Origin of the sequence: Lysinibacillus sp. PWR01, from assembly GCF_043359455.1 — a bacterium.
Classification (GTDB): Bacteria; Bacillota; Bacilli; order Bacillales_A; family Planococcaceae; genus Lysinibacillus; species Lysinibacillus fusiformis_F.
On sequence record NZ_JBHERJ010000015.1, the window covers coordinates 1 to 57,671 of the forward strand.

49 protein-coding genes, 1 rRNA gene and 1 riboswitch (1 of these 51 running past the window's edge) are annotated in these 57,671 nt (G+C 35.2%); of the genes, 43 read left to right on the forward strand and 7 right to left on the reverse strand.

Going from position 1 to position 57,671, the window contains the following annotated elements; translation table 11 throughout:
- The first annotated feature begins 66 nt into the window (after positions 1-66).
- The 15 genes from rrf (at position 67) to purD (ending at position 14,351) form a co-directional block, all read left to right on the forward strand.
- A 5S ribosomal RNA gene (gene rrf / locus ACEVFT_RS01605) occupies positions 67-182 on the forward strand.
- A gap of 149 nt (positions 183-331) precedes the next feature.
- A complete protein-coding gene (locus ACEVFT_RS01610) occupies positions 332-598 on the forward strand; it encodes a hypothetical protein (protein WP_205445750.1) in 267 nt (88 codons plus the stop codon).
- Between the two features lie 139 nt (positions 599-737).
- A complete protein-coding gene (locus ACEVFT_RS01615) occupies positions 738-932 on the forward strand; it encodes an NETI motif-containing protein (RefSeq protein ID WP_205445749.1) in 195 nt (64 codons plus the stop codon).
- A gap of 93 nt (positions 933-1,025) precedes the next feature.
- Positions 1,026-1,124: riboswitch (purine riboswitch) on the forward strand.
- Positions 1,125-1,336: 212 nt separating this feature from the next.
- Positions 1,337-1,825 (forward strand): 5-(carboxyamino)imidazole ribonucleotide mutase, encoded by a 489-nt coding sequence (purE, locus tag ACEVFT_RS01620; protein ID WP_205445747.1) that lies wholly within the window; start codon positions 1,337-1,339, stop codon positions 1,823-1,825.
- On the forward strand, positions 1,822-2,946 hold the full coding sequence (gene purK, locus ACEVFT_RS01625; protein WP_205445745.1) for a 5-(carboxyamino)imidazole ribonucleotide synthase: 1,125 nt from the start codon (positions 1,822-1,824) through the stop codon (positions 2,944-2,946). Before purE ends, purK begins: the two co-directional genes overlap by 4 nt.
- Before the next feature lie 13 nt (positions 2,947-2,959).
- Positions 2,960-4,255 carry an adenylosuccinate lyase gene (gene purB / locus ACEVFT_RS01630; RefSeq protein ID WP_393947767.1) on the forward strand — a complete coding sequence of 432 codons (1,296 nt, stop codon included), beginning with the start codon at positions 2,960-2,962 and terminating at the stop codon, positions 4,253-4,255.
- 128 nt (positions 4,256-4,383) lie between these two features.
- Positions 4,384-5,094 (forward strand): phosphoribosylaminoimidazolesuccinocarboxamide synthase, encoded by a 711-nt coding sequence (purC, locus tag ACEVFT_RS01635; protein WP_393947769.1) that lies wholly within the window; start codon positions 4,384-4,386, stop codon positions 5,092-5,094.
- A 2-nt stretch (positions 5,095-5,096) separates the two neighbouring features.
- Entirely contained in the window at positions 5,097-5,345 is a 249-nt protein-coding gene (gene purS / locus ACEVFT_RS01640; RefSeq protein WP_012292012.1) for a phosphoribosylformylglycinamidine synthase subunit PurS, read from the forward strand.
- A 2-nt stretch (positions 5,346-5,347) separates the two neighbouring features.
- Positions 5,348-6,031: a phosphoribosylformylglycinamidine synthase subunit PurQ gene (gene purQ / locus ACEVFT_RS01645; RefSeq protein WP_205445741.1), complete on the forward strand. Its 684-nt coding sequence runs from the start codon at positions 5,348-5,350 to the stop codon at positions 6,029-6,031.
- Positions 6,018-8,252, forward strand: a complete 2,235-nt coding sequence (gene purL, locus ACEVFT_RS01650) for a phosphoribosylformylglycinamidine synthase subunit PurL (protein ID WP_205445739.1) — start codon at positions 6,018-6,020, stop codon at positions 8,250-8,252. Before purQ ends, purL begins: the two co-directional genes overlap by 14 nt.
- Entirely contained in the window at positions 8,228-9,652 is a 1,425-nt protein-coding gene (gene purF / locus ACEVFT_RS01655; RefSeq protein WP_205445737.1) for an amidophosphoribosyltransferase, read from the forward strand. Before purL ends, purF begins: the two co-directional genes overlap by 25 nt.
- Positions 9,653-9,748: 96 nt before the next feature.
- On the forward strand, positions 9,749-10,804 hold the full coding sequence (purM, locus tag ACEVFT_RS01660) for a phosphoribosylformylglycinamidine cyclo-ligase (protein WP_205445736.1): 1,056 nt from the start codon (positions 9,749-9,751) through the stop codon (positions 10,802-10,804).
- The gene (gene purN, locus ACEVFT_RS01665) at positions 10,804-11,373 is read left to right on the forward strand and encodes a phosphoribosylglycinamide formyltransferase (RefSeq protein WP_393947772.1); all 570 of its coding nucleotides are present in this window, start codon (positions 10,804-10,806) and stop codon (positions 11,371-11,373) included. Before purM ends, purN begins: the two co-directional genes overlap by 1 nt.
- Before the next feature lie 113 nt (positions 11,374-11,486).
- Positions 11,487-13,013, forward strand: coding sequence for a bifunctional phosphoribosylaminoimidazolecarboxamide formyltransferase/IMP cyclohydrolase (gene purH / locus ACEVFT_RS01670; RefSeq protein ID WP_205445733.1), 1,527 nt, complete (start codon positions 11,487-11,489; stop codon positions 13,011-13,013).
- A gap of 81 nt (positions 13,014-13,094) precedes the next feature.
- Positions 13,095-14,351: a phosphoribosylamine--glycine ligase gene (gene purD / locus ACEVFT_RS01675; RefSeq protein WP_393947773.1), complete on the forward strand. Its 1,257-nt coding sequence runs from the start codon at positions 13,095-13,097 to the stop codon at positions 14,349-14,351.
- Positions 14,352-14,457: 106 nt separating this feature from the next.
- Here purD and ACEVFT_RS01680 read toward each other — a convergent pair whose 3' ends face one another.
- Positions 14,458-14,883: a YgaP-like transmembrane domain gene (locus tag ACEVFT_RS01680; protein ID WP_243456322.1), complete on the reverse strand. Its 426-nt coding sequence runs from the start codon at positions 14,881-14,883 to the stop codon at positions 14,458-14,460.
- A gap of 199 nt (positions 14,884-15,082) precedes the next feature.
- Here ACEVFT_RS01680 and ACEVFT_RS01685 point away from each other — a divergent pair, with 199 nt between their 5' ends.
- The 19 genes from ACEVFT_RS01685 to rlmD all read left to right on the forward strand — a co-directional run bounded on the left by ACEVFT_RS01685 (position 15,083) and on the right by rlmD (position 35,354).
- On the forward strand, positions 15,083-16,804 hold the full coding sequence (locus tag ACEVFT_RS01685; protein WP_393947775.1) for an adenine deaminase C-terminal domain-containing protein: 1,722 nt from the start codon (positions 15,083-15,085) through the stop codon (positions 16,802-16,804).
- Positions 16,805-16,873: 69 nt separating this feature from the next.
- Positions 16,874-17,929, forward strand: coding sequence for a DUF3048 domain-containing protein (locus ACEVFT_RS01690; protein ID WP_393947776.1), 1,056 nt, complete (start codon positions 16,874-16,876; stop codon positions 17,927-17,929).
- A 15-nt stretch (positions 17,930-17,944) separates the two neighbouring features.
- On the forward strand, positions 17,945-18,265 hold the full coding sequence (locus ACEVFT_RS01695) for a YerC/YecD family TrpR-related protein (protein ID WP_004225717.1): 321 nt from the start codon (positions 17,945-17,947) through the stop codon (positions 18,263-18,265).
- Positions 18,266-18,375: 110 nt separating this feature from the next.
- On the forward strand, positions 18,376-19,065 hold the full coding sequence (gene pcrB / locus ACEVFT_RS01700) for a heptaprenylglyceryl phosphate synthase (RefSeq protein ID WP_205445724.1): 690 nt from the start codon (positions 18,376-18,378) through the stop codon (positions 19,063-19,065).
- Between the two features lie 32 nt (positions 19,066-19,097).
- Positions 19,098-21,350, forward strand: coding sequence for a DNA helicase PcrA (gene pcrA / locus ACEVFT_RS01705; protein WP_205445722.1), 2,253 nt, complete (start codon positions 19,098-19,100; stop codon positions 21,348-21,350).
- A gap of 14 nt (positions 21,351-21,364) precedes the next feature.
- Positions 21,365-23,368, forward strand: a complete 2,004-nt coding sequence (gene ligA, locus ACEVFT_RS01710) for an NAD-dependent DNA ligase LigA (RefSeq protein ID WP_205445720.1) — start codon at positions 21,365-21,367, stop codon at positions 23,366-23,368.
- A 120-nt stretch (positions 23,369-23,488) separates the two neighbouring features.
- Positions 23,489-24,628 carry a CamS family sex pheromone protein gene (locus tag ACEVFT_RS01715; protein ID WP_205445718.1) on the forward strand — a complete coding sequence of 380 codons (1,140 nt, stop codon included), beginning with the start codon at positions 23,489-23,491 and terminating at the stop codon, positions 24,626-24,628.
- A 232-nt stretch (positions 24,629-24,860) separates the two neighbouring features.
- Positions 24,861-25,148: an Asp-tRNA(Asn)/Glu-tRNA(Gln) amidotransferase subunit GatC gene (gatC, locus tag ACEVFT_RS01720; RefSeq protein WP_004225708.1), complete on the forward strand. Its 288-nt coding sequence runs from the start codon at positions 24,861-24,863 to the stop codon at positions 25,146-25,148.
- A 24-nt stretch (positions 25,149-25,172) separates the two neighbouring features.
- Positions 25,173-26,636, forward strand: coding sequence for an Asp-tRNA(Asn)/Glu-tRNA(Gln) amidotransferase subunit GatA (gene gatA, locus ACEVFT_RS01725; protein ID WP_205445717.1), 1,464 nt, complete (start codon positions 25,173-25,175; stop codon positions 26,634-26,636).
- Position 26,637: 1 nt separating this feature from the next.
- A complete protein-coding gene (gatB, locus tag ACEVFT_RS01730; RefSeq protein ID WP_205445715.1) occupies positions 26,638-28,065 on the forward strand; it encodes an Asp-tRNA(Asn)/Glu-tRNA(Gln) amidotransferase subunit GatB in 1,428 nt (475 codons plus the stop codon).
- Positions 28,066-28,222: 157 nt separating this feature from the next.
- A complete protein-coding gene (locus ACEVFT_RS01735) occupies positions 28,223-28,786 on the forward strand; it encodes a thioredoxin family protein (protein WP_393947779.1) in 564 nt (187 codons plus the stop codon).
- A 72-nt stretch (positions 28,787-28,858) separates the two neighbouring features.
- The gene (locus ACEVFT_RS01740; protein ID WP_004225701.1) at positions 28,859-29,773 is read left to right on the forward strand and encodes a diacylglycerol kinase; all 915 of its coding nucleotides are present in this window, start codon (positions 28,859-28,861) and stop codon (positions 29,771-29,773) included.
- A 104-nt stretch (positions 29,774-29,877) separates the two neighbouring features.
- The gene (locus ACEVFT_RS01745; RefSeq protein ID WP_393947780.1) at positions 29,878-30,135 is read left to right on the forward strand and encodes a hypothetical protein; all 258 of its coding nucleotides are present in this window, start codon (positions 29,878-29,880) and stop codon (positions 30,133-30,135) included.
- Between the two features lie 288 nt (positions 30,136-30,423).
- A complete protein-coding gene (locus ACEVFT_RS01750) occupies positions 30,424-30,546 on the forward strand; it encodes a hypothetical protein (protein WP_393947782.1) in 123 nt (40 codons plus the stop codon).
- Between the two features lie 129 nt (positions 30,547-30,675).
- Positions 30,676-30,966, forward strand: coding sequence for a hypothetical protein (locus ACEVFT_RS01755; RefSeq protein ID WP_393947784.1), 291 nt, complete (start codon positions 30,676-30,678; stop codon positions 30,964-30,966).
- Between the two features lie 400 nt (positions 30,967-31,366).
- Positions 31,367-32,713, forward strand: a complete 1,347-nt coding sequence (locus tag ACEVFT_RS01760) for a cytochrome ubiquinol oxidase subunit I (RefSeq protein ID WP_205445710.1) — start codon at positions 31,367-31,369, stop codon at positions 32,711-32,713.
- The gene (locus ACEVFT_RS01765) at positions 32,710-33,735 is read left to right on the forward strand and encodes a cytochrome d ubiquinol oxidase subunit II (RefSeq protein ID WP_393947786.1); all 1,026 of its coding nucleotides are present in this window, start codon (positions 32,710-32,712) and stop codon (positions 33,733-33,735) included. Before ACEVFT_RS01760 ends, ACEVFT_RS01765 begins: the two co-directional genes overlap by 4 nt.
- Positions 33,736-33,748: 13 nt before the next feature.
- Positions 33,749-33,871: a cytochrome bd oxidase small subunit CydS family protein gene (cydS, locus tag ACEVFT_RS01770; RefSeq protein ID WP_004225690.1), complete on the forward strand. Its 123-nt coding sequence runs from the start codon at positions 33,749-33,751 to the stop codon at positions 33,869-33,871.
- Positions 33,872-33,980: 109 nt separating this feature from the next.
- Positions 33,981-35,354 (forward strand): 23S rRNA (uracil(1939)-C(5))-methyltransferase RlmD, encoded by a 1,374-nt coding sequence (rlmD, locus tag ACEVFT_RS01775; protein ID WP_393947815.1) that lies wholly within the window; start codon positions 33,981-33,983, stop codon positions 35,352-35,354.
- Positions 35,355-35,384: 30 nt separating this feature from the next.
- Here rlmD and ACEVFT_RS01780 read toward each other — a convergent pair whose 3' ends face one another.
- The 4 genes from ACEVFT_RS01780 to ACEVFT_RS01795 form a co-directional block, all read right to left on the reverse strand.
- Entirely contained in the window at positions 35,385-36,869 is a 1,485-nt protein-coding gene (locus tag ACEVFT_RS01780; RefSeq protein WP_393947788.1) for a recombinase family protein, read from the reverse strand.
- Complete coding sequence (locus tag ACEVFT_RS01785) at positions 36,866-37,027, reverse strand: hypothetical protein (RefSeq protein WP_193767405.1); 162 nt, start codon at positions 37,025-37,027, stop codon at positions 36,866-36,868. Before ACEVFT_RS01785 ends, ACEVFT_RS01780 begins: the two co-directional genes overlap by 4 nt.
- A 386-nt stretch (positions 37,028-37,413) precedes the next feature.
- Positions 37,414-38,913 carry a recombinase family protein gene (locus ACEVFT_RS01790; protein ID WP_393947791.1) on the reverse strand — a complete coding sequence of 500 codons (1,500 nt, stop codon included), beginning with the start codon at positions 38,911-38,913 and terminating at the stop codon, positions 37,414-37,416.
- Positions 38,910-40,286: a recombinase family protein gene (locus tag ACEVFT_RS01795; RefSeq protein WP_393947793.1), complete on the reverse strand. Its 1,377-nt coding sequence runs from the start codon at positions 40,284-40,286 to the stop codon at positions 38,910-38,912. The genes ACEVFT_RS01790 and ACEVFT_RS01795 overlap by 4 nt, the downstream gene beginning before the upstream one ends.
- Before the next feature lie 1,177 nt (positions 40,287-41,463).
- Here ACEVFT_RS01795 and ACEVFT_RS01800 point away from each other — a divergent pair.
- The 5 genes from ACEVFT_RS01800 (at position 41,464) to ACEVFT_RS01820 (ending at position 49,120) form a co-directional block, all read left to right on the forward strand.
- Positions 41,464-44,556 carry a sacsin N-terminal ATP-binding-like domain-containing protein gene (locus tag ACEVFT_RS01800; protein WP_393947795.1) on the forward strand — a complete coding sequence of 1,031 codons (3,093 nt, stop codon included), beginning with the start codon at positions 41,464-41,466 and terminating at the stop codon, positions 44,554-44,556.
- Entirely contained in the window at positions 44,553-45,461 is a 909-nt protein-coding gene (locus ACEVFT_RS01805; RefSeq protein ID WP_393947797.1) for a GAT domain-containing protein, read from the forward strand. The genes ACEVFT_RS01800 and ACEVFT_RS01805 overlap by 4 nt, the downstream gene beginning before the upstream one ends.
- An 82-nt stretch (positions 45,462-45,543) precedes the next feature.
- Positions 45,544-46,788 (forward strand): hypothetical protein, encoded by a 1,245-nt coding sequence (locus tag ACEVFT_RS01810; protein ID WP_393947799.1) that lies wholly within the window; start codon positions 45,544-45,546, stop codon positions 46,786-46,788.
- Positions 46,785-47,243: a three component ABC system middle component gene (locus ACEVFT_RS01815; protein WP_393947800.1), complete on the forward strand. Its 459-nt coding sequence runs from the start codon at positions 46,785-46,787 to the stop codon at positions 47,241-47,243. The genes ACEVFT_RS01810 and ACEVFT_RS01815 overlap by 4 nt, the downstream gene beginning before the upstream one ends.
- Positions 47,240-49,120, forward strand: coding sequence for a DUF3732 domain-containing protein (locus tag ACEVFT_RS01820; RefSeq protein ID WP_393947802.1), 1,881 nt, complete (start codon positions 47,240-47,242; stop codon positions 49,118-49,120). Before ACEVFT_RS01815 ends, ACEVFT_RS01820 begins: the two co-directional genes overlap by 4 nt.
- Positions 49,121-49,704: 584 nt before the next feature.
- On the opposite strand, the gene ACEVFT_RS01825 is transcribed toward ACEVFT_RS01820, so the two are convergent.
- Positions 49,705-50,523, reverse strand: a complete 819-nt coding sequence (locus ACEVFT_RS01825) for a DUF3800 domain-containing protein (protein ID WP_393947804.1) — start codon at positions 50,521-50,523, stop codon at positions 49,705-49,707.
- A gap of 1,444 nt (positions 50,524-51,967) precedes the next feature.
- Between ACEVFT_RS01825 and ACEVFT_RS01830 the strand changes: the two genes are divergently transcribed.
- A complete protein-coding gene (locus ACEVFT_RS01830) occupies positions 51,968-53,077 on the forward strand; it encodes a hypothetical protein (protein WP_393947805.1) in 1,110 nt (369 codons plus the stop codon).
- A 74-nt stretch (positions 53,078-53,151) separates the two neighbouring features.
- Positions 53,152-53,493: a hypothetical protein gene (locus tag ACEVFT_RS01835; protein ID WP_393947806.1), complete on the forward strand. Its 342-nt coding sequence runs from the start codon at positions 53,152-53,154 to the stop codon at positions 53,491-53,493.
- Between the two features lie 217 nt (positions 53,494-53,710).
- Here the strand turns inward: ACEVFT_RS01835 and ACEVFT_RS01840 are convergent, their stop codons facing one another.
- A complete protein-coding gene (locus tag ACEVFT_RS01840) occupies positions 53,711-53,911 on the reverse strand; it encodes a hypothetical protein (protein WP_393947808.1) in 201 nt (66 codons plus the stop codon).
- Between the two features lie 748 nt (positions 53,912-54,659).
- Between ACEVFT_RS01840 and ACEVFT_RS01845 the strand changes: the two genes are divergently transcribed.
- Together ACEVFT_RS01845 and ACEVFT_RS01850 are read left to right on the forward strand one after the other, a co-directional pair.
- Positions 54,660-56,291, forward strand: coding sequence for a hypothetical protein (locus ACEVFT_RS01845; protein WP_393947810.1), 1,632 nt, complete (start codon positions 54,660-54,662; stop codon positions 56,289-56,291).
- 546 nt (positions 56,292-56,837) lie between these two features.
- Positions 56,838-57,671 carry the 5' portion of an ABC transporter substrate-binding protein gene (locus ACEVFT_RS01850; protein WP_393947812.1) on the forward strand. 1,137 nt of this gene lie beyond the right edge of the window, so the window shows 834 of its 1,971 coding nt (coding positions 1-834); it begins with the start codon at positions 56,838-56,840; the stop codon falls past the right edge of the window.

Here is a 57,671-nt window from a genome sequence, read left to right on the forward strand (position 1 = left end):
AATTCTTTCAACAAAAAGAGAGCTTCAAGACACAGTAATACGCCGTGTATTGGAGGTCGAACATAGTCTAGTGATGATGGCAAAGAGGTCACACCCGTTCCCATACCGAACACGGAAGTTAAGCTCTTTAGCGCCGATGGTAGTTGGGGGCTTCCCCCTGTGAGAGTAGGACGTCGCTAGGCACTTTAAAAAAGCCATGGATTTATTCCATGGCTTTTTTTATTTTGTGAACTATTCATAAAATGATATAATAGACTAAATACTTCCATACAATTTATGGGCAAATTCATTAAACTAGATACATATTGGGTTTAATAATGGAGGAATCACAATGAGGCAGAACATTTTTTCTGCAATTTCGATCTTGAGTCTACTACTCACATTCTTTATGTTTGGTTATGATTCAACGAAATGGTATGGAAACTTTTTTACATTTCTCTATCATGTAAATATGTTTATGCCGTTTATCTTAGGTGGTTTAGGCATCGTCAGTGCCCTATTAGGCATCAAAGGGTATCGTATGGTTCTTGTTGTCCTTCATTTATTCCTACAGCTATTATTTTTTTGTATCTATTTAAAGGCTTTTTATGGTTCATGAGCCTTAATCAAAACTGCGGAGAGAAATCTGCAGTTTTTTCTATTTATTTAAGTTCTTACATACGTCTGTAAGCAACAAAAGGTATAATAAATTAAAAATTAGTTGTGATTTAAAATGTACTGTGGAAAGGAAGAAAAAGTTGGGAAAAAAGCAAATTTGGTATGAGGTACAAGAAAACGAGTCAATCGAGGATTGTTTGGCAAGAATGCGGAAAGACGGCTTTATGGCCATAGGACGAAAAGAAGAGCCTCTTTTTCATATAGTAGATGGCGAACCAGCTTATTTACGGCAGAAAATCCAGTTTAAAGCTATACCTGCTCAAGATATCGAATGAATTTGACTAAAAACCGAACGTTTTTTTTTACATAATAAAAAATGTTCGCATTTTTGCATTGACGATAAGACAATCCCTTGTTAAAATGTGAGAAGGAAAAACAAATAGATCCCACATATATGCTAGAGAATTGGCTCTAGTGTCTCTACCCGGCACCGTAAATGCTGGACTATGCGGGAAAGCACTTTTGGCATATGATGAGAAGGTCGCTGTACAGCTATGTACATGGAGATGTTCTTGTCCTAATAGTCCTCAAGTAAACTGCTTTCACGTGTAATGGTAGAGAGTAGTTTATTTGGGGATTTTCTTTGTAAATAGATAAGAATTGCAGTAGCTATTCAAAATAGTTGCTTGCACAATAAATAATTGATCATTTTTCTATCGTTTAAAAGGAGCGACAATTTATGAATCCGAAAATCGGTGTCATTATGGGTAGTTCAAGTGACTGGGAAACAATGAAACATGCATGTGATATTTTAGATGAATTACAAGTACCGTACGAAAAGAAAGTTGTTTCTGCACATCGTACACCTGATTTAATGTTTGAATATGCAGCGACAGCTCGCGAACGAGGCATTCAAGTAATTATTGCTGGAGCAGGTGGGGCTGCACATTTACCAGGAATGGTGGCAGCTAAAACAACATTACCTGTCATCGGTGTACCAGTTCAATCACGCGCACTTAATGGACTTGATTCACTATTATCCATCGTTCAAATGCCTGGTGGCGTACCTGTAGCAACTGTAGCAATTGGCAAAGCAGGAGCGACAAATGCAGGGTTACTTGCAGCTCAAATTTTGTCAACAACAGATACAGAACTTGCAAATAAATTAGATGCTAGACGAGAAGCAACAAAGCAGCAAGTATTAGAAAGCACAGGTGACTTAGTGTGACGAAGATTATTTATCCTGGACAAACGATAGGTATTATAGGTGGAGGACAACTTGGTCGAATGATGGCGCTTGCTGCAAAGGAGTCTGGTTTTAAAGTGGCTGTTCTTGAGCCAGCAATGGACTCGCCGTGTGGACAGGTAGCTGATATTCGTATTGTAGCTCCATATGATGATGAAGCTGCTTTAGAAGAACTTGCAGAAGTAAGTGATGTTATCACATATGAATTTGAAAATATAGATTATGAAGGCTTAAAGCGTTTATCACAAATGGCTTATGTTCCTCAAGGAGCGGAGTTGGTACGTATTACACAAAACCGTATAACAGAGAAAGAAGCTATTGTGAAAGCTGGTTGCCCAGTAGCACCATATATTGTTGCAAAAACTTATGAAGAATTAGTAGCCAATATTGATTCGATTGGTTATCCTTGTATAGTCAAAACAGCAAGAGGTGGTTATGATGGCAAGGGACAGCAACTTTTAAAATCAACTGAAGATTTACCTTTAGCGAAAGAATTATTCAAGCATTCTCAATGTATTGCAGAAGGATTTGTTCCTTTCGTAAAGGAAGTATCGGTCATTGTTCAAAGAAATGGTCATGGTGAATCGTATTGTCAGCCAGTTGGTGAGAACATTCATGTTCATCATATTCTACACGAGACAATTGTGCCTGCTCGCATAACTGAAAGCACAGCTCAAGCTGCTGAACGAGAAGCTTTAAAAATTGCAGATTACTTACATTTAATAGGAACGCTAGCGGTAGAAATGTTTGTGTTAGAAGATGGTGGCATTGTTATTAATGAATTAGCGCCAAGACCTCATAATTCTGGTCACTATTCAATTGAAGCATGTAATGTTTCACAATTCCATCAGCATATTCGTGCTGTTTGTGGATGGCCATTACGTAAGCCACAACTATGGGCACCATCCATTATGGTCAATGTATTAGGGCAGCATGTCGTGCCACTCAGTAACTCAATTGCTAAATATCCTGAATGGTCTATACATCTTTATGGGAAAGCTGAAGCTAAGGTCAACCGTAAAATGGGCCATGTAACGATTATGACAAAAGACTTAGAAGCAACACTACAACAAATCGAGAGTTCTGGCATTTGGTCAGAATAGAAGGAGATACGCGATGATTGAACGTTACACAAGACCCGAAATGGGCGCAATTTGGACAGAACAAAATAAATACCAAGCATGGCTAGAGGTTGAAATTTTAGCTTGTGAGGCATGGGCAGAGTTAGGTGATATTCCAAAAGAGGATGTTGCTAAAATTCGTGAAAATGCTTCATTTGATGTGAATCGTATATTAGAAATTGAACAAGAAACTCGTCATGACGTTGTAGCCTTTACCCGTGCTGTTTCTGAAACACTTGGTGAAGAGCGTAAATGGGTGCATTATGGTTTAACTTCTACAGACGTAGTAGATACAGCCCTTTCTTATTTAATCAAACAAGCAAATGATATTTTACGTAAAGATATCGTAAATTTCATTGATATTATTGCTGCTAAGGCAAAAGAACATAAACATACAGTTATGATGGGACGCACACATGGTGTTCATGCAGAACCAACAACTTTCGGTTTGAAACTTGGTTTATGGTATGAGGAAATGAAGCGTAACCTTGAACGTTTTGAAGCAGCTGCCAAAGTAATTGAAACAGGGAAAATGTCTGGAGCTGTTGGAACATATGCCAATATCGATCCTCGTGTTGAGCAATATGTTTGCGATAAATTAGGCCTTGCAGCATCACCGATTTCAACACAAACTTTACAGCGTGACCGCCATGCGCAGTATTTAGGTGCATTAGCTTTAATCGCTAGCTCAATTGAAAAATTTGCAACAGAAATTCGCGGGTTACAGAAATCTGAAACACGTGAAGTGGAAGAAGCTTTTGCAAAAGGTCAAAAAGGATCATCAGCAATGCCACATAAACGTAATCCAATCGGTTCGGAAAACATGGTTGGTATGTCTCGTTTAATGCGTGGATATATGGTGACAGCTTATGAAAATGTGGCTTTATGGCATGAACGTGATATTTCGCATTCATCTGCAGAGCGCGTTATTTTACCGGATGCAACAATTACTCTTAACTATATGTTAAATCGCTTCGGTAATATTGTGAAAAACTTAACAGTATTCCCTGAGAACATGAAACGTAATATGGATCGTACATTTGGTCTTATTTATTCTCAACGCATCTTACTAGCATTGATTGACAAAGGATTAGTACGTGAGGAAGCTTATGATACAGTACAACCTTTAGCAATGCAGGCTTGGGACGAGCAAGTTCAGTTCCGTGCAGTAGTTGATGCAAGTGAAAAAATCACATCTTATTTAACGAAAGAAGAGTTGGATGATTGTTTTGATTACAACTACCACTTACAGCACGTTGATATGATTTTTGAACGACTAGGACTTAACTAATATTTATTTAGCCATCTTAAAATAAATGTTAGAGCCACCAGTAAAAGTTTCAGAGTTGAATCGTAGAAATACGGTTCAATTCTGAACATGATTACAAGCGTATCTCATAATATCAGGGGGAAAACGAAATGACTAAAGGTCAACTTTTGTATGAAGGTAAAGCAAAAAAATTGTTCACAACAGAGGAGCCAAATGTGCTACTTGTTGAGTACAAGGATAGTGCAACAGCATTTAATGGTGAAAAGAAAGAGGAAATTGAAGGTAAGGGCATTTTAAATAATCGCATTACTTCATTAATTTTCGAAAAATTACAAGCTAACGGAATTGCGTCACATTTCGTAAAACAATTATCAGATACACAACAACTTGTAAAAAAAGTAGAAATTATTCCGATTGAGGTTGTTGTTCGTAATATCGCTGCTGGAAGTTTAGCAAAACGTCTGGGTCTTGAAGAGGGGACACCTTTAAAACGACCAATCGTTGAATTTTATTATAAAGACGATGAATTAGGCGATCCACTTATTACGACAGAGCATATCGATGTTCTTGAACTTGCCACACCTACTGAAGTAACAGCTATTTATGATGGTGCACTAGCCGTTAACAAAGTGCTACAGCCAATCTTTGCAGATGTCAATGTGACATTGATTGATTTTAAATTAGAGTTTGGTCGTGATTTGGATGGTCATGTATTACTGGCAGATGAAATTTCACCAGATACATGCCGACTTTGGGATGCAACAACAAAGCAAAAGTTAGACAAAGATGTTTTTCGTCGAGACCTTGGTAATTTAACTGAAGTTTATACTATTATACTTTCTAGACTCGGAGGCAAATAACAATGAAAAAAGTAAAAATCTATGTAACATTACGTGAGAGCATTCTTGATCCTCAAGGCTCTGCAGTACAAGGTTCTTTAGCTAAAATGGGCTACGGTGAAGTAGAAGATTTACGTATCGGTAAATATCTTGAACTATCAATTAATGATACAGAACGTGACATTGATACGCTAGTAAAAGAAATGTGTGAAAAGGTTTTAACGAACGTTGTAATTGAAGACTACCGTTACGAAGTCGAGGAGGCTAATTAATCATGAAATTCGCAGTACTCGTATTCCCTGGGTCAAACTGTGATATCGATATGTATCATGCGATTAAAGACGAGCTAGGTGAAGAAGTAGAATATGTATGGCATACAGCAACAGATCTAAGTGGTTTTGATGGCGTATTAGTACCTGGAGGATTCTCCTATGGAGATTATCTTCGTTGTGGTGCAATGGCTAATCAATCTAACATTATGGCAGAAGTTAAGAAAGCAGCAGATGCTGGTAAACCTGTATTAGGTGTATGTAATGGCTTCCAAATCCTAACGGAAGCAGGTTTATTGCCAGGAGCTTTATTGCGCAATAAAAACTTAAAATTTATGTGCCGTACAGTGCAGCTTAAAGTTGAAAACAACAATACATCATTCACAAATCAATATGAGCAAGGTCAAATCATCAATATTCCAATCGCACATGGTGAAGGGAATTACTACTGTGATGAGGAAACTTTACAATCACTAAAAGATAATAATCAAATCGTATTCACATACTCAGGTGACAATCCAAACGGTTCTTTAGAAGATATCGCAGGGATTATAAACGAGCGCGGCAATGTATTAGGGATGATGCCACACCCAGAGCGAGCTGTTGATGCACTGGTGGGCGGCGCAGACGGTCTAGCAGTATTTAAATCAATCGTGAAGCAGTGGAGGGAAAATCATGTCAACAACTAAGTTTGAGCCAACAGCACAGCAAATTAAAGATGAAAAGCTATACGCTGGAATGGGGATGTCAGACGAAGAATTTGCAATGGTAGAAGGTATTTTAGGACGTCTACCTAACTGGACAGAGACAGGTCTTTTCTCAGTAATGTGGTCTGAGCACTGCTCTTACAAAAATTCAAAGCCAGTACTACGTAAATTCCCTACAAAAGGGCCTCAAGTTTTACAAGGACCAGGTGAAGGTGCAGGTATTGTTGATATTGGTGACGAACAAGCAGTAGTGTTTAAAATGGAATCACATAACCATCCATCTGCAATAGAACCTTATCAAGGAGCTGCAACTGGTGTGGGTGGTATTATCCGTGATGTTTTCTCAATGGGTGCACGTCCAATCGCCATGTTAAACTCATTACGCTTTGGTGAATTAAAATCAGCGCGTGGTAAATATCTATTTGAAGAAGTAGTTGCTGGTATTGCAGGGTATGGTAACTGTATCGGAATTCCTACAGTAGGTGGCGAAATTCAATTCGATCCTTGCTATGAAGGTAATCCACTTGTGAATGCTATGTGTGTCGGTTTAATCGACCATAAAGATATTCAACGTGGTATTGCGGCAGGTGTCGGTAATACAGTGATGTACGTTGGTGCGAAAACAGGGCGTGACGGAATTCATGGTGCAACATTTGCCTCTGAGGAATTAACAGAGGAGTCAGAAAACCAACGTCCAGCAGTACAAGTAGGGGACCCATTCATGGAGAAACTTTTACTTGAAGCATGTTTAGAAGTTGTAAAATCTGATGCTTTAGTTGGTATTCAAGATATGGGTGCAGCTGGTCTTACTTCTTCTTCGGCAGAAATGGCTTCAAAGGCTGGTTCTGGTGTAGAAATGAACCTAGACTTAGTGCCTCAGCGTGAGACAGGTATGACAGCGTACGAAATGATGCTATCTGAGTCTCAAGAACGTATGCTATTAGTGGTGAAAAAAGGTCGCGAAGATGAAATTAAAGCGATTTTCGATAAATATGATTTAGATGCTGTAGCAATCGGTCGAGTGACAGATGACAAAATGCTTCGTCTTTTACACAAAGGACAAGTAGTTGCAGAGGTATCTGCAGACGCGTTAGCAGAAGATGCACCTGTTTATCATAAACCATCTGCAGAGCCTGCATACTATGCTCAGTTCCAAGCAATCGAAAACACTGAACCTGTTGTGACAGATTACAAAGAAACATTAAATGCTTTATTAAAAGCACCGACGATTGCTTCTAAAGAGTGGGTATATGATCAATACGATTATCAAGTACGTACATCAACAGTTGTTAAACCAGGCTCTGATGCTGCCGTTATTCGAGTACGTGGCACAAATAAAGGGTTAGCAATGACAACAGACTGTAACTCTCGTTATATCTATTTAGATCCAGAAGTGGGTGGTGCTATCGCGGTAGCCGAAGCAGCTCGTAATATCGTGGCAACTGGTGGTACGCCACTTGCGATTACAGACTGCTTAAACTTTGGTAATCCAGAGAAACCAGAAATCTTCTGGCAAATTGAAAAATCTGCTGATGGTATTTCGGCAGCTTGTACGGCATTAAATGCTCCAGTAATCGGAGGTAACGTTTCTCTTTACAATGAACGTTCAGGCGAAGCGGTGTATCCAACACCGACAATTGGTATGGTTGGTCTTATTGAAGACTTAGCACATGTAACGACACAGGATGTAAAAGCTGCAGGAGATATTATCTTTGTTATTGGTGAGACAAAAACAGAATTTGGTGGTTCAGAGCTTCAAAAACTATTAAATAATGGTGTTATTTCAGGGAAAGCACCAACTATCGACTTAGAAGTTGAAGCGACACGTCAGCAAGCTTTATTAAAGGCGATTAAAGCAGGTCTTGTTCAATCTGCTCATGATGTAGCAGAGGGTGGTCTAGCTGTCGCAATTGCTGAAACAACATTTGGCGCAAACGGTCTTGGTGTGGATGTAACATTAACAGGCTCTGCAACAACTGCGTTATTCAGTGAGAGTCAATCTCGTTTTGTTGTCACTGTTAAAGAAGAAAATGCTGCAGCATTTGTAGAAATCATCAAAGATGCTCAAAAAATTGGTGTCGTAACAAACGATGCACTTGTGAAAATCAACGGGGACAAAGGTGTGCTTGTAGAAGGTACAGTGGAGGAATTCCGTTCTAATTGGAAAGGAGCAATCCCATGCTTGCTGAACTCAGAGGCTTAAACGAAGAATGTGGGGTGTTTGGTATTTGGGGTAACCCAAATCCAGCACACCTTAGCTATTACGGGCTTCATGCTCTTCAACACCGTGGACAAGAAGGTGCTGGAATTGTCGTTTCAGACGGACAGCATCTTCGCGCGGTGAAAGGCGAAGGACTAGTTAATGATGTTTTCAACGAAGATAAATTAAAAGCAGTGAACGGCAAAGCAGCTATTGCGCATGTTCGTTACACGACTGCTGGTGGTGGCGGTATCGAAAACGTACAGCCATTATTATTCCACTCCTCAACTGGTAGCCTTTCAATTGCCCATAACGGTAACTTAGTCAATGCGACACATTTAAAACAATATTTAGAGCGACAAGGTAGTATTTTCCATTCAAGCTCTGATACAGAAGTGTTGGCGCATCTTATTAAGAAAAGCTCGCATTCACCATTCCGTGCGAAGGTGAAAAATGCCCTATCTCTTTTAAAGGGTGCGTATTCTTTCTTAATTATGACAAAGGATGAAATGCTTGTTGCACGTGATCCACATGGTTTACGTCCATTATCTCTTGGAAAGCTAGGAGATGGCTGGGTGGTAGCTTCTGAAACTTGTGCATTTGATTTAATTGGTGCAGAATTCGTTCGTTCGGTAGAACCAGGCGAACTAATCATTATTAACGATGAGGGTGTAAAATCGGATCGTTTTGCTGACATGGAAAAACGTTCGATGTGTGCGATGGAGTATGTTTATTTAGCTCGTCCTGATTCGGATATTGATGGTATTAACGTTCATATGGCACGAAAACGTATGGGTAAACAGCTTGCTCGTGAATGTGCGCATATTGAGGCAGATGTTGTAACGGGTGTTCCCGATTCAAGTATTTCCGCAGCGATTGGTTTTGCAGAAGAAAGTGGAATTCCTTATGAATTAGGTCTTATTAAAAACCGTTATGTTGGGCGTACATTTATTCAGCCGACACAAGAGTTACGTGAACGTGGTGTAAAAATGAAACTTTCACCGGTTGTTCAAGTCGTAAAAGGAAAAAAAGTAGTAATGGTGGATGATTCCATTGTTCGTGGTACAACATCTCGTCGCATTGTCAAAATGTTAAAAGATGCTGGCGCAGCGGAAGTTCACGTTGTGATTTCTTCACCGCCAATGACAGATCCTTGTTATTATGGCATTGATACATCTACGCATGAAGAACTGATTGCTTCTAGTCATAATGTAGATGAAATTCGTGAAGTAATTGGTGCAGATTCTCTGACTTTCCTTTCTGTTGAGGGGATGGTAGAGACTATTGCACGACCGTATGAAGATGAAAACCGAGGACTATGCCTAGCATGCTTTACAGGCAAATATCCAACAGAGATTTTCCCGGATACTATCTTGCCGCATGAAAAAGAATTATTACGTTAAGAAAAACATCGCAACAAATTAGTGTTCTCTAGTAGGTTTTACAGTCATTTCTATCTAGGAAACTTAGGCGACTTGGATGATAAGGAGGAACTCTGCGTGTCAAAGGCATATGAACAAGCAGGTGTAAATATTGAAGCGGGCTATGAAGCCGTAAAACGAATGAAGTCTCATGTTGAACGTACAAACCGTCTAGGTGTAATGGGGACGTTTGGTGGCTTTGGTGGCATGTTTGACTTGTCAGAACTGAATCTTAAAGAACCTGTTCTAATTTCTGGAACAGATGGTGTTGGAACAAAACTAAAACTGGCTTTCATGGTGGACAAGCACGATACAATCGGTGTGGACTGTGTAGCAATGTGTGTAAATGATATTGTTGCACAAGGAGCAGAACCACTTTACTTTTTAGATTACGTAGCGCTTGGAAAAGCAGAGCCTGCAAAAATCGAACAAATTGTCAAAGGCGTTGCAGATGGCTGTGTGCAATCTGGTGCGGCACTAATAGGTGGCGAAACTGCAGAAATGCCTGGTCTTTATGAAGAAGATGAATATGATTTAGCTGGTTTTGCAGTTGGCGCCTGTGAAAAATCTGCCATTGTGACAGGTGAAAAAATCGTAGAAGGCGATGTACTTATTGGGATTGCTTCAAGTGGTGTACATTCAAACGGTTATTCTTTAGTGCGTAAAATTGTCTTTGCAGATCATCAATATGCGGTGGATGCGATTGTAGAAGGCTATGAAGATCTAGGACCAATCGGTGAGGCGCTTCTAGTGCCAACAAAGCTATATGCTAAACCTGTACTAGCAGCTTTAAAGGCAGCAGATGTACATGGTTGTGCACATGTTACAGGTGGAGGTTTCTATGAAAATCTACCACGCATGATGCCAGAAGGACTAGCAACGGAAATCGACTTAGGTTCTTGGCCTGTATTACGTATCTTTGAATTCTTAAAAGATAAAGGGCAGCTAGAAGATAAAGATTTATATAATGTGTTTAACATGGGTATTGGCTTTGTAATCGCTGTGCCAACAACTGAAGCTGATAAAGTAATCGCTGCAGTAGAAGCAAATGGTGAAAAGGCTTATACAATCGGACGTGTTATTAAAGGCGACGGGGTAGTATTTAATGGCTCACATGATGGGAGTTTAGTGTAATGACTGCACCAACAAAAATCGCCGTGTTCGCGTCAGGCAGCGGTAGTAATTTTCAAGCCATTCAAGAGGCCATTGAACGTGGTGAATTACATGCGAAGGTCGAACTTGTGGTCACAGATAAGCCTGGAGCATTTGTAGTAACACGTGCTGAAAACTTTGGGATTGCAGTATTAGCATTAAATCCAAAAGAGTTTACCTCGAAGGCAGCTTATGAAACAGCTATTATCGATGCTTTACATGAGTGCGATGTGAAATGGATTGTGCTTGCAGGTTATATGCGCTTAATCAGTGACGTATTATTAGCAGCCTTTCCACAACGAATTGTGAATATTCACCCCTCCTTATTGCCGGCTTTTCCTGGAAAGGACGCTATTGGACAGGCCATCAATCATGGTGTGAAAATCACAGGTGTAACAGTGCATTTTGTTGATGAAGGAATGGATACTGGACCAATTATCGCTCAGGCAGCGGTACCTGTTATTGAAGGAAATCGTGAAGCAACAGAAGCTGAAATTCACAAGCAAGAGCATCTATTATATACGAAGGCTTTACAGCAATTATTACAGTAACTGAAGAAGGAGTTAGGTCGAGAACCATACTCAACAAGTAAGACCTAACTCTATGAATCTATTGAAGCAAGTCAGTTCGTGGACAGCACGATAAAAATTAGGAGGATATTGTTGTGACAAAACGTGCATTAATCAGTGTTTCCAATAAAGATGGTATTTTAGAATTTGCAAAGGAATTAGTAGCATTAGGTTATGAAATTTTATCAACTGGCGGTACAAAAAAAATGTTACAGGACAATGCAGTAGCTGTAACAGCGGTAGATGAAGTAACGAAGTTTCCTGAAATTTTAGATGGTCGTGTAAAAACATTAAATCCAATGATTCACGGTGGTCTATTAGGAAAATTTGACGATGCGTCTCATCAAGCTCAGATGAATGAGCATGGAATTGAGCCAATTGAGATTGTTTGTGTTAATCTATATCCATTTGTTGAAACAATTTCAAAGCCTAATGTAACTTGGGATGATGCAATTGAAAACATTGATATCGGTGGTCCAACAATGTTACGTTCTGCTGCAAAAAACCATCAATATGTAACAGTAATCGTGGACAGCAATGACTATGCAACAGTATTAGAAGAACTAAAAGTAGACGGCGCAACAACGATTGAAACACGTCGTAAACTAGCTGCGAAAGTTTTCCGTCACACAGCCGCTTATGATTCTTATATCTCAAACTACCTGACTGAAGAAGAGTTCCCAGAGAGCTTAACAATGACATATGAATTAAAGCAAAATTTACGCTATGGCGAAAACCCTCATCAAAAAGCGGCTTTCTACCAAAAGCGTCTTGGCTCTGACTTTTCATTAGCCTATGCTACACAATTACATGGTAAAGAGTTATCTTACAACAATATTCAAGATGGTAATGCAGCATTGCAAATTGTGAAAGAATTTGAAATGCCAGCTGCTGTAGCAGTGAAACATATGAATCCATGTGGTGTTGGCACAGGTGTCACATTAGAGGCAGCTTTCGATAAAGCATATGAAGCAGATCCGACATCAATTTTTGGCGGTATTATCGCATTAAATATGGAAGTGGATGCAGCAACTGCAGAGAAGCTAAGCCATATTTTCCTAGAGATTATTATTGCTCCTGCTTTCTCACAAGAAGCATTAGATATTTTAACGAAAAAGAAAAATATCCGCTTACTAACAATTCCTTTCGAGCAAGCGAAACAAGATTCATTCAATGTAGTATCAGTTGAGGGAGGCCTTCTTGTACAAGAGCCAGATCGCTATGGCTTTGGCAATGCGGATATTAAAGTAGTGACAGATCGTGAACCAACAGAACAAGAATGGGAAGCATTACAACTTGGTTGGTCTGTTGTCAAACATGTGAAATCAAATGCGATTGTTGTAACAGATTCTCAAATGACACTTGGCGTTGGCGCAGGTCAAATGAATCGCGTAGGTGCTGCTAAAATCGCCTTTGAACAAGCTGGAGAAAAAGCAAAAGGTGCTGCATTAGCATCAGATGCATTTTTCCCAATGAGTGATACTGTGGAAGCTGCAGCCGCTGCAGGAATTACAGCAATTATTCAACCAGGTGGTTCGATTAAAGATCAAGATTCCATTGATAAAGCTAATGAATACGGCATTGCTATGGTATTCACAGGCGTACGTCATTTTAAACATTAATTGTTGAAGCATATAGGAAACAAAACAGACCGAGATGTTGGTTCATCTCGGTCTTACTTACAAAGAGGAGGATTCTCTAAAATGAATGTATTAGTAATCGGAAGCGGCGGTCGTGAGCATGCAATCGCTAAACAATTTAGCATCTCTCCATCAGTTAACAACGTATTTGTAGCGCCAGGAAATGATGGGATGCGAGGCGAAGTAGAAGTTGTTGCTATTGATACAATGGATTTCGCAGGTCTCGCTCAATTTGCTAAGGAAAATGATATTGCATTAACATTTGTTGGCCCAGAACAGCCGCTTGCTGAAGGCATTGTCGATTTCTTTACAGCAAGAGGTTTACGTATTTTCGGCCCTACAAAGGCTGCTGCTCAAATAGAAAGCAGTAAATCCTATGCGAAAGAAATTATGAATAAATACAATATTCCTACAGCAGCACATGAAACGTTTACTGAAGCAGAAAAAGCCATAGCCTATATTAAAGAACAAGGGGCGCCTATTGTAATTAAAGCAGATGGTTTAGCGGCTGGTAAGGGCGTTGTTGTGGCAATGACAGAGGAAGAAGCAATTGAAGCTGTAGAGGATATGATTGGGAATCAACGCTTTGGTGAATCTTCTTCACGTGTTGTCATCGAGGAATTTTTAGACGGTGAAGAATTCTCCTTCATGTCCTTTGTACATAAAGGACAAATTTATCCAATGGTTATTGCACAAGACCATAAACGAGCTTATGACGGAGATAAAGGACCAAACACAGGAGGTATGGGTGCTTATTCTCCAGTACCACAAATCTCACAAGAGGTAGTCGATATTGCTTTTCAAACGATTGTAGAACCTACTGTTAAAGGGATGGAGGCAGATGGTGCTTCCTTTACAGGGATTTTATATGCAGGGTTAATTTTAACGAAAAAAGGCCCTCAAGTTATAGAATTTAATGCTCGTTTTGGTGATCCAGAAACGCAAGTTGTATTGCCACGTATGGTTTCAGATTTTGGTGCATTTATGATGGCATTAATGGATGAACAGCCTTTTGATTTACAATGGTCAGAAGAAGTAATGCTTGGTGTAGTCATTGCAACAGAGGGTTATCCAGGAGACGTTGAAAAAGGTGAGTTATTACCAAATTTAGAGGAACTTTCCACATCACATGCAGTTTTCCATGCAGGTACAAAATTAGTAGACGGCCAATTCGTTGGTAACGGTGGTCGTGTACTGTTAGTTGGTGCAAAAGCAGCTACTTTACAAGAAGCACAGGAAAAGGTTTATGAAGGTATTGCAACGGAAACATGGGATCACTTTTTCTTCCGTAAAGATATTGGCTGGCGTACATTGAAGTAATTATTATTTTCACTAAATATTTTTTATCGTCTTTTGAAACCTCTTGTTGTTTCAAAACGTAAGAGGTAAGAGCCGTCTCAATAATAGATTGGGACGGCTCCTTTGACTAAGAAGGATTCTGAGCTTTATTCGTTGAAGAATCGCTACTATTTGAGGAATTTTGAGTTGAAGTGCTGGTGTCAGATTGTTTTGAAGCAGTAGCTTGTGAACCTGAAGAATTGCCAGCTATAGCAGAGGAAAAATCCTTCATGAGCTTATCGATTTGTTCAGAAGACATAGAATTTTGCCCGCTGAACATACTTTGCATAGAGGTGTTCATGGCATTTTGCATATTGGAGCTTAAAATTGCTTTCGTTGGACAATATTTAAAGAGTCCCTCAGCCATTTTCATGGCACCTAATGCAATCATTAATCGACCTTTTGTACAATTAGGATTTCTAGAAACTTTAGCGATACCATATGCGGTCAAACTCGTCCCCATGGCAAAACGACAAAATGCATTCTTTTCGCTTAAATTTGCTTGCTGCATCATCATACTTCCTCCTTTAGTCATTGTGGAAAAAATAAGCGAGGTGCACTTTGCTTTATGAAAGTGCTGTGTTACGATTGAAACAAGATGATTGCATAAAGCATAATTTTTATGAAAATATGCGATTATGCAGTAGTAGTATGTGATTTCAAGTTGGATTTACACAATGAAAAATTACGTAATTTAGGAAGGAGCGAATAGCATGGATCCAGTATGGAAAATAACAAAAATACGTCAGCAATTAGCAGTAATCGATGGGAAAAAGGCACCAGATATCGTGCTGAAGAATGCACGTTATTTGCATAGTATGTTAAAACAATTTGTAGTAGGAAACATTTGGATTTTAGGAGATCGCATTGTCTATGCTGGTGACAGAATGCCTCCTTTATTAGAAGGAACAGAAGTGGTGGATTGTACAGGAAAAACAATTGTTCCAGGCTATATTGAACCACATGTACATCCATTCCAGCTTTATCATCCACAGTCATTTGCAGATTTTTGTGGTCAACTTGGGACAACGACTTTTATTTCGGATAATTTAAGTTTTGTTTTAAATTTAGAAAATAAGAAAGCGTTTTCAATTTTAGAGAGTTTGAAAAAGCTACCATTTTCTTTTTATTGGTGGACTCGCTTTGATTCACAAACTGAATTGGAGCAAGAGGAAGAGGTTTTCTCTAATACCTCTATATTAGAGTGGTTAGAGCGAAGTGATGTCTTGCTTGGTGGAGAGTTGACAGGCTGGCCTAAGCTGTTGCATGGTGACGATCAAATGCTTTATCGTATGCAAATGGCTAAGGGACTGGGTAAAAAAATTGAAGGACATTTCCCAGGAGCTTCAGAAAGAACGTTGGCACGCATGAAACTGCTTGGTGCTGATGGGGATCATGAGGCAATGACAGTGGAAGAGGTAGAGCGTCGCATTATGCAGGGCTATGCTGTAACTTTACGTCATTCTTCCATTCGACCAGATTTACCACATCTACTAAAAGGAATAGTAGAAAAAGAACTTCCGATCTTTGATCATTTAATGATGACAACAGACGGTTCGACACCTTCATTCCATGAGGATGGTGTGATGGATAAATGTATTCAAGTAGCTTTAGATGCAGGGGTATCTCCTATTGATGCTTATCAAATGGCTTCCTATAATGTGGCACGTTATTATAACATGTCCAATTTACATGGTTTTATCGCGACAGGGCGTTTTGCTTCATTGAATATTTTACAAGATGAATATCACCCTGTTCCAGAAAGTGTTTTATCAAAGGGTGTCTGGTTGAAGCGTGATGGGAATCGTGTGCATAGATTAGCGACAATTGATTATTCTGCTATTCCAGCATTAGATTTAGATTTTTCATTAGATTCTCAAGATTTTCAGTTTTCTATGCCGTTTGGAATTCAATTAGTTAATGATGTGATTACAAAGCCTTATAACTCTTTAATTACGAAAGAAGGGCAGTTGGCGAATCATGATGAGTGTTATTTAATGCTAATTAATCGTAAAGGTAACTGGCATGTAAATACAATGATTAAAGGATTTGCAACAGATGTTCAAGGCTTTGCATCCTCTTATTCCAACACAGGTGATATATTGTTAATTGGAAAAAATAAAGAAGATATGATCAAAGCCTTCGAAGAAATGAAGGCAATGAATGGTGGTATTGTTCTTGTTGAAAAAGGTGAAGTGATAGCGGATATCCCATTAACAATTGGTGGACTTTTATATGATGGAGATATACTCACATTAACGGAGAAAGAAAAGGCTTTAAAACAAGCTTTAGCAGATCGAGGCTATCAATTAGGAGATGCGATTTATACACTATTATTTTTACAATCTACTCATTTACCATATATTCGTATAACACCACAAGGGATTTTCGATGTGATGAAGAATAAGTTATTATTACCTGCTGTTATGCGCTAATTGATGAAAGTGTTTCAGTTGTTTAAACAGTTACAGATATGTGTAATTGTTCAAAGGAGAGATATGCTTGTGTTCAAATCGAAAAAATTATGGATTGCTATAGCATTTAGTGCTTTGGTAATCGGGGGATGTTCAAAGGATACACCAAAAGTCAAAGAAGATGATGAACCCATTGTAGAGGAAGAAACAGTAGTGGAGGAGCCTGTGCAACGACCAGCATTCGTCGCACCACTTACTGGGGAGGCTGTACAAGAAGAAATTACACAGCGACCTATTATCGTAACAATTAATAATCATCCAGCAGCACGTCCACAATCAGGATTAGCTGCTGCGGATATCGTTTATGAAATGCTTGCAGAAGGTAATGTAACACGCTTTTTAGCAGTATATCAAAGTGAACTGCCTGAAAATATTGGGCCCGTTCGTAGTGCACGCTCTTATTTTATCGATATGGCAAAGGGATTTGATGCCTTTTATGTAGCGCATGGTTATAGCCCAGAGGCGAAAACGATGCTTGATCATCGTATCGTCGACAATATCAATGGTATGGCTTATGATGGTATACTTTTTAAACGCTCTAACGACCGCGTTGCACCACACAATTCCTATATTACATCAGAAAACATTCTAAAAGGTGCTGAAATGGTAGGCGCTTCAATGAATTACAGTGAAAAAGTGCTTCAGGCTTTTTATGAACCTGATGAACGTGGTAAAATAGGTATTGAAACAAATCAAGTTGATATTTACTACGGAAATAATGAAGATTTCCATAACGCGTATGTGTATGATCATCAAAATAATCACTATGAACGACAATCGGCTGGCGTGGACACAAAAGATATGTTAACAGGCGAGACAGTGTCATTGGCAAATGTTCTATTTTTTGAAATGGATCACCGAACAATTGATGATATTGGTCGCCAAGCAATTGATTTAACGTCTGGTGGAAATGCGTATGTATTTCAAAATGGCTATTTGAGGGAAGTCAAATGGGCAAATGTTAATGGAATACCAATGGCTGTAGAGCAATCAGGGGAGCCTGTAAAGCTTGTACCAGGAAAGTCGTGGGTTCATTTCGTACCATCTTCACCAGGGTTACAAGCAATGGTGAAAACGCAGCCTTAAAGGGAGGAAAATTGCATGCAAATCGAAAAAATTCGGGGGCATCAAACAGATCAATTATTTAAAGCAGTGTTAGAGTTAAAGGACATCGAAGAATGCTATAAGTTTTTTGATGATTTATGTACGATTAGTGAAATTCAATCGTTGGCACAACGCTTTGAGGTCGCACATTTATTACGTTTAAAGAAAACCTACGAATCCATTAAAAAGGAAACAGGGGCAAGTACAGCAACGATTTCACGCGTGCGTCGCTGCTTTGATTATGGGAATGATACATATGATGAAATGTTAGGTCGTTTGTATCCTGATGAAAAACCGTTTCAAGCACCAAAAGAATAGTCAGACAAAAGGCTGAGTAGAAGTTCTACTCGGTCTTTTTCATTTTTTTGTCGTGAATCATAAGCTATACTTGTAAACGAATAGATAGAAAATGATAGGTGGTAAAATAGATGGATTATTTAGAATGGAGACATGTGTTCAAGCTAGATCCAGCGAAGGACATTTCAGATGAAGCACTGGAAAAAATTTGCGAGTCTGGGACAGACGTTATTTTAGTTGGGGGAACAGATAATGTAACGTTGGATGGCGTATTAGATTTACTTGTTCGCGTACGTCGCTTTGAGGTACCGATAGCACTTGAAATTTCTACGATTGATGCGGTAACGCCAGGGTATGACTATTATTTCATTCCTACTGTATTAAATAGTGATGATCCAAAATGGATTAAAAATTTACATCATGAGGCTATTAAGGAATACGGCGATATTATGGTATGGGATGAATTGGTAGCGGAAGGATATTGTATTTTAAATCCTGATTGTAAAGTAGCCCATGTAACGGGTGCGAAAACAGATTTAACGATTGATGATGTGGTAGCTTATGCACGCATGGCAGAAAATTTCTTTAAGCTTCCTGTCTTTTATTTAGAGTACAGCGGAATGTATGGCAATCTGGAGGTAGTCAGTGCTGTGAAAAACGAACTGAAGCATACCAAACTCTTTTACGGTGGGGGCATAACATCTGCAAAGCAAGCAGAGGAAATGGCACAGATTGCAGATACGGTAGTAGTTGGAAATATTATTTATGAAGATTTAAAAGCTGCACTTGCGACTGTTAAGGCTGTTAAAAATACGTTATAATTTTAGAACAAATGTTTGTAAGGCGGTGCAAAATGGAACAGTTAACAAAAAATTTACTAGCAGGTATGAATCCCGAACAGGAAAGTGCGGTTAAAACAACTGAAGGACCATTACTCATTATGGCAGGTGCAGGGTCAGGGAAAACACGAGTTTTAACACATCGTATTGCTTACCTAGTTATCGAAAAGGAAGTATATCCTTCCAAGATTTTAGCGATTACATTCACAAATAAAGCAGCCCGAGAAATGCGTGATCGTATTGATGGCATTCTTGGTAATGGTACTAGCGATAGTATGTGGGTATCGACTTTCCACTCCATGTGTGTAAGAATTTTACGTCGTAATATCGATCAATTAGGCATTTCTCGTAATTTCTCTATTTTAGATTCGACTGATCAGCTTTCAGTCATTAAAAATGTGATGAAGGAAGAAAATATTGACCCAAAACGTTTTGAGCCACGAGCAATTTTAAATGCTATTAGTGCAGCAAAAAACGAGTGTATAACAGCGGATGAATACGCTGGACAAATAAACGATAAAAATCCTTATGAACAAACAGTTGCACGTGTCTATAAAGGCTACGAGAAAAGATTACGCCGCAACCAATCCCTCGATTTTGACGATTTGATTATGACGACGATTACGTTGTTTAAGCGTGTACCTGAAGTGCTTGAATATTATCAAAACAAATTTCAATATATTCATGTAGATGAATATCAGGATACCAATAAATCTCAGTATTTACTTGTGCAATTACTGGCAAAGAAATTTAAAAATATTTGTGTTGTAGGGGATTCCGATCAGTCTATTTATCGTTGGCGTGGTGCAGACATTGGGAATATCCTATCCTTTGAGAAGGATTATCCAGCTGCAAAGGTGATTATGCTTGAGCAAAATTATCGTTCAACTCAACGCATCCTACAGGCAGCCAATGACGTCATTCAAAATAATACAACACGATACCCAAAAGAATTGCGCACAGAAAATTCAGAGGGTGAAAAGATTGCACTATATAAAGCTTATAACGAGCAAGAAGAAGCGCAATTTGTTGTACAAACGATTCACCAGTTAATTGAAAAAGAAAATCGTTCATTTGATGACTTTGCTATTTTATATCGCACAAATGCTCAATCTCGTGTAATGGAGGAAGTACTAGTTAAATCCAATATGGCCTATCAAATAGTAGGCGGAACAAAGTTCTATGATCGAAAAGAGATAAAGGACTTACTAGCATACTTACGACTGATTGCCAATAATGACGATGATTTATCACTAGCACGTATTATTAATGAGCCAAAGCGCAGTATTGGCGCAACATCCTTTGAAAAAATGGCACGTTATGCGATAGATCAGGATCGTTCGATTTTTGACGCGATGAATGATCTTGTCTTCATGGGGCTATCAGGGAAAGCGGCAAATTCAGCTGAGCAATTTTATGCGATGATTAAAGGCTTTACACAAATGCAGGAATATTTATCTGTCACGGAAATTGTGGAGCAAGTTATTGATAAATCCGGTTATCGAGCAATGTTACAAAACGAAAAAACAATTGAAGCAGAAAGTCGTTTAGAAAATATTGAAGAGTTTTTATCTGTCACAAAGGCTTTTGAGGAGCGCAGTGATGATAAAAGCTTAATTGCCTTTTTAACAGATTTAGCTCTTATTGCTGATATTGATGCACTCGATAAAGAAGATACATCCAAAGGTAATATTATTTTAATGACGATGCATGCCGCTAAGGGCTTAGAGTTCCCAGTTGTCTTTATTATCGGCATGGAGGAAAACATCTTCCCACATTCTCGCTCACTAGACGATCAAGATGAAATGGAAGAGGAACGTCGCCTTATGTATGTTGGCGTGACCCGCGCTGAGGAACGTCTATACTTAACATGTGCACAAAGCCGAACGATTTTTGGTCGTTCAAGCTTTAATAATGCGTCACGATTTTTAGGTGAAATTTCTCAAGATATTACAGAGTCTATTTCTAAGGCAGGAACAAAATCAACAATACCATTTGCTACTAACAATCGTTCAACAGGTGGCCATCAAAAGCGTACACTTGGTGCTACTCAGCAAACACAACCTGCTACAGCACGTTTACAAGCAACGGGTGGAGATCAATTTGGGTGGAAGGCTGGAGATAAGGCGATTCATAAAAAATGGGGAACAGGTATGGTTGTTAGTGTAAAAGGTGAAGGTGATAGTACAGAGCTCGATATCGCATTCCCACAACCAATTGGTATTAAGCGATTACTTGCTCAATTTGCACCGATTGAAAAAGCGTAAGCGGAGGAACATAAATGAACGAAATAGAACAGCGTATAGCGGAGTTAAATAAATTATTGCATGAATATGGTTATGCCTATTATGTGTTAGATAAACCTGTCGTAGCTGATAGTGTCTATGACCAGTTATTACAGGAACTAATTGCATTAGAAGAAGCGAACCCATCACTCATATACCCTGATTCTCCTACGCAGCGTGTTGGTGGAGCAGTGGTAGAGGGCTTTAAAAAAGTGACACATGATTACCCAATGCTTAGTCTTTCAAATGCTTTTAATGAAGCAGATTTACAAGAATTCGATCGTAAAGTTCGTCAGGCAATCGGAGATCAATTTTCATATGTATGTGAGCTGAAAATAGATGGTTTGGCTATTTCATTGAAGTATAAAAATGGCGTGTTTGTACAAGGGGCAACAAGAGGAGACGGTGTGGTAGGAGAAGATATTACTGCCAATTTAAAGACTATCCGAGCGATCCCACTACGTTTAAAAGAGCCTATTACAATCGAAGTACGCGGTGAGGCGTACATGCCGAAAAAATCATTTGAAAAATTAAATACGCAACGTGCTGACAATGGGGAAGAATTATTTGCTAATCCACGGAATGCCGCTGCTGGCTCATTGCGTCAATTAGATCCTAAAATTGCAGCAAGTCGCCAACTATCAACTTTTATCTATGCCATTGGTGGAGATGGTGAGATTTATGGGATGGATGGACATGCAGAAATGCTCGATTATTTAGAGGGGCTAGGCTTCCCTTCTAACAAAGAGCGCCAACGTTGCACAACCATTGAAGAAGTAATGGCCTTTATAGAACATTGGACAGAAAATCGTCCAAATTTAGCGTACGAAATTGATGGCATCGTGATTAAGGTGGATCGTTATGCGCAGCAAGACGAGCTAGGCTATACAGCAAAAAGTCCCCGTTGGGCGATTGCTTATAAGTTTCCTGCAGAGGAAGTTGTGACAACGTTGCTTGATATTGATTTAACAGTAGGACGTACAGGTGTTGTTACTCCTACGGCTATTTTAACGCCAGTACAAGTTGCAGGGACGACGGTTCAACGTGCTTCTTTACACAATGAGGATTTAATCCGAGATAAGGATATTCGTCTTGGAGATACAGTTATTATTCGAAAAGCTGGAGATATTATCCCTCAAGTTGTAGGTGTGCTAATAGAGCAACGTCCTGAGGATTCAGTACCTTTTGTCATGCCAAAAAATTGCCCTGTTTGTGATAGTGAATTGATACGTATTGAAGGCGAAGTGGCCCTGCGCTGTGTAAACCCTGCTTGCTTTGCTCAAATTGCAGAGAGCATAAAATATTTTGTTTCTCGAAACGCAATGAATATTGATGGTCTTGGAGACAAAGTAGTGGAGCAATTATTGCGTGCAGATTTAATACATGATGTTTCGGATCTCTATCATTTAACGGTTGAGCAACTCGTGGAATTGGAACGCATGGGCGAGAAATCTGCAACGAATTTAGTTAATGCCATTCAAGCCTCGAAAGAAAATTCGATGGAGCGTTTATTAATTGGCTTAGGAATTCGACATGTGGGTGAAAAAGCAGCCAAAATCGTATCCGAGGAATTCGGTTCGATGGAAGCGGTGATGGCAGCAACGGAAGATCAGCTTGTGGCGATTTATGAGATTGGAGATAAAATGGCCTCATCGTTAGTGGAGTATTTCTCCAATGAAGATGCACGAGCAGTCATTGAGCGTCTTGCTGAGGTAGGCGTGAATATGACATATAAAGGTAAAAAGGTAGAAGTGGCGATAGGTGATAGTCCTTTTGCAGGTAAAACAATTGTCTTAACTGGTAAACTTGAGCAATTGACACGCAACGAAGCAAAAGCGAAAATAGAAGAGTTAGGTGGTACAGTCACGGGTAGTGTCAGCAAAAAAACGGATCTTGTGATCGCAGGTGCGGATGCGGGGTCTAAGCTAACAAAGGCTGAGCAATTAGGTATCGACGTTTGGACTGAAGATAACTTAATTGAACAACTTAACCTCATCTAATAAGTGCATGATGTCCTCCTCTTTTGAATAGGAAGCGATGTGGAATGCACAACAGTTACATCAAGGCGTCGAGTAGTTTCGTCGACCTAAAATTGACTATTAGTAAAGGAGCACTAAATAATGAAGTCTTTTCGACTCATTCCAGCAATCGTAGCTGCTGCAATGCTAGTCGGCTGTGTGCCTTCTGACAAGAAGGAGACAGAGCTTACACAGGAAACGCAACAGAAAGAAAAAGCTGAAACAACAATTATCCCAAGCATACAAATTGATGAATCCTATTATAAGACGCTTATCCCTTATAAAGAGAGTGCAAGTAGAGGTCTAGTGGTATCTAACATTTATACGAAATACGATATGAAGGAAGTTGAATCGGGTTTAATGCGTCTATCTCAAAATGAGTTCGACACAGAAAACTACTACTTCCAAGAAGGTCAATATTTAGCTGAAAGTACAGTAAGCTCTTGGCTTGCTCGTAGTTCACAAACAGAAGATGGATTAAATCCACCGACAACAGACACAATGACACCAGAGGAACGAGCAACAAAGGCTCCAGTTTATTTATCCCATATTGTAGAGCAAAACTACTTAACAAAAACGAAGGATAATAAAGTGAAACTAGGTGGGATTTCAATCGGTCTTTCCTTAAATTCTATTTATTATTATCAAAAAGAACAGTATGGCGAATATTACGAGGAACCAATTTCAGAGGCTACTCTTATTGAGCAAGGCAAAAAAATGGCTGCTGAAATCGTTTCACGTTTACGTTCACGTGAAGAATTAAAAGATGTACCAATTGTTGTTGGTTTGTTTAAGCAGCAAGCCCGCAATCAAATTATTCCAGGAGCATATTTTAGCTATGGTGTAGCAAAAGCTGGACAGAACAACATTGCCGATTGGGAAGGAATAGATGAAAATTATGTCTTGTTCCCAACAGATGATTCACAGGATATATACCGAGATGTCAACAATAACTTCAAGAATTTCAAACAAGATGTTGATAAATATTTTTCGAACTATACAAGTGTGATCGGTACTGGTTTCTATCGCAATAAGCAAATACAAAATCTTTCGATTGAAATACCAATCCAATTTTTCGGCAAAGCAGAAATAATCGGATTTACGCAATATTTGACGGGTATTTTAATCAATCAATTTGATAATATTCATGTGGAAGTGAGCGTTACTTCAGTGAATGGTCCTGAGGCATTAATCATCAAAAAGGCCAATGATAAGGACCCTTATGTGCATGTCTATGATTAATATAGTCAGCCTTTGTGCTGACTATATTTTTTATTAGATGGATAGAAATAGAGGAACACAATAGGGAGATAGAGACAACACTTTGTTATAGTAGTGAAAGTTTCTATATTTTTAGTGAAAGTTGTGATTTTTAATATGAAAAATGTTATGATTATTGGCATGGTTAACTTTATTCAACCCTATTGTTATCAATAAAAACAATGAATTGAACAAGTATTCGGAGGTGTGAAAAATGGCTAAATTAACAAAAGAAGAAGTAAAGCACGTGGCAAATTTAGCACGTCTTGCAATTACAGAAGAAGAAGCAGAGAAATTTGCTGAACAGCTTGGAAAAATTACAGACTTTGCAGAGCAGTTAAATGAACTGGATACAACAAATGTTGAACCAACAACGCATGTTCTACCATTAGTGAATGTAATGCGTGAAGATGTAGCAGTAAAAGGTTTGGACCGCGAAGTAATGATGTTAAACGTAAAAGAACAAGAAGATGGTCAAGTAAAAGTACCAGCTATCATGTAATACTAAAACATAGGAGGATTCCTCATGACGTTATTTGAACGTTCAGCTAAGGAGTTACAAGCGGAAATTAAAGCGGGTAACTTATCAATCGCTGACTTAACGAAAGAAGCATACGAGCGTATTGCAAAGCTTGATGGCGATGTACAAGCATTCCTTGCTTCAAACGAAGAAAAAGCAACTGCACAAGCTGCTGAAATGGATAAAGTACCATTTGAAAAGCGTGGACCATTATTCGGTCTACCAATCGGTGTGAAAGACAATATCGTAACAGAAGGCTTAGAAACAACTTGTGCCTCTAAAATTCTGGAAGGCTTTATGCCAATCTACGACGCAACTGTTGTCAACAAGCTACGTGAAGCTGGCATGATTACAGTTGGTAAATTAAACATGGACGAGTTTGCAATGGGTTCTTCGAACGAAAACTCATACTATCAAACAACAAAAAATCCATGGAACTTAAACCACGTACCAGGAGGATCATCAGGTGCATCTGCAGCAGCAGTAGCAGCAGGTGAAGTACCATTCTCTCTTGGCTCAGATACAGGTGGTTCAATCCGTCAACCTGCAGCTTACTGTGGTGTTGTAGGGATGAAACCTACATATGGTCGTGTATCTCGTTTTGGTCTAGTTGCATTTGCATCTTCTCTAGATCAAATTGGACCAATTACACGCAATGTTGAAGATAATGCGCTATTACTAGAAGCTATTGCTGGATTAGATCCAAATGATTCGACTTCTGCAAATGTTGAGGTGCCAAATTACGCTGCAGCTCTTACTGGTGATGTAAAGGGCTTACGTATCGCTGTACCAAAAGAATTCCTTGGTGAAGGTGTTGGCGAAGCAGCTCGTCAATCAGTGCTTGCAGCATTAGAGGTATTAAAAGGCTTAGGCGCTACTGTAGAAGAAGTATCACTTCCTCATTCGAAATATGCACTTGCTGCGTACTATATCCTTTCATCATCTGAAGCGTCTTCTAACTTATCTCGTTTTGATGGTATCCGTTACGGTTTCCGCGCAGAAAACGTGACAAATTTAATAGACCTTTATAAAGAAACACGTGCACAAGGCTTTGGTGATGAAGTAAAACGCCGTATCATGCTTGGAACATACTCACTAAGCGCAGGTACGTATGATGCGTACTACAAAAAAGCACAACAAGCACGTACACTGATTAAAGCAGACTACGATAAAGTATTTGAAGACTTTGATGTTATTATTGGACCAACAGCTCCAACACCTGCATTCAAAATTGGTGAAAACGTTGATGACCCAATGACAATGTATGCTAACGATATTTTAACAATCCCGATGAACTTAGCGGGCGTTCCAGCGATTTCAATTCCTTGTGGCTTTGAAAACGATCTACCACTAGGTTTACAAATTATTGGTAAATACTTCGATGAAGCAACAATTTACCGTGTAGCTCATGCTTTTGAACAAGCAACTGAGTTCCATAAACAAGTTCCTCAAATGTGGGAGGGAAAATAACATGAACTTTGAAACAGTCATTGGTTTAGAAGTACACGTTGAGTTGAAAACAAACTCAAAAATCTTCTCACCAGCACCAGCTCACTTTGGTGCTGAACCAAATACAAATACAACAGTAATCGATTTAGGCTATCCTGGTGTCCTACCAGTCCTAAACAAAAATGTAGTAGATTTCGCTATGCGTGCAGCGCTTGCACTCAATATGGAAATCGAACAAGAAACAAAATTTGACCGTAAAAACTACTTCTATCCAGATAATCCGAAAGCTTATCAAATTTCACAATTCGATAAACCAATCGGTAAAAACGGCTGGATTGATATTGAAGTAGACGGCTATACAAAACGTATTGGTATTACACGTCTTCATATGGAAGAAGATGCTGGTAAGCTTTCACATGCTGGTGACCACTCATTAGTCGACTTTAACCGTCAAGGTACACCGCTTGTTGAAATCGTTTCTGAGCCAGACATTCGTACACCAAACGAAGCATATGCCTACCTAGAAAAATTAAAATCAATTATTCAATATACAGACGTATCTGATTGTAAGATGGAAGAAGGCTCACTACGTTGTGATGCCAACATTTCTATTCGTCCTTATGGTCAAGAAGAATTTGGTACAAAAACAGAGCTTAAAAACCTGAACTCCTTTAACTATGTTCGTCGTGGTTTAGAGCATGAAGAATTACGTCAAGCAGATGTATTATTATCTGGTGGTGTGATTGAGCAAGAAACACGTCGTTTTGATGAAAAAACAGGTAAAACAATTTTAATGCGTGTTAAAGAGGGAACAGATGATTACCGTTACTTCCCAGAGCCAGACTTAGTTCGTCTTTCGATTGATGATGCATGGTTAGAGCGTGTGAAATCTGAAATTCCTGAGCTTCCAGATGCTCGTAAAAAGCGTTATGTTGAAGAATTAGGCTTAACACCATATGATGCTGGAGTTCTTGTTATTTCTAAAGAGATCTCAGACTTCTTTGAGGCGATGATAGTGAAAGGTGCAGATGCAAAGCTTTCTGCTAACTGGTTAATGGGTGATGTTTCTGCTTATTTAAATGCAGAGCAAAAAGATCTTAAAGATACTGCATTAACACCAGAAAACCTTTCTGAAATGGTGAAATTAATCACGGACGGTACAATTTCTTCTAAGATCGGTAAAAAAGTATTTGCTGAGTTAGTAGAAAATGGCGGCTCTGCACAGGATATTGTGAAAGCAAAAGGCTTAGTTCAAATTTCTGATGAAGGTGCATTACTAGCAATCGTAACAGAAGTTTTAGATAACAATGCACAATCTATCGAAGACTTCAAAAATGGTAAGGACCGTGCTATTGGCTTCTTAGTTGGTCAAATTATGAAGGCAACAAAAGGTCAAGCCAACCCACCAATGGTTAATAAATTATTACAACAAGAAATTGCCAAACGATAATACTCGTTGTAACATAATAGCCGAGAGAGCTTCATTGCTCCCTCGGCTATTAATTTTCAAAAATGTAACAAATTTGCATTTTGTGAAACTTAATAGTTGTTTAAAAAGAGTATTCATAGCAAAATATAGAATAGACAATAATAAGGGGGACGAGCCAATGAAAACAGAACAACAATATTTTAACGAAGCTATATCAATACAACAATATATGGAGAACATGACAACATTGAAAGAAGAAAGCTTTCGTATTTATGATGGCTTTGAAGTACCAACAGCTGATGGCCTTATCGAGTTATTAAAGGATAAGCAACCAAAGATTTTAACGATTACAGAAGATTGGTGCGGCGACGCAATGCTAAACAATCCGATTATTCGCCGTATTGCTGAAGCGGCAGGATTAGATATGCGTACCGTTTTCCGCGATGCCGATACAGAGCTAATTGATCGTTATTTAACAAATGGTGGTCGTGCAATCCCAATTTATCTATTGTTAGATGATGCTGGTGAGGTTGTTGGAAAATGGGGACCCCGTGCACCTGAATTACAAGAGTTAGTCGTAACGAAACGAGCAAGCTTACCAGATAAAGAAGATCCAACATTTGAAGAGGCGCAAAAGGCTCTTTATGCAGAAATTCGTGAGGAAAATATCTCGAATCAAACATATTGGACATATGTTTATGAGGATTTTAAAAAGCAGGTAACAGAAGCATTACAAAAATAACAAGAGCATTGCAACATTTCAGCGTATAAATCGTTGAATGAAGTAGAATCTTATGAAGCAGGAAGGTATGTTATGAAACGAGCAAGAATCATTTATAATCCTACATCTGGACGCGAAGTGTTTAAGAAACATCTACCAGAGGTGTTGGAAAAACTAGAGGTAGCAGGCTATGAGACATCCTGTCACGCAACAACATGTGAAGGCGATGCAACGCTTGCAGCAAAAAATGCGGTAGAACGCGGTTTTGATATCATCATCGCAGTTGGTGGAGATGGCACATTAAATGAAGTTGTTTCAGGTGTAAGTCCATTTGAAAACCGTCCAAAAGTTGGTCTAATTCCGATGGGCACTACAAATGATTTTGCCCGTGCCGTGCATATCCCTCGAAATATTGAAGAGGCTGTAGACATTATTATTCAAGGCGACACATTACCAGTGGATGTAGGTCTCTTAAATGGCGAACGCTATTTCATCAATATTGCTGCTGGCGGACGTATTACAGAACTAACTTACGAAGTACCAAGCAAAATGAAAACAATGCTTGGGCAGTTAGCCTATTATGTGAAGGCGGTTGAGATGATTCCATCCATCAAAGCCTCACATATGCGTATTGAATATGATGGCGAAGTATTTGATGGCGACGCTATGATGTTCCTATGTGGTTTAACGAATTCAGTAGGAGGCTTTGAAAAACTAGCGCCTGATGCAAGTATTAATGATGGTTACTTTACTTTAATCGTACTAAAAAAAGTAAGTCTTCCTGAGTTTATTCAACTAGCTGCCATGGCATTAAGAGGCGAACATTTAAATGATGATCGTGTCATCTATAAAAAAGCTAGCGTTGTCAAAGTCACTACAGAAAATGAAGTCCACCTTAACCTAGATGGCGAATATGGCGGAGACGCTCCCGCTACATTTGAAAACCTGAAGCGTCACATCGAAATCTTTGTTCCTCTCGCAGATATTCGAGAGGAAGACCGTATTTAATGGTTAATGAACCCGAAAAGCTCATCCGATTTTATTGAGGATGAGCTTTATTTTGTATTTCTATTTGATTGGTTGCTTGAAGTTGGTGTACTTCACTCGAAAGGATGTCTAAAACACTCCAAAAGGTTAGGACTCCTCTAGGGAAGTCGATTGAAGCGCTCATAAAAGTGAGGAAGCCGCTCAAGAAGTCGATTGAAGCGCTCAAAAAGGTGAGGAAGCCGCTCAAGAAGTTGATTGAAGCGCTCATAAAAGTGAGGAAGCCGCTCAAGAAGTTGATTGAAGCGCTCATAAAAGTGAGGAAGCCGCTCAAGAAGTTGATTGAAGCGCTCAAAAAGGTGAGGAAGCCGCTCCATAAGAAGTGAAAAGTGATCAAAAAGGTAAGGAAGCCGCTCCATAAGAAGTGAAAAGTGATCAAAAAGGTAAGGAAGCCGCTCCATAAGAAGTGAAAAGTGATCAAAAAGGTGAGGAAGCCGCTCCAAAAGAAGTGAAAAGTGATCAAAAAGGTAAGGAAGCCGCTCCATAAGAAGTGAAAAGTGATCAAAAAGGTGAGGAAGCCGCTCCAAAAGAAGTGAAGAGTGATCAAAAAGGTAAGGAAGCCGCTCTATAAGAAGTGAAAAGCGCTCCAAGGTAAGGAAGCCGCTCTAAAAGAAGTGAAAAGTGATCAAAAAGATAAGGAAGCCGCTTCAAATGATGTGAAAAGTGATCAAAAAGGTGAAGAAGCTGCTCCAAAGGAAGTGAAGAGTGATCAAAAAGATAAGGATACCGCTCCATAAGATGCGAAAAGTGATCAAAAAGGTAAGGATACCGCTCCATAAGATGCGAAAAGTGATCAAAAAGATAAGGAAGCCGCCCCATAAGATGCGAAAAGTGATCAAAAAGATAAGGAAGCCGCTCCAAAAGAAGTGAAAAGTGATCAAAAAGGTGAGGGAGCCGCTCCAAAAGAGGTGAAAAGTGATCAAAAAGATAAGGAAGCCGCTCCAAATGAAGTGAAAAGTGATCAAAAAGATAAGGAAGTCGCTCCAAAAGAAGTGAAAAGTGATCAAAAAGATAAGGAAGCCGCTCCAAATGATGTGAAAAGTGATCAAAAAGGTAAGGAAGCTGCTCCAAAGGAAGTGAAAAGTGATCAAAAAGGTGAGGAAGCCGCTCCAAAAGAAGTGAAAAGTGATCAAAAAGATAAGGAAGCCGCTCCATAAGAAGTGAAAAGCGCTCCAAGGTAAGGATAGCGCTCCAAAAGGTAAGGACCCCGCTCAAAATCCTCTTAACTGAATTTCCAGCACTAGAATAAAACTGGCTAAATCCCATAAACTAAGCTTTAGAAGTAAGATTGTGAATGAAATTAGAAAAATGTTTGGCAAATGTGCGTATATTACTTGAACAAAATTTGAAACCTTAATAATAGACTGAAATTTCGGTCCGTTATTAAGGTTTTTTTCGTTGGAATAGTGGAAAATGGGGGTATGGATAAGGGAAAGGAAGTGTTGCCTTTGTATAAGTCACAAGAAAAGAAGCTTATATGGCTAAGTTTTGGTGTTGCAATCATTATGCTACTTTCTATTCTTGGAAGAATATTCGGAAGTTAAGGGGGGCAATGAGATGATTAATGAATCAGCGGTCTATTGGAGCCGAGCATTAACGGAGTTAACATTATCGTTCCATATTATTTATGCAACGATTGGTGTGGGCGTCCCGTTAATGATTATGATTGCTCAATGGACTGGGTATAAAAAGAATGATGAGCATTATATCTTAATGGCAAGACGTTGGGCCCGCGGTTTTGTCATTACTGTAGCAGTCGGTGTTGTAACTGGGACCGCGATTGGCTTACAACTTTCATTATTGTGGCCAAACTTTATGCAACTTGCTGGTCAAACAATTGCGTTACCACTTTTTATGGAAACGTTTGCATTTTTCTTTGAGGCCATATTCTTAGGCATTTATTTATATACATGGGATCGCTTTGATAGTCAGAAAAAGCATATGCTACTGTTAATCCCTGTTGCTGTCGGGGCATCGATGTCAGCTGTATTCATTACAATCGTCAATGCTTTTATGAACGCACCAAGAGGATTTGATATTGTAGACGGAGAACTTGTTAATATTCAACCTTTTCTTGCAATGTTTAACCCCGCTATGCCAACAAAGGTTGCACATGTACTTGTGACAGCGTATATGACATCGGCATTTGTGCTAGCAGCTATTGCAGGATATAGAATGCTAAAAGGCTCGAAGCATGTATACCATAAAAAATCATTACTTTTACTAATGAAAATTGGCTTGATCTTCTCCATTGCAGCAGCTGTGATTGGAGATTTTTCAGGAAAATACTTAGCTGAATATCAACCCGAAAAACTAGCCGCAGCAGAATGGCATTTTGAAACAGAGGGTAAGGCATCACTTGTATTATTTGGTGTCTTAGATGGAGAAGAAGTTAAATATGCCATCAAAATTCCGTATGCTTTAAGTATTCTTGCACATTTTAATCCTAATGCAGAGGTAATTGGCTTAGATCAATTTGAGGAACAGGATCTACCGCCACTCTATATTCACTATCTCTTTGATATCATGGTTTCCATTGGTATGTTTATGGTACTAGTTTCATTACTTTATGTTGTAGGGAAAGCACGGGGCTGGCAGTTTATTCATTCACGATGGTATAGATGGATTATCGTAGCGGGAGGACCACTATCAATTATCGCGATTGAGGCAGGTTGGTGGCTTGCCGAAGTGGGACGTCAACCATGGATACTTTATGGCCTAATGCGCACACCTGAGGGAGCTACGACGAGTGACCATGTGGATTTAATGCTGCTTTTATTCGCAGGAGTCTATGCAGTATTAGCAGTGGGAAGTATTGTCGTATTGGTAAGAATGTTTAAAAAGAACCCAATCGAACGCGAGATTGAAGATCGCCACACTGAAAAAGGCGGTGACATCCTATGACGTTAGAGATTTTAGGTATTTCAGTATTATGGATATTCCTATTCGGCTATGTCATTGTCGCATCGATTGATTTCGGTGCTGGTTTCTTTAATGCATACAGCCTACTTATTGGAAAAAATCATATTTTAACAAATATTATTAAACGTTATTTATCGCCTGTCTGGGAAGTTACCAATGTCTTTTTAGTGTTCTTCTTTGTAGGAATCGTAGGATTTTTCCCGCAAACTGCTTTTTATTACGGAACGATTTTACTTGTGCCAGTCAGTATTTCGCTTGTGCTATTGGCAATTCGTGGCTCCTACTATGCCTTTGAATCGTATGGTACACGGGGACATATCGGATATACGCTGACATATGGTGTAGCAGGTTTATTAATTCCCGCTTCTTTATCGGTTGTCTTTGCTATTGCAGGAGGAGGCTATGTTGATCTAATTAATGGGCAACCTGTGCTAAACTACTGGACTTTATATACAAGTCCATTTGCTTGGAGCATTGTGGTACTGAGTATCGCCGCTGTATTGTATATTTCAGCCGTATTTTTAACATGGTACGCACATAAAGCAAATGACATCGAAGCAACAAAACTGATGCGAAAATATGCACTTGTGTGGGCATCACCGCTAATGATCAGTGCACTTGGCATTATGTATGAAATGAAATCCATCAACCCAGAGAGCTATAGTCATATGGTAAATTTATGGTGGATGTTTGCGATTTCAGCTGTCTTATTTATTGTCACAGTTGTACTCATTGCCATGCGTAAAAAGTACGGACTTGCAGTTGGGCTTCTGATTGCTCAATTTGCTGTAGCCTTCTTTGCTTATGGAATTGCTCAATATCCGTACTTACTGTATCCGTATTTAACAATTTACGATAGCTTTACAAGCACACAAATGGCGATTGCTTTAGTTATCGCATTTATTTTAGGGCTTTGTCTCCTTCTTCCTTCACTTTATTTATTGATGAAACTATTCTTGTTCAATAAAAATTATGTGACAGGAAAAGAAGACAATCACGCATAGGAGGAAAGCAGATATGCAAAGTTTTTTAATTTTTTATGCACCTTTTATTGTCGTCATTCTTGGGATCTTGTGTGCATTTTGGTGGGCACCAAGGGATTATCATATTACAAAAGAGCAGGAAAAGAGTCGCGAATAGCGACTCTTTTTTCAAGTTAATTAGCAGAGATACGTAACCACTATGTCTTGTTCTTTTTTCATTCGCCAACACATGCTACAATAAGGAGATTGAAATGGAGGATGTACGAATGTCAGCACCCGTGAAAAAAAATGAAAGACTTTCAGTTTATATAGAAGATTTAACGCATGATGGCAATGGTGTCGCAAAGGTTGAAGGTTATCCACTATTCATACAAGGCGCTCTGCCAAACGAAACGGCCGAAATCCATGTGGTAAAAACCTTAAAAAACTACGGCTTTGCAAAGGTAATAGATATCATCAAGCCATCTCCAGACCGTGTTGAAGCACCTTGTGATTACTTCAAGCAGTGTGGTGGCTGTCAATTACAGCATTTATCCTATGAGGGACAGCTCAAGTGGAAAGAAAATATGGTGCGCAATGTGATGCAGCGCATTGGTAAAATTAATGCACCTGTCCACCCAGTAAAAGGTATGAAAGAACCTTGGCACTACCGTAATAAAGCGCAAATTCCTTTCTCTGAAAATGAAGCAGGACAAGCGATTGCAGGCTTTTATAAAACAAAAACGCATAGCATTGTGAATATGGATCGCTGCTTGATTCAAACAGGAGAAGCAGATGCTATCCTTGCAGGCTTGAAAAAAGAATTAGCAGCGCTAGGTATTCGCTCTTACAATGAGCATACACATGAGGGCATGTTGCGTCATGTCGTTATCCGTAAAGCACGAGCAACAGGCGAAGTCATGGTTGTTCTTGTAACGAAAAAGAAAAAGTTCCCACAAAAAGAGGCAGCTATTGCAGTAATTCAAAAGCTAGTGCCAAACGTTACATCGATTATGCAAAATGTGAACAGTGAGAAAACCAATGTTATTTTTGGTGATGACACAATCAACCTTTGGGGTAAAGACGTTATAATTGATACAATTGGTGACGTACGTTTTGAAATCTCTGCTCGTTCCTTCTACCAAGTCAATCCAGAGCAAACAGAGGTCCTCTACAAGCAAGCATTGGATTATGCTGACTTGCAGGGGGATGAACGTGTCATTGATGCATATTGTGGAATTGGTACGATCTCTTTATTCCTGGCACAAAAAGCCAAGGCTGTCATGGGCGTGGAAATTGTCCCACAAGCAATTGAAGATGCCAAACGCAACGCACTGCTTAATGGTTTTACAAATACTTATTTTGAGGCAGGCCCAGCAGAGGAAGTTATCCCAAGATGGTATAAAGAAGGCAAGGAAGCAGACGTACTAGTAGTTGATCCACCACGCAAAGGCTGCGATGAAGCACTGCTAACTACTATTCTAGAACAACGCCCAAAACGAGTGGTCTATGTATCCTGTAATCCAGCCACACTAGCACGCGATCTTCGCATTTTAGAGGACGGCGGCTATCAAACACAGGAAATCCAGCCAGTAGATATGTTCCCGCATTCGACGCATGTAGAGTGTGTCTCGCAACTCATTTTAAAAGAAGGCAACTAACCATGGCTAGTTGCCCTTCTAAACAGTTTTTTATTCTACTTGTAAGGGGTTCACGAAGGTGTAATGAATATGGATATAACCATCGTGAGTACAAGTAATTTTCTCAACCAATGAATGAAGAATAGGAGGCGTTAGTGCATCTAAGGAAAGAAAATCTTTTAGTTTTCTCCCTATAGATACTGCATAATTTTCGTCTTCACATTCGGATGCTTTTTCATTTAATTGAGCTTTCTTAGTTTGTAGTTCCTTAATATTGTTATCTGTTAAATCTCGATACTCAATCAATTCTTCTTTCGAGATAATATTGTCAGTATATAAATGGACATATTCAAGTTTCTTTTGTTTTAAAGCATCAATATCAGATTTAGTTTTTTCTAGCTCTTTTTGAATTTGATGCTTTTTCTTATTGAGTTTTTTCAACAAGGTCTGTACAAAACTTTCCTCTTTCAAAGTATTGTATAGTGGCTTTAAATCATTCATGATAACGTCAATTAATTCTCTTTCACGAACTGAAGTTTTATTCACACAGAACGTATCACCATGCCTTAAGTTGCCACCACACCGATACCCTTTCTGATTGGCTTTGTACCACATACCTTTCTGACATTCTTCACAGTAAAGTAAGTTTGTAAAAAGGTGTTTTTGTGGTGCAGTACCTGATTTTGTTCGACGTTGCAATAACTCCTGAACTTTATTGAATGTTTCTTTTTCAATAATAGCCTCATGAGTGTTCTCATTGAAGATTTGATTCTCTTCATCAATTTCTCTTCTATATGATGAAGTTACAGATATCGTTTCAGATCGACCTTGTACGAGATCCCCAATATAGTGTCTGTTCTTAAGAATTTTCTTAATTGTAGAACCATGCCATTGTGTTGATGCATTTGATTTCTTGGCAACTTGTGCAGGTGTAAGCACTTTTTCTGTCGTCAAATTTTTAGCAATGGTATCCATACCTATACCTTCGAGATAATCAGAGAATATCCGCCTTACAATATTTGGCTTATCATCTTCTTTTATTTTCAATACACCATTATTAACTGAATAGCCATACGGAGGATGGGAACCAATGTAGAGACCGCGTTGTGCTTTTACCTTTTTTGCTTGTTTATTTCGACGGCTGCTATTTGCTGACTCAGTTTCATATAGCCAAGCGAATAGTCCAAAGTTTTGAACGTTTCCTTCCAGTGTATTTATGGAATTATCAAGGCAGACTATATGGATATTGTTAAATTGACAGATATCCCGTAGTTCATAAGAAAGTTTACCATTCCTTGCTAAACGTGATAATTCCTTTGCTAAGATGACATCATACTCACCATCTTTACCATCTTTAATTAAAGCCTTCAATCCAGGACGATTGCTCTTTGTCCCGGTTTTTTTATCTGTATAAACTTTTACGATTTCCCAGTTTTTTTGAGCAGCGTAATTATTAAAAATGTCGATTTGATTTTCAATAGATGTTGCTTGTGAATCCATGTTTGTTGAAACGCGTGCGTATACTGCGCATCTCATACATAATCACCACCATGATTAATTTTTTTATGAGATGCTGGTGGGTTTATAGCATTAGTATTTACTTTCTTTTCGAGTTCTAATTCAATTAGTTGACGTAAAATATGTGAAGCATTTACTGCTTTATCAGATGATGCATATGATCGAATAATTTTCATTAAAATGTTTCTCCTTTATAATTACTGATAAAAATAAAAAACCGCAGAATCACATAGCCAAAAAGTTTGACTATGTGACCTCTGCGGTTTTCGCTTATCGGGTTACAATATTTGATTAAGTATTTCTTAAATCATTATATCTTTGCATTTTTATATTTTAAGACTCTTAAAAAAATAATTATTTTTTAAGTTTAGATTTTCGGTTACTTGACCATAAATGAATTATAGCTTTCGGTTATATAGCCATCGAAGTATACTAAGATGGTTGGAAAACCGAATGGCTATGCTCTAAATCGCTTGATATCAAGGAATTTAGAGGTAAGTAGTTTTGTGAAAGTATAATTAGTAAATTTTATTTCGGTTTCCTAACCAGTCGAAATATCGTTTTATTTAAATTGTTCGGTAATATAACCAGTTGAAATATCTAATGAAACAAATGGAGATAGGCGATAATTAATATGAATTTCGTTGTTATTCTCAAAGTTAATTGCAACCTCTTCAAAATACATTAAGAAAAATACTCGTAATTCAGTATCGGTAAAATTAAAAAAGCTTTGTTGTATCATTTCTTTTAAAATTTTGTCGAGATAATCATCTTTAAGAAGAGAATCCATTTCATCTAGTGTTTCATTTGTATAGATTAATTCATTTTTTAAATGCTGCTGCGTAGTATGAAAAACCTCGGCTAAAAGAGAGTTATTCTCAATATCGTTAGACATCATAATTTGGTTATATTGTACTTTTTCAAGAAGTTGTTTTATGTTACTTGTTGTTTTAGTAAGTTTAGTAGACCAACTTTTTAGTTGCTCCTTAGAGGTAGCTGAAAAGTAAAGGAGCTGTGTATTCCATTTTTTCTGCAGATCATTTAGCACAGCTTGATGAGTAGTGATTATTGGTACAGATTTTTTACATCTTGTACATTTATAAATCATGTATTTTCCGTTTTTACCCTTTGGAGAATTATCTTTTGCTACTAAAAAACAATTACATTTTTTACATTTTATTATTGTGCGGAGATAATATGGTGTATTCATGGTGCCAAATTGCTTTTTTAAATCATTTACTTGTTTAGATAAGTGAAAGACTGTTGGACTAACAATGGGTTCATGAACATTTTTGAATAAATCTATTTCTGATTCATGCTTCGGTTTACTAGATTCATAGCTAGTCCTAACGTTCCAAGCTAGATTTCCTGAATAAACCTTATTTGAAAGAATATATCCGATTGTACTACTGTTCCAATACTTCACTTTTTTAGTTGTAATGTTACATTTGTTTAGGTAATCAGCAATTTTTTCATGAGAGTGTCCCCAACAAGCTAAATGGAAAATTAATTGGACTATTTCAGCATCTTTATTAGGATGTAAAACCCCGCCGATCATTTCATAGCCAATAGGGGTGCGACTCCCTGGTCTTGTTGGATGCTCACGATACAGTAAACCTTTTTGAGCATCTTTTGCGCGGACAGATTTTATTTCTGATTCCTCTGCAGCAAAGACAAGCTTTGCTTGCACGATTGGATCATTTGGATTCCATTCTGCTTCAGATTGAGTACTAAAAAATTTGACATGAGGATACTCCATTTTAATCGGCAAGTAAACCTCATTGTAAAAATCAGTAATGCTTCTAGTTATACGAGACTCTTCATAGAAGCAGACAGCCTCTGCACCATTCTTAATATCTGCAATAGTTAGTTGAATACCTTCTCGTTTAGTAACGTTGTTATGAAATGCACTAGTAGCCTTATCAGCTCGCCATGCAATGATTTCGAGATTTTCCCTTTCTGCTAATGTTTGAATATGACTTTTTTGGATTTCTAATGAGTGATTATCTTCCTGTTTCAGATCAGAGTAACGTAAATAACCTGTAGATTTTAATTTTTTCATGAGACCTTATCCTCCTTGTCAAATGATGAAAGGAATAGTTCAACATGTACATAGGTTTCATAAACTTTTACTTTATCAATAAGCAATTCGGACAGTCGTTGAAGGTCTTGTAGTGTTAAATCTAATGTAAGAGGCGTTAATAGTGAATGAATTTCTAAAATTTCTTCCCGGAGTTTCTGTAGACTTAGCAAATCTTGTTCTAAATCATTGTACTTATCTTTTAAAGATTGTAGTTTATCTAAAAGCTTTGCAATAGCAGGTTTTCTTTTTACATCGATAGTACTTAGCGTTAGTGAATTATCTAGGAATTCAGATTTAGTTATCTCTAATTCTTTTTGTAGCCTTTTATTTTCTGAGATGATGCGTTTAGAAATAATTCTTTTTAAATGTTTGGCGGAAATCGATTGGATGTGTTCTAACAATGTTTGTTTAACTAAACTATTTAACTCTTCAACTGTGATTGAAAGTCGTTTGTGGTTATTACTACATACAAAGTTTCCTATATCAAATACATTTTCTCTTCGATGTTTCATTACATTTCCACACTTCTCGCAATTTGGTAGCACTAAAAACTGGTTATTGGCACCTTCTAAACTTTTTTGATAATAAGAAAAATACTCATCTAGCTTAGATTTACCTTTAAGAAAAAGATCTAAATCAATTATTGGTGTTACATGAGGTAATATTTGATAACCACTTTTTGTTTCATAGTGTCCAGCGTAAAATGGATTTGATAAAATACGAAACAACTTTTCAGGATTATTTAAACCTTTACGTTTTACCATTAAAAAGTTTAGAAACTGATCACCGTCTTGGACATTACTAAAATCCTCAAATAATGAAAGAATTACATCTTTTTTATCCTCATTAATTTGGAAACGAACTTGGTCATCTTCTTTTATTCGTGTGTAGCCAAAAAGACGTGAAGGATACTGTTTGCGAGCATCATTCGTACGTGTACGAATATTTTCGCCTTCAAGTTGCCCAAACATTCCATAAAATGCTTCGAGGGCTAGCTTGTTTTTAAAGGGTGGTTCATTACTAGCTGTGTATACAACTTCTACATTATATTTAATAAAAATCTTTGTTAAATCTACAAATTCATAAAAGTTTCGAGCTAAACGATCACGTTTATAAACGATTAGCTTTTCTACTTTGAATTCTTTAATTAGGCTAATTAATTCAACCAATTTAGGTCGCTGGTCCATCTTTAATTTTGTTGCAGAAACATCGTGATCAGATAGATAAATAATTGTTTCCTCGTCTCCGCTTAAATCAATCGATTCAAGATATCTTTTTGCAGCAGTTTCTTGTAATTCAAGACTTTGTGCTGCCGAACTGACTCGCGTATAAATAACTTCAAATTTTTTCATGTAAATTATCCTTTCTTAATAATCAGTAAAGCTCGTAGTCTATAATCATCTTTCACAACATGGTCTAATAGCATTTTCTCAATAAAACGTCTAAACCATAGTTCTGATTCGGATGATAGTTCATTAGAGTAACTGACTTTTACAACTCGATATTTTTCTCTCACTTGGTTCCCTCCAGTATGATTTTGTAATAATCTTTGCCTGGAGAGAAACTTTTTATACGTTAATTCTCAGAATCTCTTTTTTCGTCCTTATTAAAGTCCAATGATAATTGGACATCATATGTTACTATCGAAGATTTGTTCTTTCTTGGATTAACAATCACTTTTGTTTGGAATCCGGGAATTTGAAGTTTTTTTATGATTTTGTTCATGCTTTTGTTCTTGTAGGTGGATGAATAAATTAATAACAGTTCTAGAGATACCGAATGATTCACAAAATTTAAGATGAGAATCATAACCTATACTTTTTTTATAATAATTTTTATCCTCCACTGTAAGGAAATCTCCTTTCTTATTATGTTTTGTAGTTAAAAAATACTCTTGGCCTCGAGTATTATACATTTTAGCTTTTAACATGAATATTCTAATAGTTCAAAAGGGCTGTTTTCGAGTGTTTAAAAAAAGCGAAATACAATTGAATCAATTTTAAGCGTCCAGTGTTAATTTTAGATGACATAGTCGTAGAAAAAGTATCAGAGGACGGAGTTTATTAGATACAAGCATGATTCAAAAATTAGTAACTATATTTACTTCGAACTTAGCACAGTAAGCACTGGATTTAATTTAATGTGGAGACGTGCGTGCGAAGTGGCTAGGAGGATAATACCCTAATAAAGGAATTATTAGGATATTTATATGTATAAATATATTAAACGAACTTCTAATGATGTATCATAGTAATTAGTTACAGAATTTTCTATTTTGTGATGGGGGTTAATATGAAAAATATGTTCAAAGGATTTATATGATATACAGATTTAGAAATTGAAAATCTTTGAGATAATGAAATTTTGTAATAGATATAGGTACTAATATATTATTTATTGTATAAATTTATATAAAGAGGAAGTCACATTACCTTTTCATGGTTTAAGAAAAGCTAAAAGAAAAAGATAGATAATACACGCCACATCAAGTTGCTTTAGAATATTTATTAAACTTTAGGAGGAGAAATGGTGGAGTTTTCAAAAAAAATTCAAGCACTTAGAAGTAAAGCACAAGAAACGCAAGCAGCAAATAAAATTATGGATATGTTAACTGATTTAAAATTGAAGAATGATGCTTCTACATCCTATAGATGGATTTGGGAGCTTATTCAAAATGCAAAAGATGTAGTTAATTCAAGTGGCAAAGTAGATATAGTAATTAATTTTGAGCAATCTAAACGAAGTATTGATTTCATGCATAATGGAAAGTTATTTTCAACAAAAAATATTGTTTTTCTTATAGAGCAAGTCTCAACTAAAGATCGCACAGTAAAGGAAGATAGAGTTAACAGGGCTACAGGGAAATTTGGTACAGGTTTTTTAACTACTCATTTACTTTCAGAACAAGTTAATGTATCCGGATATTTACAAGATTTAAGTGAACCCCCATGCTCTTTTAATGTTAGTTTAGATCGGTCAGGAAAAACTAAAGAATCTATAATTGAGGCTATTCAAGAGAGTTGTTTACAATTAGATCAAAATACTAAAATGTGTATTGGAAAAATAGATGAAACGGATTTCAATACTTGTTTTACTTATAATTTAGATGAAACAGGTATGGCAACGGCCAAAACTGGTTTAAATAATTTAATTATCTCGGCTCCGTATGTATTTGCTTTTGTACCCGAAATAAATTCTATAACAGTAATAAGTAATGAATACAAACAGATAATAAGTCGTGGAGAAATAGTTGAGAGACTTGAAAATGGTTATGTATTAGAGGTTATTGTTCAAACCATGCAAAAAGGAACAAACTTCTCTAAAAATAAGTGTATATATATCTTTGAAAAAAATGACTTATCACTTGCAGTTGAAGTAGAGAACAGGGGTAACGAAAAACAAATTGTTAAATATAGGGAAGAATTACCAAGGTTATTTTGTGATTTTCCACTCCTAGGTACAAATGATTTTTCATTTCCAGTAGTAATAAATTGCCCTTTGTTTAATCCAACTGAACCACGTAATGGTATACATTTAACCAATAAAGAACATGAAAAAATATCAGAAAATAAACAGCGATTAAAAGATGCTGCTCAACTTTATTGCAGTTTAATTGAATATTTTTCTAAAAGTGGATATAAAGGAATACATAACATTGTTAAAATCTCAGAACAACCTGAAAAAGATTGGTTATCAAAGGATTGGTATGAAGAAAATATTATTGAATCTATTAAATCTTTCATTAAAAAAATTCCACTTATTTACACACATAGCGGTGAGAAGAAGCCTCTCTTTGATGAATTTGGCGACACCTCCCTATTTATCTCAAAAGATTTAAATAAAATTGTTAGAGAAAAGGTGTGGGAATTATCTAGTAAGTTTATTCCTAATATGATTCCAAAAGAAGAAGAAATAGAGTTTTGGTATGACTCACTTTGGGATGAATGTCGTAACTATAGTTTAGTTGATTTAATAAATAAAGTAGAAGAATTTAAAAGCGTTGAGGAATTTTCAGGAAAAATCACTCATGATGTTTATGATTGGTTAAATCAATTAATAAGTTTAGTTTATTCAAAAGAAGAAAATATCTTAATTAGCATGGAGATAAATCCAACTATCTTTCCAAATCAAGAAGGAAATCTTTGTGATATAGAAACAATTTTCCTAGATTGTAATATTGATGAGATTTATAAAGAAATTGCAACTTCAATTAATTTTAATGTAAAAAGTAAACTATTAGATAAAAGAATTAAGTCTGATTTTTCTACTAAAATTAGAAAATATACTATAGAAGATATTTTTTTAGAAATTGAAAATAATTTACAAAATCCTTATAGGAATATTGAAGAATTCTACAAAAGTATAATTTGTTTACGATCCCATCACAATCAAAAACAGGAACAGTTTTTAAAACTTATTAATGATTTGTATTCGAATTGTCAGTGGACGGAATTGGTAGTTTCTAGAAGTTCAGATAAACTTTTAGGAGTATCTTTAGAATTTTGGATGGATAAAATTTGTAAAGATATTAGCTTAAATCAGTGTATTGAAACATTTACAAATAATTTTAGTTTTAGCAATAGTCAAGAAGCAGTAAATTGGTTATCAAGATTTATTGATTTTATCAAGAAATATAAAAATGAGTTTTTATTAGATCGTTTTAGTATATTGCCTAATCAGTATGGCATTTTCAAGAAAAGTACAGAACTATCTTTAGATTCTGGAGAACTCGAAGAAATTCTCAAAGATGCTAGTAAATATTCAGGTTATGATGTGCGAGAAGATATGTTATTAAAAGATATTGATCTGCATTTGCCGAAAAATAGAACTGTATATTTAGAAGATCTTTCTGAAAAAATCACAAAATTCGTAAAAGAAAATAAAAATAATATTGGTCATAATAATGATTTAGTTAAAGAAGTATTTAATAAGTTTTATCTTTGGTTGAGAGAAAATACAGAATACCAAAAGGTTAATGAGTATTTTAAAGAATTACTAAGCAACTTACACTGGTTTTATAATGATAACGATATAGCTGAAAACATTTCTAAAGTAGAAAAATACAATGACATTTTACAGAAATATAGTGTATCTGGAATACAAGAATTAGAGAATATATTAGAAAATTCCGCATTACAAAGTGTTGCAAGTACCAAGGTTGAAATATCAGCGGAACTCCTAGCTCAATGGGGAATATCAAACGAAGATGATTTAAATCGCGCTCTAGCAAATAATATAATTAATGCTGAATTTATTCATGACTCTAAAAGAAGTATAGCAATGTTTAACTACGTTAAAGAAATTTTAGAACGCTCAAAGAATAATATACTAACGTATTTAAGTAAAAGGGAAGAATATGATGTTTCCGATCCAATTGAAATTAGCGATACAATTTTTGTAATAAGAAAAAATAATGTTGATATTTATCTGATAACTCGTCCTTCAGACTATAATCAAATTATTTTGTACTATCAATCTGAAATAGATATGCTTGATTATGAAAAAGATTGTGAATTATGGGTTGAAGATGGACTAAGCCAACCTCAAAAAATAACATTTGGAACAATACTAAAATTAACAGGTGTTAATAAAATACCACTAAGGAGTATAAAATATAGTTGATTAATATTAATGAAGTAATTGAGTTACTACAGTCTCCGAATTCAAATAATCTAATATGTAGATCACTTGAATTTAGACCTCGAAATTTGGCAATGTTTATTGCTAACCTTTCAAATTTGTCAAATGATTACGGTTATATTGTGATTGGGGCTAGTAAAAATAGAGATTCCTATTTAATAAATGGAGTAAGTACGGGCTTTAGAATCGATAAGCCTATTAAAATAGCAATGGATTTACTATCTGAGCAACCTATAATAGATTATGGTCAGTTTACTATTGATGGCAAAAACGTATTTATCATAAAAGTAAATAAGATTATTAATTCAAATTTCTTTAAATCCGGTCAAAATAGCGAGTCTGAATCTGAATTATTTATACGTGATTTATACTTGGCATGCATAAAGCTTCAAGCGAGAAGAATTTATCTGAATGCTACTGAAGATGAAAGAAATGACTTTATTACAGATTTACTTGATACAAATGGATACCGTTTAAAAGACCAAACTAGAAGGGGTAGCTCCGCAGCTGGAAAATCATCAGGTGAAGTTGATATATTTGTTGAAAAAAATGGTTTCCCGTTTACAATCATTGAGGCTTTAAATTTGGATAGTTTAAATACAAATTACCTTAATACACATCTAGATAAAATATATTCTTATGATACAACAGGCCATAAGTTTAATGTCTGTTTATCATATGTTAGAGTTAAAGATTTTGGGACTTTTTGGGAAAGGTACTGTAAACATGTAAAAGAACATAAATATCCTGTGATGCTTATTTCATCGGATGAAGATATTGATAAAGATTATCCTTTTACAAATATAAGGTTTATGAGAACTACTCATAATCGTTCGGGAAAAATTACATATCTATATCATCTATGTGTAAAGATACATGATTTATAAAGGGAATAAAGTTACTTATATAAGGCTTTAATAGGATCTTTATAGGCAAAAGTAAGAATTTTCGAATTCTGAGGTGATAATAATGACAACATTTCAAGAAAAAACAAATGCAGACAATAAAGCTATAGGCTTTGATTATCAATATTATTATTTTTTATACCAGTTACTAGGATTAGAAGATGGTGAGAAAATTGGGTTAGAAGTTAAAGATGATGTACATTTGGAATTAAATAATGGAAAACAAGTATTATTACAATTAAAGCATTCCATACAGACTAACCCAGCTGGAGAAATAATAAATCTAACAGAAAGGGATTCTGATTTATGGAAAACTATTTATAACTGGGTAAATATTATTAATGACGCAGCTGATGGAAGATCCAAAAGAGAAGATCAGCTACGATTCATAGAAAATACGAGTTTTATTCTTGTCTCTAATAAATCTTCTAATTTAAATAATACCTTTCTTATAAATATTGGGAATTTCAAAAAAGAGCTTATTGATATAAAGTATTTCAAACAATATTTAGACGACTTACAATCTAGTACAAATGATAAAAAGCTAAAAGAATATATGGGATTATTAAAAAAACAGCCAAGTAGATGGCTAACAAAATTTCTGCTCAAACTAGATTTCGAACTAAATCAAGATGATTTAATCACTAAGATAAAAAGCAGAATTAAAAGTGCTAAGGTAAAAGAGTCGAAAATCGATGATGTTTTTAGTTCTATTGATAGTAACCTCCGAAAGAGAAACTATATAAATACTAAATCAAATATCAAAATTACAATTAGTTTTGAAGATTTTTATAAGGATTACAGTTTTTATTTTGATAAAGGGAGAAATGATAAACTCCCTATTAATAAAAAACTACCGATTCAATTTAATAAACCAATACAAGAGCAACTATTTATCAAACAATTAATTGAAATATCAGCTTTAGATAGCACTGATGATTTTGAAATGCTCAGACTTACTAATCATATGTTGCAAATTAATAATCATTTGTATGATTGGATTAATAGAGGTCTACTTGTACAAGAACAGTTAGAGGAATTTAATAAAGAGTGCATCATTAAATGGAAGAATTCTTTTGATGAGGTTCATCGAGAGATTAACTTGGATAAAAAAATGTTTGATATAATTCCAGGAGAAAGGGATATTATTTTAGCAGCATTAAAATGCTTAGATGAAATCAGGAAAAAAGAACTTATAATTGATGAAACGGATCTAGATATTGAATTAAGTAATGGTCAATTCTATTTGTTATCCAATACACCTGAGATTGGCTGGCGCATTGACTGGGAAGGAAAATATAAAATATGAATGCAAATAGAAATTTATATAATAATGAGATGATTTGTGCTATCTCAATCTATTCCATACTTACTCACTTAAAAACTATAAGTATTACAAAAGCTCTACTTATTTTCCCATTACTTTCACATAAAGAAACTATAGATTTCTTGAGAAGTAAAAATACAAAGGTTAGAAGTCTTGAAGAGTTAATTATAAAAAAGCCTGATTTTTTTTCTAATTATAATGAACGATTTTATTCATTCTTAATTTTATCAATAAATTCTTTAACTTTACTTTCTGAAATGGGATTAGTGAGTATTGATAATTCTCAGATCATACTAAATCCTAACAAAAAAATTGATAACAACAAAGCAATAATAGGACTACGGGCATTTAATATTTTTGAGGCGGCTCAGAAACTATCAGTAATTTTAAAAGACGAAGATAAAAATCTATACTTACAATTGAGGGTGCAATTATGAAATTTGTAATTAAAGAAATAATCTTATGGCTAAAAAATGGAAAAATGCGTTCAATTCCTTTTTATGAAAATAAAGTAAATGTTATAACTGGTGATAGTGGAACCGGAAAATCAGTAATCATCGATATTATTGATTATTGTTTTTTTGCCAGTAAATCTAAAATTCCAGATGAGAAAATCAATGAAAATACTTCTTGGTACGGAGTAAAATTTGATATTAACGATAAAGAATATCTTATTGCAAGAGGAGCTTTAGATAAAAATAGAAAGGTTAGTAAATCATATTACTTTTCCCCAATTGGTAAAATTCCTATTGAGCCCTCTCATAGCATAGAAGAAGCTCAATTAAAGACTGTTATTGAAAAAGAATTTTCAATTGATAGAAACGTTATTATTCCTTATAGTGGGAAAAAACTGAAGGCTGGTAGTAAGATTTCATTACGCTATTTCTTCATGTTTAATACACAATCTGGAGATACTATCGACCACAGTGAAATATTTTTTGATAAATTAAATGATGACAAATATTCGGAAGCTTTACATAGGATTTTCGATTTAGCAACTGGTATTGATACCGTTAGAAATATAATTATTAAAGAAAAAATTAATAATATAGAGAAAGATATTACTAGGTTGGAAAGACGGAAAAAAGCAATAGAAAATGAAGGTAGTTTGTTTGATACTAATCTACGTAATATTGTCAGGAAAGCTAAAGCGTATGATTTGATACCTCTTAACTCTAAAAATCTAGAAGATGATTTGGCTAATTTAAAAAATCTAATATACAACATCAAGGAAATAGATACTTCTGATAACGTGAGTGAATTAGAAAAACTACAACAAAAGAAAAATGAATTAAAGCGCAAAATAAGAAGTTACAATAAATTTAAAAAAGAATTCATCTTATATAAAAAATTAGAACAAGAAACTTTTGAAAGTTTGAAACCTATTAACTATATTAAGGAACATTATGAAAATCTTATTCAGAATCAAAGCATAAATGAATTGCTTAATATTCTTGAAGATGAAATGAATACTATTAAAAAGGAAATTACTAACAAAAGACCTTTTAATATTAATGTAGACTCTGAATTAGAAAAATTAATAACGGAACTTGATTTAGTTCAAAAAGAAATAGATAAAATACCCCTATTTACACAAGGATTTAATACTGAAATAGAAAAATATATATTTATTGGAGAGATTAAATCTAAGTTAGAGTTATTCAAAAACGGTGACCAAGAAGTATTTAATGAAGACGAGCTTGTGAAAAAAGAAGAAGAGTTAGACCAATTGAAGTTAGAGCTTGAAGAAGAACTTCTGGATAGAGCTATTGTAATAAAATTATTAGAAGAGCTAATTCAAAAGTATTTGAATGAATCCTCTGATGCTCTTGGAATTTATAAAGATTATATTCCGGTTTTTAATTATAAAAACAAGATTCTACAATTAAAAAAACCAGGATCTTTAGTTCCATCTATTGTCGGTAGTAGTTCAAATCATATGTTTATGCATTTATGTTTTATGTTAGGATTACACGAATTAATTATCAAACAACAAGTTCCTTATGTCCCGAATTTCCTAATCTTAGATCAACCTAGTAGACCTTATTATGGAGAAGAAGGATCTGAGAATAAAACAAAAAAATTGTGGAATCAAATAGCACAGGATGATAAATCTAAAATAACCATTGCATTCAAGGTTCTTAACGATTTTATAAATTATGTTAATGAGGAGTATAAATGTGATTTTCAAATTATTGTGTTTGAACACATTCCATCATCAATTTGGGGAAATGCAAATCTAGAAAATGTGGTATTGGTTGATAAGGAATTTAAAGATGGTAATGCTCTAATTCCTGATAATCTTTTATCATAAAATTTAGTTTTATCAATGTTTTAATGGTACTTCTAGTAGCAATAGGATTAAGAGATAATATGCTTAAATTTTTTTATGAACAAAATGTACCATCATAAACTAATATCTATTACTAATCATATATTATATCTCACTTTAATAACTATAGAAAAACCCTCGAAATAGAATTCGAGGGTTTTTCTATAGCATAGTTTATTAGCTTCAACTAATAAAAAAATAATAAGGAGAAACCGTTATAGGGATCCTCCTTTGATAATTAAGCATCGTATCCGATTACCTAATCTTTAAAAGTATATTCGAGTTAATACTGTTTTAGAACTAAAAGGCAAAAAAAAAGCCTAAAAAGGCTTCGAGCATCTGAACGTCGAATTCGACCACCCATAGCTCTGTAGGTATTATAGCAGACCTCACTAATTAAATTAGCTATTCTCTACAACCCTTACAATATAAATATACATTTATATTAAATAAAAATCAAGATAAAGATAGAATTTTTTATAAAGAATCTATTTATTTATAAAACAACATATTGTTTATAACATATTTTAAGTTTCTATAAACGATATACTTTCTGTAAAGAATTTCTATTCTTCTTCTAAGTCTTCTCTGAGTTTTTTAACTAAATCCTTAATTTCTATATGTTTTCCTAAATATTTAAAATAGACTCTTTTAATCGCTTTGTAATTTTGTTTATGTTGAGCATCGGTGTATACAACGTAAAAACAATATGTTATCAAATCGATAATCTGAGTAAAAGCATTAGTATATGATTCTACAGTGATTGGTTCAGACCATAAATTTTGTAAACTTTTATCTTGTAAAAACTCTACAAACAATTCTCTTATTTTTGAATCTAACCTATCTGGTATAATAACGCCTGTCCCACCGTTGGTTTCTAGCCAAGAATCATATTCTTTTAAAACATTTGGGATCAGTAATTGGTATGAAAGAATGTCAGTTGGTTTCGAATTAATATCATTACAAAAATCAGTAAAGCTTGAACGGTCTATTTTGAACATATATATCTTTTCAATATATGGATCAATTGCTTTAAAGACTTCGTTAACTAACTCCATCCTCACTTCGTTTGGATAAAATTTCCAAGGGTTTTCTTTAATTACATTTCCTTTTCTTACATCTTCTCTTTCTGGATTAAATAGATATGCAGCGTGAAGCTCAAATTCCGAAAACATATTATGTATTCTATCACTTTTAACTTGTGAACCATTTTCGTGTGGGATTTGTTGATTGATAATTTCCCTAAGCTTTTGTTTGTGCTTTTGAAACACTACTTTAAAATCTCTTAAAGCATTATAAACATTTGATCTATCTAAAATAACTCCACCAAAAATAAATACTTTTTGTTCTGCGGAGTTTAGAAATCCTTTTCCAGATTCATCCATATACATAAACTTCAATCTAAATCTTCTCCTTTCCCTTTAATACTACATCATTTCCCGAAATAATTTTAGATAATTTATTCAAACACTTATAATATAAGATAGTTATACTTGATTTCCGAAGATGATTTCTGTTTTGATGAACAAAAAAATAATCTGATTTCAAATAAGGGGGCGACAATGTGCAAAAATTGAGATAGATTTGTTTAGAATTGGGATTAAAACAGCAGATATATCTTCTGGTGTATGAGAGTCTAAATATCTTAAATGTGACAGAATATATCAATACGTTAACTAATAGAGGGTACTCCTATTGAACAATGAAGTTAAAACCTTCTAAATGAATTTTTGTATATTTTAGAGAGCGACAATGAATGTAAAATCATCATTGAAATTTGGAATACAATCTAAAACAACTATTATACATTGCCAAATACTCGGTTTCTTTTCCAGACCACCATACCAGATGGCAAGTAGCTTATGGAATTAGAGAAAAAAATTAAAAACCAAGCAATAATAACTCCCATTAATCGATTTTTACCTAATGAGTATGTTAGATCAAGAGCTTTATGTGCCTATGTTAAAAAAGGGTTTTAATAAACCAATGCTTCTTCTAAGCGATCACAATTTGCAAATTGATTTGTATAAATTCACTTTTTTAGGATCTACTACTTCTAACCAATTTCTTTGACTCATAGAAAAACCCCCCAATTTATTAGCAACCTTCATTAGATTGCAATAAATACCTATATAAATATCCTATATTTGTAATTCTTTGTTAAAATAACTATCATTCACATTTATTCCTTCTTCATCAGAACAAATGATATAATACAATTAATAATCATTTTAATGACACCATGTTTACTTCGCTTAATATAAGGGACAAATCATACTTTATATGTTGGATATTAAAATATAACTTCCCGAAAATAAGACTGCTAGAATGCTCTTATAAACGAAGGCTAGGCCCGATTATAAACATTGAATCTACGTCAAGATTTTAGATGCTCTCAAGTTAATTTTTTGTGTTGCATAACGTCCATTTTTGGTTCCACATCCCGATACTATCTTTGAACGCTCGATATACAGTGATAGTGAATGGTTAATCATATTACTAAATACTGATATAGAAAATACTAACAAAATAAATTTTAGAATACTAAATAAAGAAATAAACCTAACAAGAAAATCAAAATGGAATTTAGCATATAAATATTATTAGAGAAGTTAATAAACACACCCATGTAACTCGTAACTGATTTTAAATGAAGGAAACTAAACATATGTTTGTGTTTTTATATTAGGTTGTATTTTTCCTTTAAAGGATTAACGAAAAGTATAGTTATGCTTATTTTGGTGTTAAATTAACATAACTTATGATATTAAATATTTTATTATTCAGCGATTTATTTCGTGGCGAATCTATATGTTTGGTGGGAATAATATGGGGAGAGAAACAAATTATTCAAGTAAAATATTTAGAGACTTAGATGTCGAGAAAATAAAGAGAAAAATTCATAAAGAAACCTTAACTACTGAAGAAATAGCAGTATATCTAAGTGTTTATGGTAATTATTATAGTTCTAATTATGATAATGGGAAGGCAATTAATAAAAGAACTATAGAAAATCATATTGGAAGGATCTGCGATATTAGTAATGACCTATTGAGTAAAGAAGACTTTCAAATAAATAAAATATATTCTATTGATCCTAATTATCATGGTCTTTTACTAACATTACTTGATTCTAATTATTTTGATGGAAGAAAAAATAAAAGATCGTTATCTAATAGAGCAGATTTATATAGTTCATTAATTAATAATATTGATTCTTATCTTTTAAATGAAGATAAAATAGAAATCATTAATAACCCTTCTTATGTAAATGCTGCTTTAGAAAGTGAATTGAGTAAAAAGTTATCTAATGAATTAATAATATTACTAAGAGAACTATATCATGCTGATCCTATGTTTCGTTTCAGATTGATGGAATATGTAATTGAAAATTTAAATAAGATGAGAAAATGGGTTTCTGAAAACGATAACAAAATGTTTGTCGAAAAACTTATTTTTGGGGCAAAAATAGATAAAGAGGAAAATGAAGAGGAAGCTAGGTATATAAAAGAAAAAATACAATCATTTTCTTTAGAAGAATATATAATAAAATGTTTAGCGGAAAAGGTTCATAAACCAAAGAAAAAAGAGATGGAAAACGAGGAAGAAATATTAGATTATTCTTCTATCTATCTATCAAAATTATTATATCAATTGGAATTTGAAAAAAATCAAGAAATTGAAGAACACATAAAGGAATTAGATGATAAATTGATTTCATTGGAACAGTTTAGAAAAATTGACGACAAGGCTAAACAGATATTAGATTTAGAAAACCCTACTGAAAAAATGTTATATGCGAATTTAATTACATTAAGCAAAATAAATTTCATTGCACCTCATGTGTCAACAAAAGAGTTAGCAAATATAAAGGAATTTATTGAACAATCAATTCAAAAAGACAAATGGGAGATACTACGTGAATTTTTAAGAAAATAAATCTTTTACAGTTTTCTTAGATTTAAAATAGTAGAGAATTTATAATATAATCATCACATTTTGGAGGTTATGTTATGGCAAATATTCCAGCTAAGATAATTGAAAGAAAACTAAAAAAAGAAGGAGTTAATGTTGAAGGTTATTCCATAATTGAAAGAATTGAGTTTGATTATATTGAAGAAGCAAAAAAATTAGGAATGGATGATGGTATAACAGAGGAATATGATTTCTTATCTGAATTTTCGATAAATAACCAAACTCTTACTTTCTATGGAAGTATGGTTGAAGATTATTTGCAAATTTCCCCAAACCAAGAAGCTCCATATTATTATCCATATTTAGAGTATTGTAAGATTACAGGTGATGGTAAGGAGGAAATAATTTCTGAATTAGACGTATATTGGGGGAAATATTGATTTCAATCGTAAATAGGGGCGTTATTTGTATAAAAAAACAAGTAGAAGTGAACTATTACAATAAAATTCCTAAATAGAAAATAAAGATAAGATGCTTGGTTTTTGCTTAGGTTAACCAAGCATTTTACATAAACCCACCAATATCTCATGTGTTGCCACATACACTCCACACATTGTGAAGCCGTTGCATGGTTGAAGTTAGCTGAATAATCCTTAATTAAGCGTGCTTTTCAACGTATGCTTTATTAGGAAATGTCTTCGGTACATCTAATTTAATATTGTTTGAAACATATAAAGCAGACGGTTTAGAAGTGTGATAATGCACCTCTAATTGGCCGTCTGCTTTTACTATGATTTTATTAATAAAGCGAGCTATGATTGTTGGTGTAAGCTCTGTGAGTAATTGTTTAGGATTCAACTGTGACTGTATATAAGCTTTTAATTCTCGTCGATCTACAGTAGTTGTGCTGTCAGTTTCTACAAGCTCATTAAAATATGCTAACCAGATACTTAATCTTGCTAAAAAAATTTTTAAATATTAAATTATTCATAGTACTCATAAAATAGCGGACTACTTATTTCAAACAGACTTTCAAGTAATTAATAAAGCGAAGAGTTGGAAAGCATTGTTCTATATATACAATAATACTAACTGTAATGGCTTATATTTTTGCAGGTTATTTTGATTGGAGAGCAAGTTTTATAAATCTTGTAAGCCATATAATCATTGATAAGAAGTTGTTTTTAAATTGGTGGGCAATAAATGTTAAAAAATGTATGATATAGAATGTGAAGATAAAGTGTTTTTCTTGAACTTGATCAAGCCTTCCTCTATATAAGTATTTTTTGTTATTTGCCTAATATAAATAAAATCATTCTAATGTGACTTTAAAAATAATATTATTGATGCTCCAAGTAAGTGAACTATTTTGTTGTTAGAGTTGGCTCGAATTAAATAAAATGAAACATCAAATCATTTAAAGTGATTTGGTGTTTTTTATTATCTTGAAAAAGAGAGGACTTAATATACTTAAATAGAATTAAACAAAGAGTACAGATAAATAGTTTTAAAGGAGGAAGAATATTGAATAAGTTAAAAGTGAATGAGATTAATGACTTCTTTACAAATTATAGTTTAGATTTACAAAAAAAAAAGACATGATGAAATGTTGGTTGCGTTAACTAAATTAGTTATTGGTAGAATCAGCTATATTAATAATGTAGAAGATATACTATGTGAAATTAACTATAAGGAGACTGAAGTTTCTTTACAAGAAAGTTGTTCGAAAATATTAGGAAAAATAATAGAAGAAAAGGGCTTGTCTTTACAAGGTCATAATTTTGGGAACTTCAGCAATAGTGAATTTAAAAAATTATTAGATTTTTTAGAACAAGAAATCAATGAAGAAATTAGTAGATATACTTTTAAGTTTAGTAAAGAAGAAATTTTAGTAGAATTGTTGAGTTTAGCGAGTGTGATTAGTAAGTTAAATATAATTATTTTTACTGAATACAATATTTTGTACAAACCTATTGATAATCTTGAAAGTTTAGGCATACAATTAAAATTTTTAGATAAAATGAATTTTGATGATCTACGAAGCTTTATTGGAGATATTAAAATGTCCATAGAATGTGCAGTAGATACTGTATTAATAGATGATGACTTGAAATTTAGTAGTAGTCAATCTTCTAAGCCTGTAAACTATATAGAACTAATTAGACTATTTCATGCGAAAAGTTTTATACAACATATTAAAGAGGCTATTCCAATATTGGGTGAAGCAAGAAAAGAATTTAAATTAAATAATGAAAACGGCATAGTTCTACCACAAATTCTATTCAAAGGTTTTTTTAATTATTCTCAATCTACTAAAAATGAAAAAGCACAAGTCGAAAATGATTTAACAAATAATTTATTTAACATTTTTTACGAATCTTTAGAATTTCAACCGAGTGACATTTATAGTTATGTTGGAAAAAATGAAGGAGAAAGGGCATTTAGATTATTTGATAATTATTTGACTTTAGCAGATAAAGAATTATTAGTAGTTGATATCAAGAATAAACAAGGGCTTACTCTAAATGGGATAAATAATTTATTAGATATATTAACTTTGAATAATAAATCCTTTAATACGAATGATAAATCTAAAAATGAAGATAGTTATTTCGCTAGCCCAAATAAGAGACTTTTTAGAGCGCCTATAATTGATCTGGATTCAAAAATTTTGATGCCAACGTATACTTGGATAGAATCATTAATATATTTACCAGCTAGAATTTTAAATAGAGATATTTACTCAGACTCTGTCACTAAAAATTGGAACGAGTTAATAAAGACGAGTTATGATGAGTATTATCTTCCCGAATTAAAACAATATCTTGAAAGTATGGGGATAAGTGCATCAATTAATATGGATTTGGGTAAGATTAATTGCTTAAAAAAAGAAATCGAAAATATTAAGAAAATGCCACATGAAATTGATCTATTGTTTTGGGAAGATAATACGTTAATAATAATGGACTTGAAAAATTATGGTATGCAACATAATTATAGAGATGTAAGATTAGTTATTGATAAAATCGATAAGCAAATAAAAAAAATGAATAAGTTAAAAAATTTTATTTTGTTAAGAAAAGAAAAATTTGAAAGTATATTAAAAAAAGAAATCGATGAGATTAAAATAGGAGTTATTACTGTAAGCCCAACAGTCTATAACTATTTGCAAAATAAAAACAGTTCTGCAGCAATACTTTCCATAAAAGAATTTAAGGATAAATATAAAAGAAATTAATTTTAACATTTTTAACAGACGAAAATTACCAATATTTAAATATAATTATGATAATCTAGAACCATATTTCTTAGATATCTTTATACATAAATAGTGATAAAAATTGCATTATTTATAGGTAAATTCATTACATTCGATTATTTTAATGTCCACGCTCAGCATCCACCACATTGTGAAGCAGTTGCTTGGCTTGAACTAGCTGACTAAAATTTCAGCTTGTTTTTTTACGTAACTTTTATTAGGATGTGTCTTTGGTAATAGCTAGATTAAATTAAAATTAGTTGAAACACAAAAGCAGACGGTTTAGAGGTGTAATAATACATTTCTAATAGACCGTCTGCTTTTACTTTTATATTATGAATGAAGTGAGCTAAGGTTGTAGGTGTTAGCTCCGTTATTGGTTGTTTAGGGTTAAGTTGTCGTAGAATATGTGTTTTTTAATTCGGCAACATCTAAATTTGCATTATTATCCTCAAATTGAAGTTGATAATCATTATCATTTATATTACCATACAAATATGATGTGGATTGAAGGAGTCGAGATATATGTTGGAAGATGTGGATTCAACTAATCATTTTACAAAAGAAATGATCGATATGGCTGTACAGTTATGGACACGCTCATCCATTTCATTAATAGATGTTCGTTACAAAATGCTTCATCCAGACAAGCCGATCCAAAGTTACAGGATGCCGACTAGTATGTTGGTATATACCTGTGGTGGAACGGCTAATGTAAAACTGGATCACACATTATATCAATCGGAACGCTTTGGTATTTTTCATGGAGGGAAAGGAACGGAATTATCGATTCATCCTACTAGCAGAAGTCTTGAGACTTACATGGTGCTGTATAGAGCAGAAACTCCCCCATTTTACAAAAGACAAATTTATCGTTTGTTAGAACATATTAATCCTTTTATACAAACGTATGGATTCTCACCAGGGAATCCCATTTTTTTTAAGGAGAAGTTTTTGAATATGAAAGACCATTGGGATCAGGAATCTGTGTTAAATCAATTTTATTCAAAGATTGTTCTGTATCAGATTGTCTATGAGATTTACAATGAGTTGGAGAAGGGAGATATTCTTTATTTCCAGCCCGATTATGTGGCTTTAGCCAAGCAATATCTGGAGCAACACTATAGCGAACCTGTGTCTATTCAACAGCTTATTGAAATGCTACCCATTAGTAGGAGCCAGTTAATTAGGCTTTTTAAAAAACGCGAGCATAAAAGCCTTCAGGAGTACTTGAATGAGATAAGGCTGGATTCGGCAAAGCGGCATTTGCAATACACAAATGCTACTATTCAAGAAATCGCAGCTGGGTGTGGATTTGTGGACGGATTAAATTTAATCCGCATGTTTAAAAAATATAAT

Excerpts from the sequence above, each read along its gene's own strand:
- ACEVFT_RS01610 (WP_205445750.1), top strand. The coding sequence starts at position 332 with ATGAGGCAGAACATTTTTTCTGCAATTTCGATCTTGAGTCTACTACTC.
- purE (WP_205445747.1), top strand. The coding sequence starts at position 1,337 with ATGAATCCGAAAATCGGTGTCATTATGGGTAGTTCAAGTGACTGGGAA.
- purB (WP_393947767.1), top strand. The coding sequence starts at position 2,960 with ATGATTGAACGTTACACAAGACCCGAAATGGGCGCAATTTGGACAGAA.
- purC (WP_393947769.1), top strand. The coding sequence starts at position 4,384 with ATGACTAAAGGTCAACTTTTGTATGAAGGTAAAGCAAAAAAATTGTTC.
- purS (WP_012292012.1), top strand. The coding sequence starts at position 5,097 with ATGAAAAAAGTAAAAATCTATGTAACATTACGTGAGAGCATTCTTGAT.
- purQ (WP_205445741.1), top strand. The coding sequence starts at position 5,348 with ATGAAATTCGCAGTACTCGTATTCCCTGGGTCAAACTGTGATATCGAT.
- purL (WP_205445739.1), top strand. The coding sequence starts at position 6,018 with ATGTCAACAACTAAGTTTGAGCCAACAGCACAGCAAATTAAAGATGAA.
- purF (WP_205445737.1), top strand. The coding sequence starts at position 8,228 with ATGCTTGCTGAACTCAGAGGCTTAAACGAAGAATGTGGGGTGTTTGGT.
- purN (WP_393947772.1), top strand. The coding sequence starts at position 10,804 with ATGACTGCACCAACAAAAATCGCCGTGTTCGCGTCAGGCAGCGGTAGT.
- purD (WP_393947773.1), top strand. The coding sequence starts at position 13,095 with ATGAATGTATTAGTAATCGGAAGCGGCGGTCGTGAGCATGCAATCGCT.
- ACEVFT_RS01680 (WP_243456322.1), bottom strand. The coding sequence starts at position 14,883 with ATGATGCAGCAAGCAAATTTAAGCGAAAAGAATGCATTTTGTCGTTTT.
- ACEVFT_RS01685 (WP_393947775.1), top strand. The coding sequence starts at position 15,083 with ATGGATCCAGTATGGAAAATAACAAAAATACGTCAGCAATTAGCAGTA.
- ACEVFT_RS01695 (WP_004225717.1), top strand. The coding sequence starts at position 17,945 with ATGCAAATCGAAAAAATTCGGGGGCATCAAACAGATCAATTATTTAAA.
- pcrB (WP_205445724.1), top strand. The coding sequence starts at position 18,376 with ATGGATTATTTAGAATGGAGACATGTGTTCAAGCTAGATCCAGCGAAG.
- pcrA (WP_205445722.1), top strand. The coding sequence starts at position 19,098 with ATGGAACAGTTAACAAAAAATTTACTAGCAGGTATGAATCCCGAACAG.
- ligA (WP_205445720.1), top strand. The coding sequence starts at position 21,365 with ATGAACGAAATAGAACAGCGTATAGCGGAGTTAAATAAATTATTGCAT.
- ACEVFT_RS01715 (WP_205445718.1), top strand. The coding sequence starts at position 23,489 with ATGAAGTCTTTTCGACTCATTCCAGCAATCGTAGCTGCTGCAATGCTA.
- gatC (WP_004225708.1), top strand. The coding sequence starts at position 24,861 with ATGGCTAAATTAACAAAAGAAGAAGTAAAGCACGTGGCAAATTTAGCA.
- gatA (WP_205445717.1), top strand. The coding sequence starts at position 25,173 with ATGACGTTATTTGAACGTTCAGCTAAGGAGTTACAAGCGGAAATTAAA.
- gatB (WP_205445715.1), top strand. The coding sequence starts at position 26,638 with ATGAACTTTGAAACAGTCATTGGTTTAGAAGTACACGTTGAGTTGAAA.
- ACEVFT_RS01735 (WP_393947779.1), top strand. The coding sequence starts at position 28,223 with ATGAAAACAGAACAACAATATTTTAACGAAGCTATATCAATACAACAA.
- ACEVFT_RS01740 (WP_004225701.1), top strand. The coding sequence starts at position 28,859 with ATGAAACGAGCAAGAATCATTTATAATCCTACATCTGGACGCGAAGTG.
- ACEVFT_RS01745 (WP_393947780.1), top strand. The coding sequence starts at position 29,878 with ATGTCTAAAACACTCCAAAAGGTTAGGACTCCTCTAGGGAAGTCGATT.
- ACEVFT_RS01760 (WP_205445710.1), top strand. The coding sequence starts at position 31,367 with ATGATTAATGAATCAGCGGTCTATTGGAGCCGAGCATTAACGGAGTTA.
- ACEVFT_RS01765 (WP_393947786.1), top strand. The coding sequence starts at position 32,710 with ATGACGTTAGAGATTTTAGGTATTTCAGTATTATGGATATTCCTATTC.
- cydS (WP_004225690.1), top strand. The coding sequence starts at position 33,749 with ATGCAAAGTTTTTTAATTTTTTATGCACCTTTTATTGTCGTCATTCTT.
- rlmD (WP_393947815.1), top strand. The coding sequence starts at position 33,981 with ATGTCAGCACCCGTGAAAAAAAATGAAAGACTTTCAGTTTATATAGAA.
- ACEVFT_RS01780 (WP_393947788.1), bottom strand. The coding sequence starts at position 36,869 with ATGAGATGCGCAGTATACGCACGCGTTTCAACAAACATGGATTCACAA.
- ACEVFT_RS01785 (WP_193767405.1), bottom strand. The coding sequence starts at position 37,027 with ATGAAAATTATTCGATCATATGCATCATCTGATAAAGCAGTAAATGCT.
- ACEVFT_RS01790 (WP_393947791.1), bottom strand. The coding sequence starts at position 38,913 with ATGAAAAAATTAAAATCTACAGGTTATTTACGTTACTCTGATCTGAAA.
- ACEVFT_RS01795 (WP_393947793.1), bottom strand. The coding sequence starts at position 40,286 with ATGAAAAAATTTGAAGTTATTTATACGCGAGTCAGTTCGGCAGCACAA.
- ACEVFT_RS01810 (WP_393947799.1), top strand. The coding sequence starts at position 45,544 with ATGACAACATTTCAAGAAAAAACAAATGCAGACAATAAAGCTATAGGC.
- ACEVFT_RS01815 (WP_393947800.1), top strand. The coding sequence starts at position 46,785 with ATGAATGCAAATAGAAATTTATATAATAATGAGATGATTTGTGCTATC.
- ACEVFT_RS01820 (WP_393947802.1), top strand. The coding sequence starts at position 47,240 with ATGAAATTTGTAATTAAAGAAATAATCTTATGGCTAAAAAATGGAAAA.
- ACEVFT_RS01825 (WP_393947804.1), bottom strand. The coding sequence starts at position 50,523 with ATGGATGAATCTGGAAAAGGATTTCTAAACTCCGCAGAACAAAAAGTA.
- ACEVFT_RS01830 (WP_393947805.1), top strand. The coding sequence starts at position 51,968 with ATGGGGAGAGAAACAAATTATTCAAGTAAAATATTTAGAGACTTAGAT.
- ACEVFT_RS01835 (WP_393947806.1), top strand. The coding sequence starts at position 53,152 with ATGGCAAATATTCCAGCTAAGATAATTGAAAGAAAACTAAAAAAAGAA.
- ACEVFT_RS01845 (WP_393947810.1), top strand. The coding sequence starts at position 54,660 with ATGTTGGTTGCGTTAACTAAATTAGTTATTGGTAGAATCAGCTATATT.